Source organism: Micromonospora sp. IBHARD004 (assembly GCF_052814115.1).
Genome location: NZ_CP199934.1, coordinates 1,618,592 through 1,675,797, shown reverse-complemented (window position 1 = coordinate 1,675,797; position 57,206 = coordinate 1,618,592). Strand labels below are relative to the sequence as shown.

The 57,206-nt window shown below is 73.3% G+C and carries 51 protein-coding genes (1 of these 51 cut by a window edge); 13 read left to right on the top strand and 38 right to left on the bottom strand.

Annotation, left to right across the window (positions count from 1 at the left end; all coding sequences use genetic code 11):
* Positions 1-310, top strand: the 3' end of a protein-coding gene (locus ACTWO6_RS08325) for a nucleotidyltransferase domain-containing protein (protein ID WP_446220589.1). Its footprint begins 413 nt before the window's first position; only the last 310 of its 723 coding nucleotides appear in the window; its start codon lies beyond the left edge, outside the window; the stop codon is at positions 308-310.
* A gap of 19 nt (positions 311-329) precedes the next feature.
* Here the strand turns inward: ACTWO6_RS08325 and ACTWO6_RS08320 are convergent, their stop codons facing one another.
* Both ACTWO6_RS08320 and map read right to left on the bottom strand, forming a co-directional pair.
* Positions 330-1,046, bottom strand: coding sequence for a VIT1/CCC1 transporter family protein (locus ACTWO6_RS08320; RefSeq protein ID WP_446219074.1), 717 nt, complete (start codon positions 1,044-1,046; stop codon positions 330-332).
* Positions 1,043-1,900, bottom strand: a complete 858-nt coding sequence (gene map, locus ACTWO6_RS08315) for a type I methionyl aminopeptidase (RefSeq protein ID WP_446219073.1) — start codon at positions 1,898-1,900, stop codon at positions 1,043-1,045. The genes ACTWO6_RS08320 and map overlap by 4 nt, the downstream gene beginning before the upstream one ends.
* A gap of 95 nt (positions 1,901-1,995) precedes the next feature.
* Between map and ACTWO6_RS08310 the strand changes: the two genes are divergently transcribed.
* Positions 1,996-2,310 (top strand): STAS domain-containing protein, encoded by a 315-nt coding sequence (locus tag ACTWO6_RS08310; RefSeq protein ID WP_207232302.1) that lies wholly within the window; start codon positions 1,996-1,998, stop codon positions 2,308-2,310.
* 73 nt (positions 2,311-2,383) lie between these two features.
* Here ACTWO6_RS08310 and ACTWO6_RS08305 read toward each other — a convergent pair whose 3' ends face one another.
* The 12 genes from ACTWO6_RS08305 to pcaF form a co-directional block, all read right to left on the bottom strand.
* Positions 2,384-6,040 (bottom strand): SpoIIE family protein phosphatase, encoded by a 3,657-nt coding sequence (locus ACTWO6_RS08305; RefSeq protein WP_446219072.1) that lies wholly within the window; start codon positions 6,038-6,040, stop codon positions 2,384-2,386.
* 242 nt (positions 6,041-6,282) lie between these two features.
* Entirely contained in the window at positions 6,283-6,981 is a 699-nt protein-coding gene (locus ACTWO6_RS08300; protein WP_446219071.1) for a gamma-glutamyl-gamma-aminobutyrate hydrolase family protein, read from the bottom strand.
* On the bottom strand, positions 6,978-7,745 hold the full coding sequence (locus ACTWO6_RS08295) for a 3-oxoacyl-ACP reductase (RefSeq protein WP_446219070.1): 768 nt from the start codon (positions 7,743-7,745) through the stop codon (positions 6,978-6,980). The genes ACTWO6_RS08300 and ACTWO6_RS08295 overlap by 4 nt, the downstream gene beginning before the upstream one ends.
* Positions 7,746-7,750: 5 nt before the next feature.
* Positions 7,751-9,106, bottom strand: a complete 1,356-nt coding sequence (locus ACTWO6_RS08290; protein ID WP_446219069.1) for an aldehyde dehydrogenase family protein — start codon at positions 9,104-9,106, stop codon at positions 7,751-7,753.
* A gap of 110 nt (positions 9,107-9,216) precedes the next feature.
* Positions 9,217-10,581 carry a glutamine synthetase family protein gene (locus ACTWO6_RS08285; protein ID WP_446219068.1) on the bottom strand — a complete coding sequence of 455 codons (1,365 nt, stop codon included), beginning with the start codon at positions 10,579-10,581 and terminating at the stop codon, positions 9,217-9,219.
* A gap of 203 nt (positions 10,582-10,784) precedes the next feature.
* A complete protein-coding gene (locus tag ACTWO6_RS08280; RefSeq protein WP_446219066.1) occupies positions 10,785-12,377 on the bottom strand; it encodes an amino acid permease in 1,593 nt (530 codons plus the stop codon).
* 306 nt (positions 12,378-12,683) lie between these two features.
* On the bottom strand, positions 12,684-12,983 hold the full coding sequence (locus ACTWO6_RS08275) for a hypothetical protein (RefSeq protein WP_446219065.1): 300 nt from the start codon (positions 12,981-12,983) through the stop codon (positions 12,684-12,686).
* Positions 12,980-13,141: a hypothetical protein gene (locus ACTWO6_RS08270; RefSeq protein WP_446219064.1), complete on the bottom strand. Its 162-nt coding sequence runs from the start codon at positions 13,139-13,141 to the stop codon at positions 12,980-12,982. Before ACTWO6_RS08270 ends, ACTWO6_RS08275 begins: the two co-directional genes overlap by 4 nt.
* A gap of 38 nt (positions 13,142-13,179) precedes the next feature.
* Positions 13,180-13,680, bottom strand: coding sequence for a DUF456 domain-containing protein (locus tag ACTWO6_RS08265; protein ID WP_446219063.1), 501 nt, complete (start codon positions 13,678-13,680; stop codon positions 13,180-13,182).
* Positions 13,677-15,845: a putative bifunctional diguanylate cyclase/phosphodiesterase gene (locus tag ACTWO6_RS08260; RefSeq protein WP_446219062.1), complete on the bottom strand. Its 2,169-nt coding sequence runs from the start codon at positions 15,843-15,845 to the stop codon at positions 13,677-13,679. Before ACTWO6_RS08260 ends, ACTWO6_RS08265 begins: the two co-directional genes overlap by 4 nt.
* A gap of 6 nt (positions 15,846-15,851) precedes the next feature.
* Positions 15,852-16,670 (bottom strand): SAM-dependent methyltransferase, encoded by an 819-nt coding sequence (locus ACTWO6_RS08255; RefSeq protein ID WP_446220588.1) that lies wholly within the window; start codon positions 16,668-16,670, stop codon positions 15,852-15,854.
* Positions 16,671-16,871: 201 nt separating this feature from the next.
* Positions 16,872-18,077 (bottom strand): 3-oxoadipyl-CoA thiolase, encoded by a 1,206-nt coding sequence (gene pcaF, locus ACTWO6_RS08250; RefSeq protein ID WP_446219061.1) that lies wholly within the window; start codon positions 18,075-18,077, stop codon positions 16,872-16,874.
* Between the two features lie 107 nt (positions 18,078-18,184).
* Here pcaF and ACTWO6_RS08245 point away from each other — a divergent pair, with 107 nt between their 5' ends.
* The 4 genes from ACTWO6_RS08245 to ACTWO6_RS08230 all read left to right on the top strand — a co-directional run bounded on the left by ACTWO6_RS08245 (position 18,185) and on the right by ACTWO6_RS08230 (position 22,431).
* Positions 18,185-19,150: a glutathione S-transferase family protein gene (locus tag ACTWO6_RS08245; protein WP_446219060.1), complete on the top strand. Its 966-nt coding sequence runs from the start codon at positions 18,185-18,187 to the stop codon at positions 19,148-19,150.
* A complete protein-coding gene (locus ACTWO6_RS08240; protein WP_446219059.1) occupies positions 19,143-19,802 on the top strand; it encodes a DUF998 domain-containing protein in 660 nt (219 codons plus the stop codon). Before ACTWO6_RS08245 ends, ACTWO6_RS08240 begins: the two co-directional genes overlap by 8 nt.
* A gap of 203 nt (positions 19,803-20,005) precedes the next feature.
* On the top strand, positions 20,006-21,295 hold the full coding sequence (locus ACTWO6_RS08235) for a dicarboxylate/amino acid:cation symporter (RefSeq protein ID WP_446220587.1): 1,290 nt from the start codon (positions 20,006-20,008) through the stop codon (positions 21,293-21,295).
* A 68-nt stretch (positions 21,296-21,363) separates the two neighbouring features.
* Complete coding sequence (locus ACTWO6_RS08230; RefSeq protein ID WP_446219058.1) at positions 21,364-22,431, top strand: NADH:flavin oxidoreductase/NADH oxidase; 1,068 nt, start codon at positions 21,364-21,366, stop codon at positions 22,429-22,431.
* A 27-nt stretch (positions 22,432-22,458) separates the two neighbouring features.
* Here the strand turns inward: ACTWO6_RS08230 and ACTWO6_RS08225 are convergent, their stop codons facing one another.
* The 6 genes from ACTWO6_RS08225 to ACTWO6_RS08200 all read right to left on the bottom strand — a co-directional run bounded on the left by ACTWO6_RS08225 (position 22,459) and on the right by ACTWO6_RS08200 (position 31,873).
* A complete protein-coding gene (locus tag ACTWO6_RS08225; protein WP_446219057.1) occupies positions 22,459-25,959 on the bottom strand; it encodes an ATP-binding cassette domain-containing protein in 3,501 nt (1,166 codons plus the stop codon).
* Between the two features lie 123 nt (positions 25,960-26,082).
* Positions 26,083-26,676, bottom strand: a complete 594-nt coding sequence (locus tag ACTWO6_RS08220) for a TetR/AcrR family transcriptional regulator (RefSeq protein WP_446219056.1) — start codon at positions 26,674-26,676, stop codon at positions 26,083-26,085.
* 71 nt (positions 26,677-26,747) lie between these two features.
* Positions 26,748-28,898 carry a YhgE/Pip family protein gene (locus ACTWO6_RS08215; protein WP_446219055.1) on the bottom strand — a complete coding sequence of 717 codons (2,151 nt, stop codon included), beginning with the start codon at positions 28,896-28,898 and terminating at the stop codon, positions 26,748-26,750.
* Positions 28,895-29,638: an ATP-binding cassette domain-containing protein gene (locus tag ACTWO6_RS08210; protein ID WP_446219054.1), complete on the bottom strand. Its 744-nt coding sequence runs from the start codon at positions 29,636-29,638 to the stop codon at positions 28,895-28,897. The genes ACTWO6_RS08215 and ACTWO6_RS08210 overlap by 4 nt, the downstream gene beginning before the upstream one ends.
* Before the next feature lie 113 nt (positions 29,639-29,751).
* Positions 29,752-30,591: a GNAT family N-acetyltransferase gene (locus tag ACTWO6_RS08205; protein ID WP_130332977.1), complete on the bottom strand. Its 840-nt coding sequence runs from the start codon at positions 30,589-30,591 to the stop codon at positions 29,752-29,754.
* 55 nt (positions 30,592-30,646) lie between these two features.
* Positions 30,647-31,873, bottom strand: coding sequence for an MFS transporter (locus ACTWO6_RS08200; protein ID WP_446219052.1), 1,227 nt, complete (start codon positions 31,871-31,873; stop codon positions 30,647-30,649).
* A 122-nt stretch (positions 31,874-31,995) separates the two neighbouring features.
* Here ACTWO6_RS08200 and ACTWO6_RS08195 point away from each other — a divergent pair, with 122 nt between their 5' ends.
* The gene (locus ACTWO6_RS08195) at positions 31,996-32,580 is read left to right on the top strand and encodes a PadR family transcriptional regulator (protein ID WP_406036839.1); all 585 of its coding nucleotides are present in this window, start codon (positions 31,996-31,998) and stop codon (positions 32,578-32,580) included.
* Positions 32,581-32,656: 76 nt separating this feature from the next.
* On the opposite strand, the gene ispG is transcribed toward ACTWO6_RS08195, so the two are convergent.
* The 3 genes from ispG to dxr are packed head-to-tail and all read right to left on the bottom strand — an operon-like array spanning position 32,657 to position 36,297.
* Entirely contained in the window at positions 32,657-33,829 is a 1,173-nt protein-coding gene (ispG, locus tag ACTWO6_RS08190) for a flavodoxin-dependent (E)-4-hydroxy-3-methylbut-2-enyl-diphosphate synthase (RefSeq protein ID WP_446219051.1), read from the bottom strand.
* Between the two features lie 9 nt (positions 33,830-33,838).
* Complete coding sequence (locus ACTWO6_RS08185) at positions 33,839-35,086, bottom strand: M50 family metallopeptidase (protein ID WP_446219050.1); 1,248 nt, start codon at positions 35,084-35,086, stop codon at positions 33,839-33,841.
* Complete coding sequence (gene dxr, locus ACTWO6_RS08180; RefSeq protein ID WP_446219049.1) at positions 35,086-36,297, bottom strand: 1-deoxy-D-xylulose-5-phosphate reductoisomerase; 1,212 nt, start codon at positions 36,295-36,297, stop codon at positions 35,086-35,088. The genes ACTWO6_RS08185 and dxr overlap by 1 nt, the downstream gene beginning before the upstream one ends.
* Here dxr and ACTWO6_RS08175 point away from each other — a divergent pair.
* On the top strand, positions 36,260-36,727 hold the full coding sequence (locus ACTWO6_RS08175) for a hypothetical protein (protein ID WP_446219048.1): 468 nt from the start codon (positions 36,260-36,262) through the stop codon (positions 36,725-36,727). The genes dxr and ACTWO6_RS08175 overlap by 38 nt on opposite strands.
* Positions 36,728-36,814: 87 nt before the next feature.
* Positions 36,815-37,132 (top strand): hypothetical protein, encoded by a 318-nt coding sequence (locus tag ACTWO6_RS08170; protein WP_446219047.1) that lies wholly within the window; start codon positions 36,815-36,817, stop codon positions 37,130-37,132.
* A gap of 100 nt (positions 37,133-37,232) precedes the next feature.
* On the opposite strand, the gene ACTWO6_RS08165 is transcribed toward ACTWO6_RS08170, so the two are convergent.
* From ACTWO6_RS08165 to ACTWO6_RS08140, 6 genes are all read right to left on the bottom strand, one after another.
* Positions 37,233-39,719, bottom strand: a complete 2,487-nt coding sequence (locus ACTWO6_RS08165) for a GcvT family protein (protein ID WP_446219046.1) — start codon at positions 39,717-39,719, stop codon at positions 37,233-37,235.
* A 150-nt stretch (positions 39,720-39,869) separates the two neighbouring features.
* Positions 39,870-40,091, bottom strand: a complete 222-nt coding sequence (locus ACTWO6_RS08160; RefSeq protein ID WP_130340463.1) for a transposase — start codon at positions 40,089-40,091, stop codon at positions 39,870-39,872.
* A gap of 192 nt (positions 40,092-40,283) precedes the next feature.
* Complete coding sequence (locus ACTWO6_RS08155; RefSeq protein WP_446219045.1) at positions 40,284-40,829, bottom strand: GNAT family N-acetyltransferase; 546 nt, start codon at positions 40,827-40,829, stop codon at positions 40,284-40,286.
* A gap of 59 nt (positions 40,830-40,888) precedes the next feature.
* Positions 40,889-41,515 (bottom strand): TMEM175 family protein, encoded by a 627-nt coding sequence (locus ACTWO6_RS08150; protein WP_446219044.1) that lies wholly within the window; start codon positions 41,513-41,515, stop codon positions 40,889-40,891.
* A 120-nt stretch (positions 41,516-41,635) separates the two neighbouring features.
* On the bottom strand, positions 41,636-43,225 hold the full coding sequence (locus ACTWO6_RS08145) for a Rieske 2Fe-2S domain-containing protein (protein WP_446219043.1): 1,590 nt from the start codon (positions 43,223-43,225) through the stop codon (positions 41,636-41,638).
* Between the two features lie 95 nt (positions 43,226-43,320).
* Positions 43,321-44,187, bottom strand: a complete 867-nt coding sequence (locus ACTWO6_RS08140) for a tetratricopeptide repeat protein (protein ID WP_446219042.1) — start codon at positions 44,185-44,187, stop codon at positions 43,321-43,323.
* Between the two features lie 89 nt (positions 44,188-44,276).
* On the opposite strand from ACTWO6_RS08140, the gene ACTWO6_RS08135 reads away from it, so the two are divergent.
* Positions 44,277-44,501 (top strand): DUF2631 domain-containing protein, encoded by a 225-nt coding sequence (locus ACTWO6_RS08135; RefSeq protein WP_406036850.1) that lies wholly within the window; start codon positions 44,277-44,279, stop codon positions 44,499-44,501.
* Between the two features lie 75 nt (positions 44,502-44,576).
* Here the strand turns inward: ACTWO6_RS08135 and ACTWO6_RS08130 are convergent, their stop codons facing one another.
* The 8 genes from ACTWO6_RS08130 to ACTWO6_RS08095 all read right to left on the bottom strand — a co-directional run bounded on the left by ACTWO6_RS08130 (position 44,577) and on the right by ACTWO6_RS08095 (position 53,394).
* The gene (locus ACTWO6_RS08130; RefSeq protein WP_446219041.1) at positions 44,577-45,629 is read right to left on the bottom strand and encodes a DivIVA domain-containing protein; all 1,053 of its coding nucleotides are present in this window, start codon (positions 45,627-45,629) and stop codon (positions 44,577-44,579) included.
* A 31-nt stretch (positions 45,630-45,660) separates the two neighbouring features.
* Positions 45,661-46,809 carry a 23S rRNA (adenine(2503)-C(2))-methyltransferase RlmN gene (gene rlmN, locus ACTWO6_RS08125; protein ID WP_446219040.1) on the bottom strand — a complete coding sequence of 383 codons (1,149 nt, stop codon included), beginning with the start codon at positions 46,807-46,809 and terminating at the stop codon, positions 45,661-45,663.
* 104 nt (positions 46,810-46,913) lie between these two features.
* Positions 46,914-48,395, bottom strand: coding sequence for a phosphatidate cytidylyltransferase (locus tag ACTWO6_RS08120; RefSeq protein WP_446220586.1), 1,482 nt, complete (start codon positions 48,393-48,395; stop codon positions 46,914-46,916).
* Positions 48,396-48,654: 259 nt separating this feature from the next.
* Entirely contained in the window at positions 48,655-49,212 is a 558-nt protein-coding gene (gene frr, locus ACTWO6_RS08115; protein ID WP_130332949.1) for a ribosome recycling factor, read from the bottom strand.
* An 83-nt stretch (positions 49,213-49,295) separates the two neighbouring features.
* Positions 49,296-50,063, bottom strand: a complete 768-nt coding sequence (pyrH, locus tag ACTWO6_RS08110; protein ID WP_130332947.1) for a UMP kinase — start codon at positions 50,061-50,063, stop codon at positions 49,296-49,298.
* A gap of 164 nt (positions 50,064-50,227) precedes the next feature.
* Positions 50,228-51,055 carry a translation elongation factor Ts gene (gene tsf / locus ACTWO6_RS08105; protein WP_446219039.1) on the bottom strand — a complete coding sequence of 276 codons (828 nt, stop codon included), beginning with the start codon at positions 51,053-51,055 and terminating at the stop codon, positions 50,228-50,230.
* Between the two features lie 135 nt (positions 51,056-51,190).
* Positions 51,191-52,078 (bottom strand): 30S ribosomal protein S2, encoded by an 888-nt coding sequence (gene rpsB, locus ACTWO6_RS08100; protein ID WP_446219038.1) that lies wholly within the window; start codon positions 52,076-52,078, stop codon positions 51,191-51,193.
* A gap of 344 nt (positions 52,079-52,422) precedes the next feature.
* On the bottom strand, positions 52,423-53,394 hold the full coding sequence (locus tag ACTWO6_RS08095) for a hypothetical protein (protein WP_446219037.1): 972 nt from the start codon (positions 53,392-53,394) through the stop codon (positions 52,423-52,425).
* Between the two features lie 224 nt (positions 53,395-53,618).
* Here ACTWO6_RS08095 and ACTWO6_RS08090 point away from each other — a divergent pair, with 224 nt between their 5' ends.
* Genes ACTWO6_RS08090 through ACTWO6_RS08080 form a run of 3 tightly spaced genes read left to right on the top strand, consistent with a single transcriptional unit; the run spans position 53,619 to position 56,743 of the window.
* Positions 53,619-53,978: a YraN family protein gene (locus ACTWO6_RS08090; protein WP_446219036.1), complete on the top strand. Its 360-nt coding sequence runs from the start codon at positions 53,619-53,621 to the stop codon at positions 53,976-53,978.
* 15 nt (positions 53,979-53,993) lie between these two features.
* Entirely contained in the window at positions 53,994-55,514 is a 1,521-nt protein-coding gene (locus ACTWO6_RS08085) for a YifB family Mg chelatase-like AAA ATPase (protein ID WP_446219035.1), read from the top strand.
* The gene (locus ACTWO6_RS08080) at positions 55,511-56,743 is read left to right on the top strand and encodes a DNA-processing protein DprA (RefSeq protein ID WP_446219034.1); all 1,233 of its coding nucleotides are present in this window, start codon (positions 55,511-55,513) and stop codon (positions 56,741-56,743) included. Before ACTWO6_RS08085 ends, ACTWO6_RS08080 begins: the two co-directional genes overlap by 4 nt.
* Positions 56,744-56,820: 77 nt before the next feature.
* Here ACTWO6_RS08080 and ACTWO6_RS08075 read toward each other — a convergent pair whose 3' ends face one another.
* A complete protein-coding gene (locus tag ACTWO6_RS08075) occupies positions 56,821-57,162 on the bottom strand; it encodes a hypothetical protein (protein ID WP_446219033.1) in 342 nt (113 codons plus the stop codon).
* Positions 57,163-57,206: the final 44 nt, after the last annotated feature.

Genomic DNA, 57,206 nt, shown 5'->3' with positions numbered 1-57,206 from the left:
GTTCAGCACCGCCGCCCGGCAGGCGTGGTACCGGGGCAGCGCCGCGCACGCCCGCGCCGCCCGGCTCGCCGAGTGGTACGAGACCGACCAGGCGCTGCTGATGCTCGGCGAGGCGCGGCTGGCGGCGGCCACGGTGAACGGGCTGCTCAGCCGCACCTACTTCCGGGACCCGGGGGACGCGGTCCGGCGTACCGGGCTGGCCGGGGCGGACATGACCGAGGTCGGCGCGGTGCTGGCCCGCCAGGCCGAGGAGCTGGCGGCCCGTGGCCGCCCCGTCGACGGCACGGTCGACGACCTCCTGGGCGCCTGACCACGCGGCACCGGACGGGTCAGCCGGTGCCACCCTGGATGCCGATGAAGGCGCCGACCAGGTACGTCGCGCCGGCGGCGGCGGCACCGAGCACGAACTGGCGCAGCCCGCTGGTCCACCAGGGGCGGTTGGTGAACCGGGCGACGACCGCCCCGGCCACGAAGAGCCCCACCCCGCCGACGCCGAGCGCCAGCCAGAGGCTGGTGAAGCCGAGCAGGTAGGTCAGGAGCGGGACGAGGGCGCCGAGGGAGAAGCAGAGGAACGACGAGGTCGCCGCCGCCCACGGGCTGGGCTGCTCGTCGGGGTTGACGCCCAACTCCTCCCGGACGTGCACCCGCAGCGCCTCCTCCGGGTTGCGCCGGACCGCGTCGGCGACCTGCACGGCCAGGTCCCGGGGCAGCCCGCGGGCGACCCAGGCCTCGGCCAGCTCGCGGGCCTCCGCCTCGGGGTGCCGTTCCAGCTCGCGCCGCTCCTTGGCCACCTCGGCGGCGACCTGCTCGTTGGCCGAGCGGACGCTGGTGTACTCCCCCAGCCCCATCGAGATGGCGCCGGCGACCAGGCCGGCGGCGCCGGTGAGCACGACGCTGCGCGGGGAGACCCCACCGCCGCCGACGCCCGCGATCAGGGCGATGTTGGTGACCAGACCGTCCATCGCGCCGAAGACGGCCGGCCGCAGCCAGCCGCCGGAGACGTCCGCGTGGTGCGCCTCGCGCAGCGCCGCCGGGGTCTCGGTCACGGCAGGGTCAGGATCTCGTGGCCGTCGTCGGTCACGACGATGGTGTGCTCGAACTGGGCCGTCCACTTCCGGTCCTTGGTGACCACCGTCCAGCCGTCGTCCCACATGTCGTACTGGTAGGTGCCGAGGGTGATCATCGGTTCGATGGTGAAGGTCATCCCGGGCTCCATGATGTCGGTCGGCCGGGGGCTGTCGTAGTGCGGCACGTAGAGGCCGCTGTGGAACGCCTCGCCGATGCCGTGACCGGTGAAGTCACGGACCACGCCGTAGCCGAACCGCTTGGCGTACGACTCGATGACCCGGCCGATCACGTTGATCTGCCGGCCCGGGGCGACCGCCTTGATGCCCCGCATCATCGCCGTGTGGGTCCGCTCGACCAGCAGCCGCGCCTCCTCGCTCACCTCGCCCACGCAGAACGTGGCGTCGGTGTCCCCGTGCACCCCGTCGAGGTACGCGGTGACGTCGACGTTGATGATGTCGCCGTCCTGGAGCACGGTCGAGTCGGGGATGCCGTGGCAGATCACCTCGTTGAGGCTGGTGCAGCAGGACTTCGGGAAGCCCTTGTAGCCCAGCGTCGACGGGTAGGCGCCGTGGTCGACCAGGAACTCGTGCACCACCCGGTCGATCTCGTCGGTGGTCACGCCCGGCTTGCAGTGCTCCCCGGCCAGCTGGGTGGCCTGGGCGGCGAGGCGGCCGGCGACCCGCATCTTCTCGATGGTCTCCGACGTCTGCACGTGCGAGCCGCGCCACTCCTGGGGGCGCTTCTTGCCCACGTATTCCGGACGGGCGATGTGGGCAGGCACCGGTCGCCACGGGGAGAGCGTGCCTGGGGTCAGCGGCGCACGGACGGTCATGCCGACAGCCTATCGCCGCGCGCCGGGGTGACCCCCGCCACGGCCTGCCCGCGCGGGTTGTTGCCGCGCCCGGCCGGCTGTGCCATTGTGGCTCCGTGGATCAAGGGGGCGCACCTCCCGTCTTCTCCGCCACGGCGGAGGTCGACGGCGATCAGCTCCGCGTACTGGTGACCGGCGAGGTCGACATGGCCACCGCCGACACCATGCTGCAGACCGCCCTCCGCGAGCCGGCCGGGCACGTCACGCTCGACCTCCGCGCGGTCACCTTCTTCGACTCGGCGGCCATCCACGCCCTGGTCCGGCTCGCCCAGCGCTTCCCCGGCGCGTTGACCGTGCTGCCGTCCCGGCAGGTCCGCCGGGTGCTGGAGATCTCCGGCCTCGGCGAGCAGGAGTGGCTCCAGCCGGCCTGAGCCCGCGCCGCCGACCAGCCCGTCATCCCGCGCCACCGACCGCCCGGCAGCCCGCGCCGCCGGCCGGTCCGGCTCAGTCGCTCAGCTGCCGGCGCAGCGTCAACTCGGTGCCCTCGGCGGTACGCCGCACCGTCAGGTCGCCGAGCGCCTTGATCAGCGCGAGCCCCCGGCCGCGGAGGCCCGAGCCGGTGGACTCCCGCCACCGCCCGCTGTCCCGGACCGTGGCGACCACCGTCCGGTCCTCGATCGTCACCTCCAGCGCGATCACCGGCTCGGTGGGCGAAACCGGGTGCTCGATGGCGTTCGCTGCGGCCTCGGAGATCGCCACGGTGAGGTCGAACAGGTCGTCCTCGCCGACCTGGTGGGCGACGAGGAAGTCCTCCAGCCGCTTGCGCAGCACGCTGAGCCGGGTCGGGTCGGCCGGCAGCCGCAGCGCGAACCGGTTCAGCTCGGCCGCCTCCAGCGCCAGTACCGCCACATCGTCGTGCCGGGGCCGCCCGGCGACCCGCTCCACCACCGCGTCGACCAGGTCGGCCACGTGCTCACCGGGGCTGGCGGCGTCCAGCCGGAGCTGGCCCAGCGCCGCGTCGATGCCGACCTGCCGGTCCTCGATCAGGCCGTCGGTGTAGAGCAGCAGACGACCGCCGGGGGCCAGGTCGGCCTCGACGGTCGGGTACGACGCCTCCGGGATCGCCCCGATCGGCGGCCCGAGGGCCCGATCGTGCAGGAACGCCGCGTCGTCTCCGCGGATCAGCAGGGGGGACGGGTGGCCCGCGCTGGCGTATCGCAGTCGGCCGGTGCGCGGGGAGAACCAGAGACAGACGACGGTGGCGAAGGAGCCGCCCTCGGTGGAGCCGACCAGCCGGTTGAGCCGGGTCAGCGCCTGGCCCGGGTCGAAGCCCTCCAGGACGTACGCCCGCAGCGCGTTGCGCAGCTGGCCCATCGCGGCCGCGGCCCGGACGCCCTTGCCCACCACATCGCCGATCACCAGCACCAGCTCGTCGTCGGCGGCGCCGATGACGTCGTACCAGTCGCCGCCGACCTCGACGTCGGCGCTGCCCGGCAGGTACCGGCTGGCCACCACGGCGCCGGGCAGCTGCGGCAGCGTGCGCGGCAGCAGGCTGTGCTGGAGGGTGGTGGCGATCCGGTGCTCGGCCTCGTAGAGCTGAGCGTTCTCCAGCCGGACGCCGACCAGGCGGGCCAGCTGGGTCAGTGCGGCCTGCTCGGTGCCGTCGCCGTCGCGCCGCCAGACCCGCAGCTCCCCGAGCTGCTCGCCGGTGGTGCCGCTGAGCGGCAGCACCGCCGACGGCTCGGCGGCGGCCTCGCCGCCGCCGTCCACCTCGTGGCGGGCCCCGGTGGCGGTGACCACCACCCGGGCGGCCTCGGTCAGGCTGAGCGCGTGCCGGGCGGCGACCTGCACCACGTCGGCCGTGGAGCGGGCGGTGTTGATCGCCACGGCCGCGTCGGCCAGGGCGCGCAGCCGCCGGATGATCTGACCGCGCAGCTGGCCCAGCTCGACGTTGGCCCGGACCCGGGCGATCAGCTCCTGGCTGGAGAAGGGCTTGGTGAGGTAGTCGTCGGCGCCGACCGAGAGCCCGGCGACCGCCTCGGCCGAGCCGGCCCGGGCGGAGAGCAGCACGATCGGCACGTGCCGGGTGAGCGGGTTCGCGCGCAGCGCGGTGACCAGCCCGAAGCCGTCCAGCCGCGGCATCATCACGTCGGTCAGCACCAGGTCGAACGGGGTGTCGACGGCCAGCCGGAGCGCCTCCACGCCGTCCGGCACGGAAACCACGTCGTAGGCGTGGGCGAGCAGGCGGGTGACGTGTTCGCGCAGGTCCGCGTTGTCGTCGGCGAGCAGGATCCGACCGCCGCCGGCCGACCCGTCGACGGGTTCCGGCAGGCCGGCGGGCGACCCGACCTCGTCGGTCCAGAGCGCGGTCTCGGCGACATAGAGCCGGGCCTGCTCCGGCTCGGTCAGCGGCACCGGGGCGAAGGTGGCCACCCGGTCGGCGGGCAGGTGCCCGTACCCGAACGGGACGGTCACGGCGAAGGTGCTGCCCTCGTCGACCGAGCTGCGCACCTCGACCGTGCCGCCGTGCATCTCGACCAGCTCGCGGACCAGCGCGAGCCCGATCCCGGTGCCCTCGTGGGTGCGCGAGCGGACGCCCGGCACCCGGTGGAACCGCTCGAAGACGTGCGGCAGTTCCTCCGGCGCGATGCCGACCCCGGTGTCGATGACCTCCACCCGAGCGGCCCCGTCGCCCGCCCGGACCCGGACCCGGATCTCGCCGTCGAAGGTGAACTTGACCGCGTTCGAGACCAGGTTGAGGACGATCTTCTCCCACATGTCCCGGTCGACGTGGACCGGCGCGGGCAGCGGCGGGCAGTCCACCACCAGGCGCAGCCCGGCCCGCTCGATCGCCGAGCGGAAGGTGCTGGCCAGCCGGGAGGTGTAGTCGGCGAGGTCGGTGGGCTGGTACCGGGCGGCCAGTCGGCCGGACTCCAGCCGGGAGAAGTCGAGCACGGTGTTGACCAGCTTGAGCAGCCGCAGCGCGTTGCGGTGCATCATGGTCAGCCGCTCGGTGTACTCCGCGGGCAGGGCGGGGTCGGCCAGCAGGTCCTCCAGCGGCCCCAGGACCAGCGTCAACGGGGTGCGGAACTCGTGGCTGACGTTGGCGAAGAAGTTGGTCTTGGCGCGGTCCAGCGCGGCCAGCTCCGCGGCCCGGGCGCGTTCCTGCTCGTACGCCTGCTGCTTGCCGACCGCGCGGGAGATCTGCGCCGCGACCAGGTCGGTGAAGTGGCGGTACTCGTCGGTGAGCGGCAGCCGGCTGGCGAGGCCGAGCACCAGCACGCCGGCCGGCTCGTTGGTCGCGGTGATCGGCAGCACGAGCGCGCGCTCGGCCGCGTCCGGCGGGAGCCCGCCGAGCAGCTCGGCGACGGGAAGGGTCCGGGTGCCGTCCGGCACGGGCTGCGCCTCGGGCGGCCCGCCGGTGATCTGGCCCGGCTCGACGCCGGCGCAGCCGGCCAGCATCGGGCTGCCGTCGGAGTCGGACAGCCAGAGCAGGCTGAACGGCACGTCCGCCCGGTGCCCGGCGAGGACCCGGGCGGCGACCTCGCCGAGTTCCGGGATGCTCTGCACGTCCGCGAGCCGGGAGCCCAACTCGGCCAGGGCCCGTAACCGACGCTCGCCGACCACCCGGCCGGTGGTCTCGTTGACGAAGCAGAAGACGCCGTTGACCGTGCCGTCGGCGTCCCGGATCGGGTCGTAGGAGACGTCAAAGTAGACGTCCTCGAGGAAGCCGTGCCGGTCGATGACGAAGGGGTGGTCCTCGCCCCGGTAGGAGTCGCCGGTCCCGCGCACCCCGTCCAGCAGCGGCCCCAGCACGTCCCAGGTCTCCGCCCAGTGCCGGCTGGCCGGCTGGCCGATGACGGCGGGGTGCTTGGTGCCGATGGTCGGCCGGTAGGCGTCGTTGTAGAAGGCGCGGTGGTCCTCGCCCCAGAACATCACGATCTGGGCGCGGGAGGAGAGCATGGAGCTGACGGCGTGGCAGAGCGCGGGGGGCCAGCTCCCCGGCGTGCCGAGCGGGAGGGTGGACCAGTCGAATGAGCGCAGCCGCGCGCCCATCTCGCCGCCGGCCGTGAAGGCCGCGGCCAGCAGCGGTGGCAGCTCCGCCTCACCGGTCCCCGAGGACGAGCCTCGCCCGTCCTCGCCCCCCTGGACCGAGCTCATGCAGCCTCCCGCTCCGGCCAACGTCCGCGACGGCCGACGAGAGCTCGCCGACCGTCCCCGCCTACTACCCAGACGGAGGAGCAACGTAACGCATGGCGGCCGGCGATCGCTGGTTACCTACGGCTCATCCTGAGGTAGCCACCGGCGCTCGGCGAGCGCGCCGGGCCAGGGCCGCACCGGACCGGCGCGGATCACGGCTCGCCGTAACCGCGACAATGTGATCTGGGCTACATTTTCGACGGTCAGCGCGGGCCGACACCCGCGGCCCGGATCAGGGCGGCCACCGGGCGAGGGTCCGGGTCGTTCTCCGGATGCCACTGCACGCCCAGCAGGAAACGCCGCCGCGGATCCTCCAGCGCCTCCACCACCCCGTCGTCGGCCCACCCGGTGACCGCCAGATCGCCCGGGTCGGCCACCGCCTGGTGGTGGTAGGAGTTGACCCGGTCCACCCCGGCCAGCACCGTCCCGGCCAGGCTGCCGGGGGCGAACCGCACCGGGTGCGCGCCGTACACCCCGGGCGCCGGCCGGTGCCCGTCGTGACCCACCACGTCCGGCAGGTGCTGGTGCAGCGCGCCACCGTGGGCGACCGCTAGCAGCTGCATCCCCCGGCACACGCCGAGCACCGGCAGGTCCGCGGCGAGCGCCGCGGTGAGCAGGGCCAGCTCGCCCGCGTCCCGGTCGGGGCGGCTCTCGGTACGCGGATCGGGCGGCTGGCCGTACCGCTCCGGGCCGACGTCGGCGCCGCCGGCGAGGAGCAGCCCGTCGAGCACGCCGACCACGTCCGCGTCGAGGTCGTCCGGGGGGAGCAGCACGGCCCGGCCGCCGGAGGCGGTGACCGCCCGGACGTACGCCTGCGGCACCAGCGTCGCCGGCACGTCCCGCCACACCGTCCAGCCGGCCGGCTCGACGTACGCGGTGATCCCGATCAGCGGCCGGCTCACAGCGGGGTCACGTACGCGCCCGTGATTCCGCCGTCCACCACGAACTGCGCGGCGGTCATGAACGACGAGTCGTCGCTGGCCAGGAAGGCCACCGCGGCGGCGATCTCCTCCGGCTGGCCGAACCGGCCCATCGGCACGTGCACCAGCCGGCGGGCGGCCCGCTCGGGGTCCTTGGCGAAGAGCTCCAGCAGCAGCGGGGTGGCGACCGGGCCGGGGCAGAGGGCGTTGACCCGGATCCCCTCCCGGGCGAACTGCACCCCCAGTTCCCGGGTCATCGCCAGCACCCCGCCTTTGCTCGCGGTGTACGCGATCTGCGAGGTGGCCGCGCCCATCAGCGCGACGAACGAGGCGGTGTTGATGATCGAGCCCTTGCCCTGCCGGCGCATGTGCGGAATGACGTGCTTGCAGCAGAGGTAGACGCTGGTCGTGTTGACCCGCAGCACCCGCTCCCAGGCGTCCAGCCCGGTCTCCAGAATGGAGTCGTCGTCCGGCGGCGAGATGCCGGCGTTGTTGAACGCCACGTCGACCCGTCCGTGCCGCGCCACCACCCCGTCGAAGAGGTCCCGGACGGCCGCCTCGTCGGCGACGTCGCAGGCGACGAAGTCGCCGCCGACCTCGTCGGCGGCCCGCTTACCGGCCTCGGGGTCGATGTCGACGCAGACCACCCGGGCCCCCTCGGCGGCGAACCGCCGCACGGTGGCCAACCCGATCCCGCTGCCCGCTCCGGTCACCACGGCGACCCGGTCCTGTAGCCGTCCCTGCACTGCGGTCACTCCTCTGTCGAGATGAACACGTTCTTGACGTCGGTGAAGGCGTGCAGCGCGTCCGGGCCCAGCTCACGGCCGAGGCCGGAGCGCTTCATCCCGCCGAACGGGGTCCAGTAGCGCACCGAGGAGTGCGAGTTGACGCTGAGGTTGCCCGACTCCACCGCCCGGGCCACCCGGATCGCCCGGCCCACGTCGCGGGTCCAGATCGAGCCGGAGAGACCGTACTCGGTGTCGTTGGCCAGCCGGATCGCGTCGGCCTCGTCGTCGAACGGGAGCACCGAGACCACCGGGCCGAAGATCTCCTCCCGCCAGTGCCGGTCGGCCGGCGAGTCGGCGAGCAGCACCGTCGGGGCGTACCAGAAGCCGGGGCCGTCGGGGCGGGCGCCGGTGAAGGCGACCTTCGCGCCGTCGACGTACCCGCCGACCCGGTCCCGGTGCGCGGCGGAGATCAGCGGACCCATCTCGGCGGTCTCCGCCGCCGGGTCCTCCACCCGGAACGCGCGCACGGCCGGTTCGAGGAGCTCCAGGAAGCGGTCGTACACCGGCCGCTGGACCAGGATCCGGGAGCGGGCGCAGCAGTCCTGCCCGGCGTTGTCGAAGACGGCGTACGGCGCGCTGGCCGCCGCCCGCTCCAGGTCGGCGTCGGCGAAGACCAGGTTGGCGGACTTGCCGCCCAGCTCCAGGGTGACCCGCTTCACCTGGGCGGCGCAGCCGGCCATGATCCGCGTGCCGATCTCGGTGGAGCCGGTGAAGCAGACCTTGCGCACCGCCGGGTGGCTGACGAACCGTTCCCCCACCACGCTGCCCGGGCCCGGCAGCACGGTGAGAACACCCTCCGGCAGGCCGGCCTCCAGGGCCAGCTCGCCCAGGCGCAGCGCGGTCAGCGGGGTCAGCTCGGCGGGTTTGAGGACGACGGTGTTGCCGGCGGCGAGCGCCGGGGCGAAGCCCCAGCCGGCGATCGGCATCGGGAAGTTCCACGGCACGATCACCCCGACCACGCCGAGCGGCTCGTGGAAGGTGACGTCGAGCCCGCCCGGCACCGGGATCTGCTGCCCGGTCAGCCGCTCCGGCGCCCCCGCGTAGTAGTCGAGCACGTCCCGGACGTTCCCCGCCTCCCACCGCGCGTTGGAGATGGTGTGCCCGGAGTTGCGCACCTCCAGCAGCGCCAACTCCTCCAGATGCGCGTCCACCACCGCCGCGAACCGCCGCAACACCCGCGCCCGGTCCCCCGGCCCGACCTTCCGCCACGCCTCGAACGCGCCCCCCGCCCGCGCGATCGCCGCATCCACCTCCGCCCCGGTGGCCCCCACCACCTCGCCCAAAACCTTCCCCGTCGCCGGGTTCCTGACCTCACTCACGCCCCCACCGTCCCCTCTCCCCCGCGATCTTGCAGTTGCCGCCCCGACAAATGCCGCTCACCATCACAAACCGAGGGCCCCAAGTGCAAGATCGCGGGATGCCGGTGGGGTCAGAGGCGTTCGAAGCCACGGGTCAGTTCCCAGTCGGTGACGGCGGCGTCGAAGGCGGTCAGCTCGACCTTGGCCAGGTTGGCGTAGTGGGCGACCACCTCGTCGCCGAAGGCGTCCTTGGCGACCGTCGAGGACTGCCAGAGGGTGAGGGCGTCGCGGAGGGTGGCGGGGACCCGCTCGGCGGTCGGGTCGTCGTACGCGTTGCCGGCGCACTCGTCGCCCAGCTCCAGCTCCCGCTCGATGCCGTGCACCGCGCCGGCGACCAGCGCGGCGATCGCCAGGTACGGGTTGACGTCCGCGCCGGGCACCCGGTTCTCCACCCGCATGCCCTGCCCGTGCCCGACCAGCCGCAGCGCGCAGGTGCGGTTGTCGGTGCCCCAGCGCAGCGCGGTCGGGGCGAACGAGCCGGGCTGGTAGCGCTTGTAGGAGTTGACGTTCGGAGCGAAGAAGAGGCTCAGCTCGCGCATGGTGTCGAGCAGCCCGGCGAGCACCCGCTGCCCGGTCACGCTCAGCCTCGCCGGCCCGTCCCCCAGCATCGCCGAGCGGCCGTCGCGGTCGCGCAGCGAAAAGTGGATGTGGCAGGAGTTGCCCTCGCGGGCGTTCGGCTTGGCCATGAACGTGATCGCCATGCCCTCCTGGGCGGCGATCTCCTTCGCCCCGTTCTTGTAGATCACGTGGTGGTCGGCGCAGGCCACCGCCTCGTCGTACCGGAAGGCGATCTCGTGCTGGCCGAGGTTGCACTCCCCCTTGGCGCTCTCCGGGGTCAACCCCGCACCGGCCATCTCGGTGCGGATGCGCCGCAGCAGCGGCTCCACCCGCGCGGTCCCCAGCAGCGAGTAGTCCACGTTGTACTGATTGGCCGGGGTGAGGTCGCGGTAGCCGCGCCGCCACGCCTCCTCGTACGAGTCGCGGAACAGCACGAACTCCAGCTCGGTGCCGGCGTACGCGGTCAGCCCGTGGGCGGCCAGCCGGTCCAGTTGCCGGCGCAGGATCTGCCGGGGCGAGGCGACCACCGGGCCGGAGCCGTCCAGCCACTCCAGGTCGGCCAGGAGCATCGCGGTCCCCGGCTGCCAGGGCACCCGGCGCAGGGTGGTGAGGTCCGGCTTCATCGCGAAGTCGCCGTAGCCGCGCTCCCAGGACGACATCGCGTACCCGTCGACGGTGTTCATGTCGACGTCGACGGCGAGCAGGTAGTTGCACCCCTCGCTGCCGTGGGAGACCACCTCGTCGAGGAAGTAGGGGGCGTGGAACCGCTTGCCCTGCAACCGGCCCTGCATGTCGGTCAGGGCCAACACCACGGTGTCTATCTCGCCGCCCCGGATGGCGACCCGCAGTTCTTCCAGTGAGAGCGGAGCTTTCCTCATCGGCGAGCCTCCATCACCAAGGTCTACCGGCCTAGCGGATCATCGTCAATGCCCCCTGCGGCCGCCCCGGCAAACCGGATCACCCGCCCCGATCCGCCCTGCGTCAATACCGACGCCGGCGAACCGCTGCGGCTGTGGGCGTACCCCCGGGGTGGTGGACGCGGTCCGGGCCCGCCGGCGGCCGGCCGGCCCGGACCCGCGTCTCAGGCCGGCTCGTCGGCCCGGGCGCCGTCCGCCGCCGGGCGCGGCGCCGGCAGGTCGACGGTACGGCGGGGGCCGGTGAACCACTTTCGGGCCGAGGCGTACCACCAGACGGCGACGCCCAGCAGCACCCCGCCCACCGCGAGCGGCGCGTAGTTCACCGCCGACCAGCTGAAGTCGGGGTTGCCGGGCACCCCGGCGGGGACGATCGGCAGCACGAAGTAGACCGAGATGATCGCGATCTCGACCACCGCGATCCAGCCGAGGAGCTTGTACTTCGGGCCGAGCGTCCACGGTCCCGGGACGAACCGGTCCCCCATCCGCAGCCGCAGGAAGATCGGGATGAGGAAGGACAGGTAGAGCCCGATCACCGCGACCGAGACCACCGCGTAGAAGGCGACCGGGATGCCGGCCGAGTTCTTGTAGAGCGCGGGCAGGGTCAGCACCAGGCCGGCGACGGTCGCCCCGATGATCGCGTTGACCGGGGTGCCGTTGCGGTTCACCCGGGACCAGAGCCGCCAGCCGGGCACCGCGCGGTCGCGGCTGAACGCGTACGTCATGCGGGACATCGACGTCACGCAACTCATCCCGCAGAAGAACTGGCCGATGGTGGAGATGATGATGACCGCCTTGAAGAAGAACGGGGTCAGCGCGGTTTCGAAGATCGCCCCGGAGAACCCGCCGGCGGCGTTGATCGCGTCCACGTCGGTGGCGGCGAAGAGGAAGGCCAGCAGCAGGATCCAGCCGCCGATCGCCGAATAGAAGATCGACCGCCAGAGCCCGTTGGCGGCGGCCTGCGAGGCGCCGCGGGTCTCCTCGGAGACGTGCGCGCAGGCGTCGAAGCCGGTGATCGTGTACTGGGTGAGCAGGAAGCCCAGCGGCAGCACGTAGAACCAGAAGGTGAGCCCGCCGGTGTCGCCGTCGCCGAAGCCGGAGTTGTTGAACCGCTCGGTGAAGACGAACTGGAAGCTCTGGTGGTGGTCGGGGACGAACAGCAGGATCGCCACCACCACGGCCGCGCCGGCCACGTGCCACCAGACCGAGACGTTCTGCAGGACGTCGATGATGTGGTGGCCGAAGATGTTGATCAGCCCGTGCAGGGCCAGGATCACCACGAACAGCCCGAACGCCTGGGTCAGTGTCCCCGCCCAGCCGTCGAAGAGCGCGGACAGGGTGAGGTTGAGGAAGGTGGCGCAGCCGTAGTCCACCGACGCGGTGACCGCGACCAGGCCGATCAGGTTGAGCCAACCGGTGAACCAGCCGTGCACCGGCCGGCCCATCGTCGCCGCCCACCAGTAGATCCCGCCGGCGGTCGGGTACGCGGACACCAGCTCGGCCATGCAGAAGCCGATGATCAGGATGAACAGCGAGATCAGCGGCCAGCCCCAGGAGATGGCGACCGGCCCGCCGTTGTTCCACGCCTGGCCGAAGGTGGTGAAGCAGCCGGCCAGGATCGAGATGATCGAGAACGAGATGGCGAAGTTGGAGAAGCCGCTCCACTTGCGGTGCAGCTCCTGCCGGTAACCGAGTTCGGCGAGCCGTCGGGCGTCGTCGTCCATCGGTTGCTCGGCGGTCGGCGCGGGCGTCGTGGCCACTACACACCTCCTCGAGGTGAATCCCCGGTACGAGTGGGCAAAGTGTGGTCCCGTCGATCAAGGGGGTCAATACGACGGCCGTGGGAATCTCACCGCCGCCGCGGCTAATTCCGTTGCCGGTCCGGCCCTCCCGGCCGCATCCTTGACCCCGTGACGAGGCCCGATCGCGACGGGCCTACCGCCGGGCGCTCGGCAACGCCCGGTCCGCGACGGCGCGGGGTGCGCAACCTCTCTCTCACCCGTACGGCGATCCGTCGTACCTTCCGGGCACCCCGCGCCGCCGCACCACGCCACGCACCGTGAGCCCTACCGGGCCAGGCCCTCAATCCACTCGATCAAGCGGACGAGCGCCGCCTCGCATTCGAGGTAATCGAGTGCCGACTCATCGATTTCCTTCCACACCGCCCGATAGAGCTGATCCAGCGGACCGTGCCGCGCCAACTGACATCCCACTGAGTCCTCACCGAACTGAAGGCCGAGATCGAGAGCAGCCCCCAGGCAGTCCGCCGCCATTCCGGAGTGTGGGGCATAGAGAACCTCGCGCTCGCGGATCGCCTCGAGAGTCCCGGCGAAGTCGTAGAGCCCGCTCTCGTCTCCATCGGTCACCTCGGGCGAGTAGGCGTTGGGACCAGCCGATCCTCCACCGTCAGGAACCGGTCGGGGTCATCGCCACCCCAGAGGGTGTAGCCCGACAGGACGTCCAGATTCATGGCGACGATCCAGAGCGTCGTCTCTCCACTGAGCTCCTGCAGGCGGCTGCCCATCTGGAACCTCGAAGCCATCGACCCGATACCCTGCGGGGTCAGGTGAGCAGGAGGCCGGCGATCCAGAGGGCGGCGATCACCAGGCCGGCGAGGAACTCGACCAGCATGGACAGTCCGGCCGCCTTGAGCGCCTGCACGGTGGCCGGCCAGGCGAGCTGGTTGCTGCCCAGCCGCAGCCGCTCCGCCCCCCACACCCCGCCCACGAAGCCGATCACCAGGCCGACGACCGGGATGACGAAGAAGCCGACCAACCCCAGCAGGCCCCCGGCCAGCAGCGACGACGTCGGCACGCCGGTCCGTTTCAGGTTCCGCCCGGGCCAGAGGTACTTGACCACCGTGCCTCCGGCCGCGACCACGGTGGCGGCGGCGAGCACCGCCCAGCGGCCGGGCCCGGCCTCGCCGAAGAGCGCCCAGACCAGCACCCCGCCCCAGCACAGCGGTAGAGCCGGCAGCCCGGGCACCACCACCCCAGCCAGCCCGGCCAGGATGGCCAGCGCGGCCACCACCGAGACCACCGCCTGCGTGTCGCTCAGGCTCATGCCGCCTCCTCCCCGCCGGCGAGCCGGGCGCGGATCTGCGGGGCCGGGACCGGTGCGCCGAACCAGCGTCCCTGCCCGGTGTCGCAGCGCAGTGCCCGCAGCCGCTCGGCCTGCGCCTCGGTCTCCACCGCCTCGGCGGTGACCCAGAGCTCCAGCGCGTGCGCCAGCCGGACCAGCGCGTCGACGATCCGCTCGTCCCGGTGGTCGGCCGCGACGTCCGCCCCGTCGGCCCGGATCCCCTCGACGAACGGGCCGGCCAGCTTCAGGCAGTGGATCGGCAGCCGGCGCAGGTACGCGAGGTTGGAGTAACCGGTGCCGAAGTCGTCGATGGCGAGCCGGACGCCCAGGTCGGCCAGCTCCCGCAGGGACCGCAGCGGCTCCCCGGCGGTGCCCATCACCGCGCTCTCGGTCAGCTCCAGTTGCAGCAGCTCCGCCGGGAGCCCGGTCCGGCTCAGCGCCTCGGCCACCGTGTCCACGATCGCCGGGTCGTCGGCCTGCCGGGCGGCCAGGTTGACGCTGACCACCAGCCGCGCGTCCGGGTACGCCCGCCGCCAGCCCTCCGCGTCCCGGCACGCCTGCCGGAGCACCCAGGCGCCGAGCCGGACGATCAGCCCGGTCTCCTCGGCCAGCCCGATGAACCGGTCGGGCCCGATCAACCCCAGCTCCGGGTGCTGCCAGCGGACCAGCGCCTCCACCGCGAGCATCGTGCCGTCCAGCAGCGACACGATGGGCTGGTAGTGCAGCACGAACTCGCCCCGGTCCAGCGCGGCCGGCAGGCCGGCGGCCAGGGCCGAGCGGGCGATGTCGGCGGCGCTGCGCTCCGGGTCGTAGACCGCCCAGCGGCCGCGCCCCTCCGCCTTCGCCCAGTACAGCGTGGTGTCGGCGGCCTTCATCAGCTCCGAGACGTTGGTCTCCGCGGCCGGGCACTCCACGATGCCGATGCTCGCCGAGACGGCCAGCTGCTGGTCGCCGACGTGCACCGGGGCGGAGACCGCGGCCAGCGCCAGCTCGGCCACCTCCACCGCGTCGTCGAGGCCGCCGCCGGAGTCGACCAGGATGACGAACTCGTCGCCGCCCATCCGGGCGACCAGGTGGCCGCGCCCGGCGACGCAGTCGGCGAGCCGCCGGCTGATCACGGTCAGCAGCAGGTCACCGAGGTCGTGGCCGAGGCTGTCGTTGATCGCCTTGAAGCCGTCCAGGTCGAGGAAGCAGATGCCGACCCGCTGCTCCTCGCCGGCGGTGTCGAAGACCCCGCCCAGCGTCTCGAAGAAGAGCGTCCGGTTGGGCAGCCCGGTGAGCGGGTCGTGCAGCGCCTGGAAGCGGAGCCGCTGCTGGAGCTCGTACCGCTCGGTGATGTCCTCGATCATCTCGACGGTGAACCGGGGCCGGCCGTCGTCGTACCGGATCAGCGAGACGGCGAGGTCGGTCCAGACGACGCTGCCGTCCTTGCGGTGGTAGCGCTTCTCCACCCGGGCGCTGTCCGTCTTGCCCTCGATCAGCTCCTGGTACAGCTCCCACATGCCGGCCGCGTCGTCGGCGTGGAAGAGCGACGCCACGTTGATCTCGCGCAGCTCCTCCATGGGGTAGCCGAGCATGTCGGCGAAGGACTGGTTGACGTCGAGGATCCTGCCGTCGATGCCGGCGATGCCGATCCCGATCGCCGCCCCGGTGAATACCGCGCGGAACCGGGCCTCGCTGTCCCGCAGCGCCTGCTCGACCGCGTCCCGGGCCTGCCAGGCCGAGCGGGCGATCCGCTCCTGCTGGCTGAAGGTGCGGTCGCGCAGCGCGCGGGCGAAGCCGGCGGAGAGCCCGCCCTGCAACGCCGCCACCCGCTCCCGCTCCTCGGGCCGCTCCGCCCGGGCGGGCAGCACCCGGGCCACGAAGTGGTCGCCGAGCGCGCGTACCGACCAGTCGCGCACGCCGGGCTCGGTGAGGTGGGCCTCCACCAGCCCCCGCCCGACGTTCTCCGCCGCCTGCGCGGAGAACGTCGGGGCGAGGAGGGCATTGGCCAGCCGTACGGTGTGCACGATCAGCAGTCGCTCGGTCTCGACCGCGCTCAGCGGCACGAAACCGAGCCGGCGGACCGCCCGAGCCCACTCTGCGGCGTACGCCCGGGCGCCCGGCCGGCTGAAGTCCTCCCCGCCGGGCGCCGGCGCGGCGTACATGTCGGCTCAGCCGGCGGGCTGGTCGTGCCGGGCGACGCCGCCGAAGGCCCCGAGCCGCTCGGGGTGTTCGTCCACGTCGGACGGCGAGTCCGGCCGCCAGAGCGGCATGTGTACCACGCCCGGTTCGAGGATCGTCCAGTCGCCGAAGAAGGAGCTGATCTCGGCGCGTGAACGGAGCGTGATCTCGGTGTCGGTACGCGCCGACAGCCGCTGCGCGTCGAGCATCTCCTGCGGCTGGTCCTCGAAGGTGGAGTGCGAGATGACCAGGTGGCTGCCGGGCGCGGCGGCGGCCCGCAGGGTGGCCAGGATGTCCCCGGGGCGGCCGGCGTCCGGGATGAAGTGGACCACCCCGGCGAGCAGGATGCCGACCGGCCGGCCGAAGTCGATCAGGCCCGACTCCCGGGCCTCGGCGAGGATCCGGGCCGGCTCGCGCAGGTCGGCGTGGAGCACGGCGGTGAGGTCGTTGCCGGCGAGCAGCTCCCGGCTGTGCGCCACGGCGACCGGGTCGATGTCGACGTAGACGATCCGCGTCTTGGGGTCGGCCGCCTGGGCCACCTCGTGCACGTTGCCGACGGTCGGGATGCCGGAGCCGATGTCGAGGAACTGGTCGATGCCGGCGTCGAGGAGGGCCCGGACGGCCCGGCGCAGGAACTCCCGGCCCGAGCGCATGGTCGCCGCCAGGTTCGGGGTCATGCTCGCGATCTGCTCGGCGAGCTGCCGGTCGATCTCGAAGTTGTGCGCGCCACCGAGGAAGTAGTCGTACACCCGTGCCGCGCTCGGCCGGGTCAGATCGATCTCGGCGGGAAGTCCGTCCGGCATCTGCATCACGTCGCCCCAGTTCGTCGCCGCGGCGCGGGAGGCAGCGATGCCCGGGCGCGCGGGGGCACGCGGAAGCGACACCGGCCGACCCGCGGATCGTGTGGTGCTGACCACTCTAGGCGCGTCCGTCAATCGACGGGAGATCGACTTTTCGACACCGGCGGGCGATGGTCCGCCGCCCGGCGCGGGCGGCGGACCGGCCGCTGGTCAGGCGGCGGACTCCAGCAGCAGGGAGATGCCCTGCCCCACGCCGACGCACATGGTCGCGAGGGCCCGCCGGCCGCCCCGGCGACGCAGCTCCAGCGCGGCGGTGAGCGCCAGCCGGGCGCCGCTGGCCCCGAGCGGGTGGCCGAGGGCGATCGCGCCGCCGTTCGGGTTGACGTGCTCGGCGTCCTCGGGCAGGCCCAACTCCCGCAGCACCGCGACGGACTGGGCGGCGAACGCCTCGTTCAGCTCGATCACGTCGACGGCGTCGAGCCCCAGGCCGAGCCGGTCGAGCAGCTTGCGGGTGGCCGGCACCGGGCCCATCCCCATGACCCGCGGCGGTACGCCGGCCGCCGCCGCGCCGCTGATCCTGGCGAGGGGGGTGAGGCCGTACCGGGACACGGCGGCCTCGGAGGCGACCAGCAGGGCGACCGCGCCGTCGTTGACGCCGGAGGAGTTGCCCGCGGTGACCGTGCCGCCCTCGCGGAAGGGGGTGGGCAGCGCGGCGAGCTTCTCCAGCGAGGTCTCCCGCGGGTGCTCGTCGACCTCGACCAGCTTCGTCTCGCGACGCCCGGCCGGCACGGTCACCGGCACGATCTCCTCGGCGAACCGGCCGTCGGCCTGCGCCTTGGCGGCCCGCTGCTGGGACCGGAAGGCGAACTCGTCCTGGGCGATCCGGTCGACGCCGTGCTCGGCGGCGACGTTCTCCGCGGTCTCCGGCATCGAGTCGGTGCCCCAGCCCCGCTTCATCAGCGGGTTGACCAGCCGCCAGCCGATGGTGGTGTCGTAGACCTCGGCGGCGCGGGAGAACGGGGTGGTCGCCTTCGGCATGACGAAGGGGGCCCGGCTCATGCTCTCCACCCCGCCGGCGACCACCAGGTCGGCCTCGCCCGCAACGATGGAGCGGGCGGCGGTGGCCAGGGCGTCCAGGCCGGAGCCGCAGAGCCGGTTGACGGTGCTGCCCGGGACCTCCTCGGGCAGCCCGCCGAGCAGCGCCGCCATCCGGGCCACGTTGCGGTTGTCCTCGCCGGCCTGGTTGGCGCAGCCGAGGAGCACGTCGTCGGTCCGGGCCCAGTCCACCGCGGGGTGGCGGGCGACCAGTTCGCGGATCACGTGCGCGGCGAGGTCGTCGGGGCGTACGCCGGCTAGGGCGCCGGCGTACCGGCCGATCGGGGTGCGGACTCCGGCCACGAGGTATGCCACGGTCATCGGCGCTGTCCTTCGGGGGTGGGAAGGGGCTCGGGCAGCGGCGTCCGCCGGGTCACGGGGACGCCCGGCGCCAGGATATCCGCGTCCGGAGCGGATAGGTTGACGGCATGGCCCGGGCCCAGTTCAGCGCAGAGACAGCCGGCAGCGGGGAGTTCGTCCGCCAGCCCAACCGGTTCACCGGTCGGGTCACCCCGCACTCGACGTCCCCGCCCGGCGGCGGGCCGGACGAGCAGGACCGCTGGCCGCTGGAGGCCGGCCGCTATCGGCTGATCTGGTGCCGGGCGTGCCCGTGGGCGCACCGGGCCCGGATCGTGCGCGGCCTGCTCGGGCTGGCGGACGTCATCTCGCTGGGCACGGTCGACCCGATCCGGGACGAGCGGGGCTGGCGGTTCGCCCTCGACCCGGACGGCTTCGACCCGGTGCTCGGCATCGGCTTCCTCTCCGAGGCGTACCTGGCGACCGACGCGGACTACACCGGCCGCGTGACCGTGCCGGCGCTGGTGGACACGCTCACCGGTCGGGTGGTCACCAACGACTACCCGCAGCTCACCCTGGACTTCTCGACCGAATGGCGGCGGTTCCACAAGCCGGACGCCCCGGACCTGTATCCGGTGGAGCTCCGGCCGGAGCTGGACGCGCTGATGGCGGAGATCCACCGGGACGTCAACAACGGCGTCTACCGGTGCGGCTTCGCCACCTCGCAGGAGGCGTACGACGAGGCGTACCTCGCGCTCTTCGCCCGGCTGGACGCGCTGTCGGAGCGGCTGGCCGGCCGCCGCTACCTGATGGGCGACACCATCACCGAGGCGGACGTGCGGTTCTTCACCACGCTGGTCCGCTTCGACGTGGCGTACCACGGGCACTTCAAGTGCAATCGGCAGAAGCTGACCGAGATGCCGGTGCTCTGGGCGTACGCCCGGGACCTGTTCCAGACCCCGGGCTTCGGGGACACGGTCGACTTCGACCACATCAAGCGGCACTACTACGGCACGCACCGGGAGATCAACCCGACCGGGATCGTGCCGCTCGGGCCGGCCCTGTCCGGTTGGACCACGCCGCACGGGCGTGGCTGACCGGGGCCTGGGCCGGGTCGCCGCCGCGTCGGCCGCCGCCGGCTGCACCCTGGCGGGCGCGGTCGCGGTGACCGTCGCCGTGGTCGCCGGTCCGGGTCCGGGCCCCACCGGGTACGTCAGCGAGGCCGGCGTCACCGACAGCCGGTACGCCGCGGCGTACCGGATCGGGATCTTCGCCCTGGCCGCGGCGCTGCTGCTGCTCGCCGTGGCGCTGCCCACGGCACTGCGGGTGGCCGGGGCGCTGCTCGCCGCCGGCAGCGTCCTCACGCTGCTCTCCGGCGCGGTGACGTGCAGCGCCGGCTGCCCGCTGCCGCCGTTCGAGACGACCACCGTGGCCGACCTGGTGCACGGCGGCGCGAGCATCGCGGCGACCGCCTCGGTGGTCTTCGCGATGCTGGCCCTGCTCCGCTCCCCGGCCGCCGATCCGCCGCTGCGCTGGATCGCCGGCCTCGGCGCGGCGCTGGCGCTGCCGTGCTCCGCCGCGATCGCCGTGGCGATGCTGACCGTGGGGCGCGGCGGGCTGGTGGGTGTGCTGGAGCGGCTGCTGCTGGCGGTGGCGGCGTGCTGGGGGCTGGCCACCGCGACCGCGCTCGGCCTGGCCCGGGCGCCGACCGTGACGAACGGAGCACCGGGCCGGGAATCGGACGTGTAAGGATCGTCACGCCGATCACTCCTTCCACCTGTGGATCGGCTGGGAGTAGCGTCGGCAGGCGATGACCAACGTCTGGCACCTCACCGTGCGCCTGTATGTCGACCTCCGACTGCAGGCCAGCGGCGTCTGTCCGGCGCAGCCGCTCTCCTGACGCTGCCCCGTTCGACCCCCAGACCCTTGGACGCATCCTCATGGCTTCCGCCTTGCGCAAGATCCCCTTTTCCGTGCAGATCCTGCTCGGCCTCGTCCTCGGCGTGGCGCTGGGCTTCCTCGCCCGCGCCAACGACCTGAGCTGGCTGGCCAGCACCCTCGACACTGTCGGCGGCCTCTTCGTCCAGCTGCTCAAGCTGGCCGTCCCGCCGCTGGTCTTCACCGCCATCGTGGTCAGCGTGGTCAGCCTGCGCGGGGTGGCCAACGCCGCCCGGCTGGCGCTGAAGACGCTGCTCTGGTTCGGCATCACCGCGCTGATCGCGGTGAGCATCGGCATCGGCCTCGGCCTGCTCACCGACCCCGGCAAGGGGGTCACCCTGGACGTCGCCGGCGCCGCCGCGCCGAAGAAGACCGGCTCCTGGACCGACTTCCTCACCGGCATCGTGCCCACCAATCCGGTCGGCGCGTTCGTCGAGGGCAACGTGCTCCAGATCGTCTTCCTCGCCCTGGTGGTCGGCGCCGCCGCGCTGCTGGTCGGCCAGGCCGCCGAGCCGTTCGTCGAGTTCAACCGCTCCGTGCTGGCCATCGTGCAGAAGGCGCTCTGGTGGGTGATCCGGCTCGCCCCGATCGGCACCCTCGGCCTGATCGGCCACGCCGTCGCCGCGTACGGCTGGGACCTGGTCGCCCCGCTCGCGAAGTTCACCACCGCCGTCTACGTCGGCTGCGCGATCGTGCTCTTCGTGGTCTACCCGGTGCTGCTGATCGCCGCCGGCCGGCTCAACCCGCTGCGCTTCTTCGCCGGCGCCTGGCCGGCCATCGAGCTGGCCTTCGTCTCCCGCTCCTCGGTGGGCACCATGCCGGTGACCCAGCGCTCCGTCGAGCGGCTCGGCGTCCCCCGCGAGTACGCCTCCTTCGCGGTGCCGTTCGGCGCCACCACCAAGATGGACGGCTGCGCCGCGATCTACCCGGCCCTGGCCGCGATCTTCGTGGCGCAGGTCTTCGGGGTGGACCTGGGCGTGACCGACTACCTGCTGATCGCCTTCGTCTCGGTGGTCGGCTCGGCCGCCACCGCCGGCCTGACCGGTGCGATCGTGATGCTCACCCTGACCCTGAGCACGCTGGGCCTGCCGCTGGCCGGCGCCGGCCTGCTGCTGGCGATCGACCCGATCCTGGACATGATCCGCACCGCCACCAACGTGGCCGGTCAGGCGCTCGTGCCGACCATCGTGGCCGCCCGCGAGGGCACCCTCGACCGGGCCGCGTACGAGTCCGCCGGCAAGCGCGAGCTGGTCGACGCCGACGAGGCGCGGTCCGCCCAGGAGCTGGCTCCCGTCCCGGCCTGACATCCACCGACAGCGAGGAGGGCGCACCCCGCGCCCTCCTCGCTGTCGCGTTCGAGGAGGATCACCGCATGAGTGCCCTGTTCACCCCGCTCGCCCTGCGCGGCGTCACGCTGCCTAACCGGGTCGCGATGGCTCCGATGTGCCAGTACAGCGCCGGCCCGGACGGGCTGCCGACCGACTGGCACCGGGTCCACCTCGGCTCCCGCGCCGTCGGCGGCGCCGGTCTGATCGTCACCGAGGCCACCGCGGTCGTCCCCGAGGGCCGGATCAGCCCGCAGGACGTCGGCCTCTGGTCCGGCGCGCACGTCGACGCCTGGCGCCCGATCACCGCGTTCATCGCCGGGCAGGGCGCCGTGCCGGCCGTGCAGCTCGCGCACGCCGGGTTCAAGGCCGCCACGCACCGGCCGTGGGCCGAGCGGCGCGGCGGCGTGCCGGACGCCGAGGGCGGCTGGACCCCGGTCGGCCCGGGCAGCGAGCCGTTCCTGCCCGACTACCGCGAGCCGACCGCCCTGGACGAGGCCGGGATCGCGGGCGTGGTGGCCGCGTTCGCCACCGCCGCCGGCCGGGCGCTGGACGCCGGCTTCGCCGCGGTGGAGATCCACGCCGCGCACGGCTACCTGCTGCACGAGTTCCTCTCCCCGCTGACCAACCACCGGGACGACGGCTACGGCGGCGACCGCGCCGCTCGGATGCGGCTCACCCTGGAGGTGGCCCGGGCGGTCCGCGCCGCGGTCGGCGAGTCCGTGCCGGTGCTGACCCGGATCTCGGCCACCGACTGGGTCGAGGGTGGCTGGACCGTCGAGGACAGCGTGGTGCTCGCCGGCGAGCTGGCCGCCGCCGGGGTGGACCTGGTCGACGCCTCCTCCGGCGGCGCCTCCGCCGGGGCGAGCATCCCGGTCGGCCCCGGCTACCAGGTGCCGCTCGCCGCGCGGATCCGCCGCGACGCGAGCGTGCTCACCGGCGCGGTCGGCCTGATCGTCGAGCCGGAGCAGGCCGAGCAGATCGTCGCCGCCGGCGAGGCCGACCTGGTCCTGCTCGGCCGGGAGCTGCTCCGCGACCCCTACTGGCCCCGCCGCGCCGCCGCCAAGCTCACCGCCGAACCCCACTGGCCGCACCAGTACGCCCGCGCCTTCTGACCCCGCCCCGCCCGCCCCGCGGCGCGGTCAGCCGGCCAGGTGGGACCAGTGGGGTTCCAGGTCGCGCCAGGGGCCCTGGGCGGCGACCGTGCCGTCGCGCAGGACGACCACGTGGTCCGCGCGGACCAGCGCGGCCCGCTTGGACGTCGACCCGACCACGGTCACCCCGCGATCGCGCAGCGCCGCCCAGAGCGCCAGCTCGGTCGTGACGTCCAGCGCCGACGAGACGTCGTCGGCGATCAGCAGCTCGGTGCGCGGCGCGAGCGCCCGGGCCAGCGCCAGTCGCTGGAGCTGCCCGCCGGAGAGCCGGGTGCCCTTGTGCCCGATCAGCAGCCCCAGCCCGCCACCGGCCGCGGCCAGGTCGTGCTCCAGCTGCGCCGTCGTCACCGCGTCGGCGGCGTCCACCTGGTGGCCGAGGGCGATGTTGTCGGCGACCGTGCCGGAGAGCACCCGGGGCAGCTGACTGACGTACCCGACCTGGCCGGGGCGGAGGAACAGCTCCGGCTCGGTGACCGGATCCTCGTTCCAGCGCAGCGTGCCGGTGTGGTGCACGATGCCGGCGAGGGCCCGCAGCAGCGAGGACTTGCCGGAGCCGACCGGGCCCACCACCAGCACCAGCTGCCCCCGTTCGACGGTCAGGTCGACGTCCCGGACGGCGAGGGTGCCGTCGGTGTGCAGCGCCCCGAAGCCGGTGAGGTCGAGCCGGCGCAGCGGGTGGCGCGGCGGCGGCTCGGGCGCGGGCGCGGTGCCGGCGGCGAGGTCGACGCCCGGCACCGACGCCGAGTACTCCCCGATCCCGGCCATCGCCACGGTCCGCCGGGTCCACACCCGCGCCGACGGGTAGTGCGAGACCAGCGAGGCGGTGGTCCAGGCGAACCAGCGGGCCGCCCCCAGGGTGGAGACCGCCACCAGGGTGGCGCCGGCGGAGAGCCCGCCGGCCAGGTAGAGCGCCCACGCGCCGATCGGCAGCAGGCCGCTGACCAGCGACGGGGTGGACCGGGCCCACACCTGCATGGAGATCTCCCGGCGCTGCCGGTCGCTGCGGACGGTGTCCAGCGCCGCCAGGTGGTGCAGCACCGGGCGGGTGGCTCCGGCGAGCTTCACCGTGCGGGCGGCGGAGAGCGAGGAGACCAGGGCGGTCGCGAAGGCGGCCCGGGCCTTCACGGTGCCCCCGGCGGTGCGTTCCAGCCGCGGCCCGAACAGCGTCGCCGCCAGCCCGGAGACCAGCATCGTCCCGGCGAAGAAGAGCCCCGGCACGACGCTGCCGGTCACCACGGTCATGGTGACCACGATCGCCACCGAGATGAACTGGTCCATCAGGTTGTCGGCGAGCTGCACCACCCGGTCGGTGTCGCCGCCCTGGGCCACCACCTCGGCCGGAGTGTGCCCGCTGACCCGGCGCGGCCCGGTCTGCCCGTGCACCAGCCGCAGGCTGATCCGCAGCATCTGCCGGATCCACCACTGCGGGAACCACAGGTTGGTCAGGTAAGGCAGCGGCAGGACGACCAGCAGCGCGGCGACGATGCCCAGCGCCGGCAGCCAGGGGTCGCCCCCGCCGACCACGTCGGCCCAGAGCCACGGCAGCACCGAGCCGTCCAGGCCGAGCAGCGTCATCACCACGAAGAGGCTGACGGAGACCAGGCCGTACCGCGGGTCGTTGGTGCCCAGCCGCAGGATCTCCCGCATGGTCCGCGCGGGCGGCGCCGGGGGCAGCGGCGGCGGGTCGCTCTTCGGTACGACCACCGGGGCCGGCCGGGCGGCCCCGGCCGGCGCGGACACCGGCTCGCCGTCGTCCCACGGCTCGTCGGACCCGGGCAGCAGGTCCACCCCGCCGCGCCCGGCGCCGGCGGCGGCGTACGCGCTGGCGTGGCTGGTCGCCAGCAGCTCGGCGAAGCGCTCCGACTCGCGCAGCGGGCCGGCCTCCAGCACCGCGCCGTCGGCCATCACCACCACCTCGTCGCAGCGGCGCACCGAGGAGAGCCGGTGCGCGATGATGATGCCGATCCGGTCGGCGAGCAGGCGCTCGGTGGCCTGGCGGACCCGGGTCTCGGTGACCGGGTCGAGCCGGGCGGTGGCCTCGTCGAGGATCACCACGTGCGGGTCGCGGACCAGGATCCGGGCGAACGCCACGAGCTGCTCCTGCCCGGCGGAGAGGACGTGCCCGCCCTCGCCGAGCTTCGTGTCCACGCCGTCGGGGAGTTCGGCGATCCAGCCGGCCAGCCCCAGCTCCGCCAGCGCCCGGGTGGCGTCGTCGAGCAGGTCGGAGTCGAAGAGGGCGACGTTCTCGGCGAGGGTGCCGGCCAGGATCTCGGTGCGCTGCGGCACCACGGCGATCCACCGGCGCAGCGCCTCGACGTCCAGGTCGACCAGGTCGGTGTCGCCGAGGAAGACGGTGCCGCGCGGCACGTCCACGGCCCGGGTGAGCACCTTGGCCAGCGTGGACTTGCCCGACCCGGTCCGCCCGACCAGGGCGTACGACCGGCCGCGGGCGAAGGTGAGCCGGATGTCGCACAGCGCCGGCCCCCGCTCGTCCCCGCCGGACGGGTACCGGAAGGTGAGCCCGCGGACGGTCAGGTCGCCGTCGGCCGGGGCGGCGCCGCCGGCGGGTTCCTGCCGGGCGCCGGAGAGCAGCTGCACCCGGGCCCAGGCGCCGAGCGCGTACTGCAGGTGCGGCACCCAGCGGGCGATGTGCTCGACGGTCGCGCCGAAGGCGAGCGCGAGCAGCCAGATCGCGGTGAGCCGGGCGCCGTCGATCCGGCCGGCGGCCAGCGCCCACGCCCCGCCGAGCACCACGCCGGCGATGCCGACCCGGATGCACCCGGCGGCGAGCGCGGTGACCCGGGCGGAGAGCCGGAAGACCCGGCCGCCCCGGGCGATCACCTCGGCCGCCCGCCGGGCGTAGAGCCGCAGCACGTACGGCCGGGCCAGGCTGGTGCGGACGTCGTCCTGGCCGTGCACCGCCTCCTCCATCACCGCGGCGAGGTCGGACCAGGCCTCCTCCTCGGCCATCCGGGCCGGGGCGATCCGCGCGGTGGGGCGGCGCAGCAGCACGCCGAGCAGCGCGGTCAGCACGACCATCCCGATCCCGGCCGGCCACCAGACGATCAGCGCGCTCGCGGTGGCGAGCAGGCAGACGGCGAGCCCCTGGACGAGCCGGACGCCGGTGTTCCGCATCTCGGCGGCGACCTGGTAGACGTCGTTGTCGATCCGGTCGAGCAGCTCGCCGACGGGGGTGGTCTCCAGGGTGGGCAGGTCCTGCCCGAGCGCCACCCGGCAGAGCCGGCGGCGGACGTCGGCGGACCAGTCGGCGGTCAGCCCGGCCATCAGCAGCCCGACGGCGAGGTCGGTGAGCACGGCGGCGACCAGCGCCACGGCCAGGGCCGCGAACCAGCCCGCCGAGCGGTGCACCAGCACGGGCCCGGCCAGCGCCGAGGCGGCGGCCTGGCCACCGGCGCCGACCAGGATCAGCAGGACGACGACCGCCATCCGGCGCGGTGCGGTGGCCCAGAGATCACGGAGCAGGCGCATGTGGACGGTCCTCCGGACTCGGGTGGGCGGGGCGGTGCCCCCAGCCTTGTCGTCCGACCGCGACCGCTCAACGCATTTACCGCGCCCCGCTCCGTGACGGCGACCACCGGCCGCCGCCCGCGCTCAGGTCTGGGCGACCCGGCGGACGATGCCGAGCAGCGCCTCCTGCACGTCCTCGATCGGCCGCTCCGGCTGGAAGACCAGCCAGTCCACGGCCACCACCAGCCCGACGCCGAACAGCGCTGAGCTGGCCGTCCGGACGTCCAGGTCGGCGGGGAGGTCGCCGCTGGCCACCCCGGCCCGGACGGTCTCGGCGATCACCTCGATCGCCTCGCCGCGCAGCAGCCGCAGGGTCTGCTGCCACTCCCGGTTGGTCCGCCACATCTCCGAGAGCAGCAGCTGGGCGAAGGCCCGGTACCGGCGGATGTACTCCAGCTCGGCGCGGACCAGGGCGGCGAGCGCCTCGCGCGGCGGCAGCCCGCCCGCCGCGGCGCGGAAGTCGGCGGTGAGCAGCCCGATGCCGTGCCGCAGCAGCTCCTCGAAGAGCACCGTCTTGGACTCGAAGTTGTAGTAGACGGTCCCCTTCGCCACTCCGGCGCGGGCCGCGATGTCGTCGACGGTGGTCGCCGAGAAGCCCCGCTCGGCGATGAGCTCCACCGCCGCCACGAAGAGGCGCTGGCGGGTGTCCTCCCGCCGCCGCGACCGTCCGTCCGTCACTCGTCCTCCCCGTCGACAACCCCGGCCCGTGCCGGAGCCCCGCGTCACCGCCGTCCGGCCCATGAGCATCCTCACATGGCCAGTTCGGGGTGCAGCTTGGCCGGGGTGAGCCGGCGGGAGCGGCGCGTCGCGCCGATGGTGAGCACCAGGGCGCCCACCCCGAACGCGACGAGCACGAGCGCCCCGGTGAGCACCGGTCCGGCCGGCCCGCCGTTGATGGTGTGCCGGAGCCCGGCCACCACGTACGTCATCGGCAGCCACGGGTGGATCGCCTGGAAGAAGCCGGGCGAGGTCTGCACCGGGTAGGTGCCGCCGGAGGAGGTGAGCTGGAGCATCAGCAGGGCCAGCGCGGCGAGCCGGCCGGCCGGGCCGAGCGCCGCGCCGAGCAGCTGCATGATCGCGGTGAAGGCGAGCGAGGTCAGCGCCAGCAGGCCGAGGGTGGCCGCCCCGTGCACCGGGTCGAGGCCGAGCACCAGGGTGACCACGGCGAAGAGCACCCCGGCCTGGGCCAGCCCGATCGCCGCGGCGGGCAGCCAGCCGGCGAGCGCGACCCGCCAGCCGGGCGCGCCGGACATCACGTGCCGCCGGTTGACCGGCCGCAGCAGCATGTACGTGATCATCGCGCCGACCCAGAGCGCCAGGGCGAGGAAGTACGGGGCGAAGCCCACGCCGTACGAGTCGGCCGGGTGCTGCGAGTTGCGGATCAGCCCGACGGGGTCGCCGAGGATGTCGGCGCGGCTCTCCGCGTCGTCGTACCCGGGCAGTTTCTTCTCCCCGGCGGCGAGCCCGTCGGCGAGGTCGCCGGCGCCGCCCTCCAGCCTGGTCAGCCCGTCGGCGAGCCGGTCGCTGCCGCTGCTGAGCTGGGCCAGCCCGCCGTCGAGCTGACGGGCGCCGGTGGCGAGCCGGTACAGCCCGCCGCGGAGCTGGTCCGCGCCGTCCGCCGCGCCGCCCAGCCCGTCGCGCAGCCTGGCGCTGCCGTCGGCGAGGGTGGTGAGCCCGCTGGCGAGCTGGTCGACCTTGGCCCGGGCGCCGGCGACGTCGTCGGCGAGGTGCGGCGCGGCGGCGGCGACCTCGCGGGCGGTCGCGGCGACCTCGGTCATCTGCTCCTTCAGCCCGGCCAGGTCGGTCTTGTCGAGGGTGGCGACGACCGCCCCGGCGGCGGTGACGGCCTTGTCGGCGGCCTGCCGGGCGGCGACCAGGTTCGGGTCGTCGGCCAGCTCGGGGTGGGCCTCCACCAGCGCGTCCAGGCGGTCGCGGACCTGCTCCGCCTGGGTCACCACGTCGTCCGCCTTCGCCGGCAGCGCGTCGATGCCGTCGGCGAGCGCCTGCGCGCCCTCGTGGACGAGGGTGGCGGCCCGCCCGATCTCCTCGGCGTTGTCCCGCAGCAGCGGCTCGTACCTGTCGGCGGCCGCGTCCACCTGGGCGGCGGCGGCCCGGGTCTCGGTCGCCGCGCGGTTGGTGCCGTCGGCGAGCTGCGCCGCGCCGGTGTAGAGCTGGTCGAGCCCGGAGGCCAGCTTCGCCGCGCCCTGCACGGACGTGTCGAGGCCGGCCGCGAGCTGCCCGGCGCCGTTCTCCGAGGCGTCCAGCCCGTCGGCGATCTTCCCGGCGCCGTCCCCGGAGGCGCCGAGCCCGTCGTGGATCTTCCCGGCGCCGTCGGCGGCCCGGCCGGTCTCGGCCTTGGCGTCGGTGAACCCGATCAGCATCTTGTCGAAGTACGACGCGGCGGTGCTCTCCGCGGCGGCGGCCCGGATCTCGCTGAACGCGGAGCGGGCGAGCAGCCCGGAGAGGTAGTTGGTGGCGTCGTCGTTGACCACCTTCAGCTCGCCCCGGCGGGCCGGCTGGTCCGGCTCGGGGCTGGCCGCCAGGGTGGCGGAGAAGTCCGCCGGGATGGAGAAGACCAGGTGGTAGCGGCCGCTGCGCAGGCCGGCGGCGGCGTCGTCGGAGTCGGTGACGGTCCAGCCGAAGACCCGGCGGTCGATCAGCTCGTCGGTGAGGTCCCGGCCGGCGTGCACCTCGGTGCCGTCGCTCGCCTTCGCCGGCCGGTCGGCGTTGACCAGGGCGACGGGGATCCGGTCCAGGTTCCCGTACGGGTCCCAGAAGGCGTAGAGGTAGAGGGCGCCGTAGAGCAGCGGGATGACGGTGAGGACGGCGAGCGCGGCGCGCGGCAGCCGGCCCCGGGTCATCCGGCGCAGCTCGAAGAGCGCAAGACGAACGACACTCATGCGGTCACCTCGGGGGTCTGGTCCTGGGCCGCCCGGGGGGCGACGAGGGCGGCCGGGGGCAGGGTCAGCTCGGTACGGGCGGGCAGGGTCGGGTCGCCGATCCGGTGGGTGATCGCGGTGCTGCCGGGCTCGACGGCGCGGGCGCTGACGATCACGGCGTACCCCTGGTCGGCGAGGCGGGCCAGGGCGGCCCACATCCACTGCCGCTCGGGGGCGTCGGAGCCGGCGTCCACGTCGTCGGCGACGATCAGGTTGGGGCCGCTCAGGCTGGCCAGCACCAGGCCGAGCACCTGCCGCTCGACGGGGGTGAGGTCGCGGCCGTACCGGTCGGGGTCGAGCGGGGTGTCGGTGGAGCCGGCGCCGGCGATGGCGGCGGCGAAGGCGTCCCGCCGGTACGCCCGGCGGGCGCGGACGGCGGCGACCGGCACGAGCTGCCGGCGGCGGCGCGGCACCGGCCCGAGCAGCAGCAGCCGCTCCTGGATGTGCTCGGCCACGGTCAGCGTCGGGTCGGGCTCGTGCACCCCGGCGACCTGGCCGAGCGCGGCCGGGCCGCGCCGGCGCAGCTCCCCGTCGGTGTGCGGGAAGCGGCCGGCCAGGGCGAGCAGCAGGGAGGTACGTCCGCTGCCGGGCGGCCCGGTCACCGCGTGCAGCTCGCCGGCCTCGGCGGTGAGGTCGACGTCCCGGTACACCCAGCCCCGGCGGGTCCGCAGACCCAGCCCGCTGGCTTCGACGATCTTCATCGCCCATCCCGACTTTCATTGAACTGACCAGTCAGTACAAAAACATGGTCAGCATAACGCCGTACGTCCGGTTCGGCGCACTTCAGCGGAGCGTGATCCCGGCCATGCCCGGCTCAGAAGAGCACGGTGGCGAGCGTGCCGACCGGCCGGAAGCCGCAGCGTTCGTAGACCCGACGGGCCGGCAGGTTGAAGTCGTTGACGTAGAGGCTGACCGTCGGCGCGACCCGGACCAGCGCGTCCCGGACCACCGCCGCCATCGCCGCCGTCGCGATCCCCCGACCCCGCCACTCCGGCGCCACCCAGACCCCCTGGACCTGGGCGGTGCGCCGGGTCACCACGGCCAGCTCGGCCTTGAAGACCACCTTGCCGTCGACGAACCGGGCGTACGCGCGGCCCGCGCGGACCAGGTCGGCCACCCGCCGCCGGTAGCCACGCCCGCCGTCCTCGGCCAGCGGCGAGACCCCGACCTCCTCGGTGTACATCGCCACCGCCGCCGGGAAGAGCCGGTCGATCTCACCGCCGCGCACCTGCCGCACCTCCGGGTCGGCCGCCACCGTCGGCAGCGCGTCCGTGGCCAGCAGCGGCTGGTTGGGGCGTACGTCCCGGGCCGGCCCCCACTGCCCGGAGAGGCGGTCCCAGAGGCCGAGCACGGCGTCGGCCCGCCCGACGATCGACGAGCAGATCCGCTCCTCGGTGCCGAGCTGGTCGGCGAAGGCGGCGACCGCCGACTCGGTGGCGAGCACCGGGGTCAGGTTGCCGCCCAGCCAGCAGATCGACTCGAGGCTGCGCCGGGCGCCGTAGCCCAGGATCCGGCCGTCGGCCCGCCACCAGGCCAGCCCGCGCGCGGCCACCCGCTCGGCCACCTGCGCGCCCGCGAACGGGTCGAGGTCGAGCAGCCGCTCGACCGCGCGGCGCTCCGACTCCCCCAGTTGGCGTACCGGCACCGTCAGCACGGCTACCAGCCTGCCAGATCGGCCCCCGGGCGCGCCGGCCGACCTGATGACCGGGTCAGCCAACCGGGACCGGCGCGGGCGCCGGCTCGGCCGGGCGGGACCGCCGCGCCCACGCCACGACGGGCGGCACCAGCAGCCCGAGCAGAAGGAAGAGCGCGCCCAGCAGCAGCCAGCCGGGCACCCCCCACCCGACCGCCAGGGTGGTCACCACCACCGGCGCGATCATCCCGCCGAGCTGCATGCCCATCCCGTACGCCCCCTGGTACTGCCCCTGGGCGTGGGCCGGGGCCAGGCCGAAGGAGATCCCCCAGCCCGCCGCCGCGTGCCACAGCTCGCCGATGACGTGCACGAACGCCCCGGCCAGCAGCAGCGCCACCGCAGCCGGGGTCGACACGCCCCCGCTCACGGCGAAGAGCCCGCAGGCGACCGCGATGACCGCGCCGGCCCGGCGGGCGGCGCGGGCCGCCCCGGCCAGGTCCTCGGTGCCGCGCGAGGCGCGCACCTGGAAGAGCACCACGATGACGGTGTTGACCAGCATGCAGCCCGAGACGAGCCAGTCCGGGGCGGTGGTGTGGTCGGCGATCCAGAGCGGCAGGGCGATGTTGATCAGTCCGAAGTGCATCGAGAGCAGCCCGTCGAGGACCGTGAAGGCCAGGAACGGGCGGTCCCGCAGGGCGATCAGCCGCGGGCCGTGCGTGGGCGCGGGGACCGGCGGGACGGCCGGCAGCCGGAGCAGGATCGCCGCCGCGACCAGGTACGTCACGCAGTCGAGCAGGATCAGGGCCACGTACCCGGCCCGAGTGTCCGCGGCGAGGCCGAAGCCGGCGACGACGGCGCCGACCGAGATGCCGACGTTGGTGACGGCGCGCAGCCAGGCCCGGGTACGCACCCGCTGGTCGGCGGGGACGGCCCCGGCGATCAGGGCGCCCCGGGCGCCCCGGCTCGCCGCGTCGGCGATCGCCATCAGCATCCCGACGACGAGGAAGGTCGGGAAGGACCGGACGGCGATCAGGGCGGCGGTGCAGCCGGCGGAGGCGAGCAGCGCGGTGAGCTGGATGCCGCGCGGGCCGTACCGGTCGGCGAGGTAGCCCATCGGGGTGCTGGCCACCAGGCTGACCAGCGCGGTGATGGTGAGGCCGAGGCCGACCTGGGCCACGGTCAGGCCGACCGAGCGGGTCAGGAAGAGCGCGCTGACGGTCAGCCAGGTGCCCCGGCCGACGGTGTTGACCAGGGTGGAGAGGGCGAGGGTCCGGGCCGGGCCCGGTTCGGGAAGCAGGCGCACGCCGGGATCCTAGCAAGACGTACGTACGGTTTTCAGTTCCGCCCCCGGATTCGTCTTGTCGCCGATGCGTTGCCGATATATCGTCGATGCATCAGCGACACTACGAAGACAAGGAGAGTCCGATGGGATTCCACGGACGGATGCACGCGATGCACGAGGCTCGGATGCGCGGCTTCGGCTTCCCCCCGTTCCCGCCCGGCCCGCCGTTCCCCCCCGGGCCGCACGGTCACGGCGGGCGAGGCGGCCGGGGCGGTCGCGGGCGGGGACGCCGGCCCAACGTCCGGGGCGCCGTGCTGGCCCTGCTCACCGAGCGGCCGATGCACGGCTACGAGATGATCCAGGAGATCGACTCCCGCACCGGCGGGGCCTGGCGGCCCAGCCCCGGCTCGATCTACCCCACCCTCCAACTGCTGGAGGACGAGGGCGTCATCGTCGCCACCGACGGATCGGGCGGCGGGCGGAAGCGGTTCACCCTCACCGACCAGGGGCGCGCGGAGGCCACCGAGGCGGCGCAGACCCCGCCCTGGGCGGAGTTCGCCGAGAACACGGTCAACAGTTGGCACGACATCCGGGACGCCGGCGCGCAGGCGATGAACGCGCTGCGCCAGGTGATGATGACCGGCACCGACGACCAGCGCGAACGGGCCGCCCAGGTACTCGACGAGACCCGGCGCAAGCTCTACGCCATCCTCGCCGAATCCGAGTGAGCAGCTCACCCGCGTACGCGGAAGGGCGGCCCTCCCCCACGGGGACGGCCGCCCTTTCCGACGGTGCGTCGGGACGTCAGTGCACGGTGACCCGGGGACCGGGGACCATGTCGCGAAGCTCCTCGGGGATCTCGGCGCCCATCTCGTCGGCGATCCGCAGCGCCTCCTCGATCAGCGTCTCGACGATCTGCGCCTCCGGGACGGTCTTGACGACCTGGCCCTTGACGAAGATCTGCCCCTTGCCGTTGCCGGAGGCGACGCCGAGGTCGGCCTCGCGGGCCTCGCCCGGGCCGTTCACCACGCAGCCCATCACGGCGACCCGCAGCGGCACCGGCAGCCCCTCCAGGCCGGCGGTGACCTCCTCGGCCAGCTTGTAGACGTCGACCTGGGCCCGGCCGCAGGACGGGCAGGAGACGATCTCCAGCCCCCGCTCGCGCAGGCCCAGCGACTCCAGGATCGCGTTGCCGACCTTGATCTCCTCCACCGGCGGGGCCGACAGCGAGACCCGGATGGTGTCGCCGATCCCCTCGGCCAGCAGCGCGCCGAAGGCGACCGACGACTTGATGGTGCCCTGGAACGCGGGGCCGGCCTCGGTCACCCCCAGGTGCAGCGGGTAGTCGCACTTCTCGGCGAGCTGCCGGTACGCCCGGATCATCACCACCGGGTCGTTGTGCTTGACCGAGATCTTGATGTCCCGGAAGCCGTGCTCCTCGAAGAGCGAGCACTCCCAGAGCGCGGACTCGACCAGCGCCTCGGCAGTGGCCTTGCCGTACTTGGCGAGCAGCCGCTTGTCCAGCGAGCCGGCGTTGACGCCGATCCGGATCGGCACCCCGGCGTCGCCGGCCGCCTTGGCGATCTCCTTCACCTTGTCGTCGAACTGGCGGATGTTGCCCGGGTTGACCCGGACGGCCGCGCAGCCGGCGTCGATCGCCGCGAAGACGTACTTCGGCTGGAAGTGGATGTCGGCGATCACCGGGATCTGCGACTTGCGCGCGATCGCCGGCAGCGCCTCGACGTCGTCCTGCGACGGCACGGCCACCCGGACGATCTGGCAGCCGGAGGCGGTCAGCTCGGCGATCTGCTGGAGCGTGGCGTTCACGTCGGCGGTCAGGGTGGTGGTCATGGACTGCACCGAGACCGGCGCACCCCCACCGACCGGTACCGAGCCGACCATGATCTGGCGGCTGGCCCGACGCGGGGCGAGCGGCGGCGGCGGTACGGGGGGCATACCGAGACTGACAGCGGTCACTTCAGGCACTCACCTTGGGAAGAGCGTGATCGGGTTGACGACGTCCGCGGTGACGGTCAGCAGCGTGAACACGCCACCGATCAGGATCACCGCGTACGTGATGGGCATGAGCTTGAGGTAGTCGACGCGGCCCGGGTCCGCCCGGCCGATCCGGGCGTAGAGCCAGGACCGGACCCGCTCGAACCAGGCGATGGCGATGTGGCCGCCGTCGAGCGGGAGCAGCGGCAGCAGGTTGAACACGCCGATGAAGAAGTTCAGCGACACGAAGAGCATGAAGAACCCGTACCAGGCGTCGTTCGCCACGAACTCGCCGCCGAGCCGGCTGGCGCCGACCACGCTGATCGGGGTGTCCATGTCCCGCTCGCCGCCGGTGATGGCGTTCCACAGGGCGGGGACCTTCTGCGGGATGCGCTGCATGGCGTGCGCGGTCTGCACCGCCATCGTGCCGGTGAAGTCGGCGGTGGCACCGAACGCCGCGACCGGGCCGTACTCGATCAGCTGCGGGGTGGTGGGTCGGAGCGCGACGCCGAGCGCGGCGACCGACGAGGTGGCGCCCTTCGGGTCGCCCAGCGGCGGGCGCTGCACGGCGGCGAGGTCGACGGTGGCCGTCGCCGGGCTGCCGCCGCGGACGTACTCGACGGTGGCCTTGCCGGGCGGCGTGGCGCGGACCACGTCCAGCATGTCGCCCCAGCTCCGCACCGGCTTGCCGTTGACGGCGGTGATCCGGTCGCCGTCGAGAAGCTGGGCCTGGGCGGCCGGGCTGGCCGGGTCGCCGGCCTGGCAGGCGCGGTTCGTGTTCTCCACCACCACGCAGGGGGCGAGGGCGACCACCGCGGGCTCGGCCAGGAACTCCTTCTCCGTGGTGGGGGCGTCCGGGTTGGGCAGGCCGACGGCGATCGCCATGATCCAGAGCGCGCCCAGGGCCAGGGCGAAGTGGGTGATCGAGCCCGCGGACATCACGATCGTCCGCTTCCAGACCGGGTAGCGCCACATCGCCCGCGGCTCGTCGGCCGGGTCGACGTCGTCGTCCTGCGGCGTCATGCCGACGATCTTGCAGAAGCCGCCGAGCGGGATGCCCTTGACGCCGTACTCGGTCTCACCGCGCTTGAACGACCACAGCGTCGGGCCGAAGCCGACGAAGTACCGCGTGACCTTCATCCCGAAGGCCTTGGCGGTGATCATGTGCCCCGCCTCGTGCAGGCTCACCGAGACGAGAATGAAGACGGCGAACAGCACCACCCCGAGCAGGTTTGCCATCAGGCTCCTTCCACCGACGCCGCGATGATCTCCTGGGCGTGCGCCCGTGCCCACGACTCGGCGGCGAGCACGTCCTCGACGGTACCTGGTTCGTCGAAGTCGGGAGCGTCCTCCAACACCCGCTCGAGGGTGTCGACGATGCCGAGGAACGGCAGCCGCCCGGCGACGAAGGCCGCGACGCACTCCTCGTTGGCCGCGTTGTAGATCGCCGGCCGGCAGCGCCCGGCCTCGCCGGCGGCCTTGGCCAGCGCGACCGCCGGGAACGCGGCGTCGTCCAGCGGGAAGAACTCCCAGGTGTGGGCCTTCGTCCAGTCCACCGCGGCGGCGGCCCCCGGCACCCGGTCCGGCCAGCCGAGGCCGAGCGCGATGGGCAGCCGCATGTCCGGCGGGCTGGCCTGCCCGAGGGTCGAGCCGTCGGTGAACTCGACCATCGAGTGGATCACCGACTGCGGGTGGACCATCACCTCGATGTCGGCGTACGGCACGTCGAACAGCTCGTGCGCCTCGATCACCTCCAGCGCCTTGTTGACCATGGTCGCGGAGTTGATCGTGACGACGGGACCCATGTTCCAGGTCGGGTGGGCGAGGGCCTGCGCGGGCGTGACCTCGGTCAACTCGTCGCGGCGCCGGCCCCGGAACGGGCCGCCGCTGGCGGTCACCACCAGCCGCCGCACCTCGGCGCGGGTGCCGCCGCGCAGGCACTGCGCCAGCGCCGAGTGCTCCGAGTCGACGGGGACGATCTGCCCCGGCCGCGTCACCGCGGCCTTGACCAGCGGGCCGCCGGCGACAAGCGACTCCTTGTTGGCCAGGGCGAGGGTACGACCGGCGCGCAGCGCCGCCAGGGTCGGCGCCAGCCCCAGCGAGCCGACCACCCCGTTGAGCACGACGTCGCACGGCCACTGCGCCAGCTCGGTCATCGCGTCCGGCCCGGCCACGATCTTGGGCAGCTTGAAGTCCCCGGTGGCCCAGCCGCGCCGGCTCGCCTCGGCGTAGAAGGCGAGCTGGAGGTCCTGCGCGGCGGACGCCTTCGCCACGCCGACCGCCTCCACGCCGAGTTCGAGGGCCTGCGCGGCGAGCAGTTCGACGTTGCCGCCGCCCGCGCCGAGCGCGACCACCCGGAACCGGTCGGGGTTGCGCCGGACGATGTCGATGGCCTGGGTGCCGATCGAGCCGGTGGAACCGAGCAGGACGAGGTCGCGGGGAGAGGTCACCCGGCCATTCTTCCCCAACGGTGCTGAACGCCCGCTGGGAGCCTCACTCCCCGCTGTCCGGTTCCTCCACCAGCGCCTCCTCGTCGAGCAGATCGGCCGGGTCGACCGTGAACTCGAACGGCTGCCGCATGACGAAGGTGGTGCCGGCGGCTGCGGCGGAGAGCGCCTGGTACTCCCCCTCGACCAGCTCGTGGAGGGCCAGCGCAGGAACCCGGTTACGCAGGTCGACCCGGAGGAAGAAGGGAACCTCGGCCGCGGCGTACTCGCGACGCCGATCACACCGCTGCGGTGGTCGGCCGGCGACACGATCTCGCCGAGCAGGACCGCCGATGAGATGTCAATCGCCGTTCGACCGCCTCCCGGAGTGCGCAACATGGCGAGATCCGGGATAAAGAGATCATCCCCAGAGATGACATTGACCGAGTGGTAAGCCCACACGCGAGCCGATCGTCCCGCCTGCCGGAGGCGATAGGCAACCTCCCATTGCACCACCCGCCGGTCGGGCCCGCATCCGGGCGTGACCACGACGCAGCCACGCAGCACCTCCACGCGCGGGCCGTGTTCTCCGGCAACAGGTCGAGCGCTGCTCGTGCGGTCCACGCGTCGTCACGCCGACCCAACGATGCGGCCCGGTGGGCGCCTCATCGTCGGCAACTTCCATCCGCGCAACGTCACCAAGGCGCTGATGGACCACGTGCTGGACTGGCGGCTCGTCCACCGGACTGAGGAGGACCTGGACCGGCTCTTCCAGGCATCGGCCTTCGGACGCCCGACCACCCGCGTGATGTACGAGCCCGAATCGATCAACCTGTTCGCCGAGCGTGTCAAAGACTGATGCGCCGGCCTGTCCCGCGTCAAGAACCTGGCTCAAGATTACGGTCATGCCCAGGGTGGATGAGATAGAGCTCGATGAGATCGGTGGATACTCCTACCCCTCACATCTTTATCCGTTTGTTGGCGGGATCGTAGAGCGGTCGCAGCGAGACCACGGCCGGGTAGGTCGAGGCGCCGATCTCGACGGTCCACTTGCCGGAATCGATCCACGCCTGATCGAGCGGCTGGCGTGCGTCAACCATCGCGAGGCCGACCGCCCCACCGAGCGAGAAGCCGTACGAGGCCGCCCGGATGTAGCCGACCGGCGTGCCGTTGCGGCGCACGACCTCGGCGTGGAACATCAACGGTTCGGGGTCGGTGACCAGCACCTGCACGAGCCGGCGGGTGAGCGGCCCCTCGGCCTTCTTGGCCAGCACGGCCTCGCGGCCGATGAAGCCGCCCTGCTTGTCGAGCGCGACTGCGAAGCCAAGACCGGCTTCGAGGACCGAGTCGGTGTTGTCGATGTCGTGCCCGTAGTCGCGGTAGCCCTTCTCCATCCGCAGACTCGACAGCGCCTTGAGCCCGGCATGCCGCAGACCCACCGCCCGGCCCGCCTCGACGAGCCGGTCGTAGGCGTGCACGGCCTGCTCGGCGGGGATGTAGAGCTCATACCCCAGTTCGCCGAGGTAGGTGATGCGGATGCAGAGCACGCGGGCGAACCCGAGGTCGATCTCGCGCGCCGTGCGGAACGGGAACGCCTCGTTGGACATGTCCTGCGTCGTCACCGACGCCAGCAGTTCCCGCGAGCGCGGTCCCTGGATGTTGATCTGCGCGTAGCCACCCGAGACGTCGGTGACGAACGCGTGCGCGTCCCCGAAGTGGCGGCGCATCCACGCTTCGACGTGCCGGTGCGCGGTGTCCGAGGCAACGACCCAGAACCGGTCGTCCCCGAGCTTGGTAACCGTGAGGTCGGCCTCGAGCGTCCCGCCCTCGTTGAGCCACTGCGTGTAGGTGATGACGCCCGCCTCGCCGTCGACGCGGTTGGCGGAGATGCGCTCGAGTTCGCGTCCAGCGTCGCGTCCCTGCACGAGGAATTTCGACATGAACGACATGTCCATGAGGATCACGCCTTCGCGGGCGGCGCGGTGCTCGGCCTCCCAGTACGGGAACCAGTTCTGCCGCCCCCACGACAGCGCATCGACCTTCGGCTCGACAACCTCGGGCGCGTACCAGTCGGCACCCTCCCAACCGCTCACGTCCTTGAAGTACGCGCGCTGCTCGACGAGCCGGTGGTGCAGCGGGGAGAGCTTCGCATTGCGAGCGGTCTGCATCGAGCGGCCCGGGTAGTGGCACTGGTAGACCATGCCGAGCGACTCGACCGTGCGCGTCGCCCGGTACTCCGGGTTGCTCTGGTAGGCGTGCAGCCGGTCGATGTTGATGCCGGTGACGTCGATGTCCGGTCGGCCGTCGACGATCCAGTGGGCGAGTGCGCGACCGATCCCGCCCCCCGTCAGGATGCCGATGGAGTTCAGCCCGGCCGCCACGAAATAGTTCTTCAGCTCGGGCGCCTCGCCGACGATCGGCTGCAGGTCGGGGGTGAAGCTCTCGGGCCCGCAGAAGAACTTGCGGACGCCCACCTCCATCGAGACCGGGATCCGCTCCATCGCCTTTTCCAGGTATGGCGCCATCCGGTCCCAGTCGGGCGGTAGCTCCCCGAACGAGAAGTTGTCGGGGATGCCCTCGATCTTCCAGGGCGCGCAGACGGTCTCGAAGAGCCCGAGCATCAGCCCGCCGCCCTCCTCGCGGAAGTAGCCGTACGACGCCGGGTCTTCGAGTACGGGCAGGGATCCGTCGACGCCCTCGACGGGCTCGGTGATCAGGTAGTAGTGCTCGGCCGCCTGCAGCGGGATGTTCACGCCCGCAGCCGCGCCGAGCTGGCGGGCCCACATGCCCGCGCAGTTGACGACGTACTCGGCCTCGATGTCGCCGTACGGCGTCCGTACGCCTGTCACCGCGCCGCCCCGCCGCAGCACGCCCGTGGCCGGGACGCCCTCCAAGATCTTCACCCCCTTCATCCGGGCGCCCTTGGCGAGCGACATCGTGACGTCCACAGGGTTCGCCCGGCCGTCCTGCGGCACGTAGAAGCCGGCGAGCAGGTCGTCCGTGCGGGCGAGGGGGAACAGCTTCTTGACCTCGCCCGGCGAGATCTCGTGAACGTCGACTCCGCAGTACCGGTTGAACGCCGAGACGCGGCGGTATTCCTCCAGGCGGCCCGGTTCGGTCGCGAGTTCGATGAAGCCGACTTGCTTCAACCCGGTGGCGAGCCCGGTCTCGGCCTCGAGTCGGGCGTACAGGTCGCGGGTGTACCTGCGCATCTCGGTGGAGGTCTCGGACGTCGAGCCGAACGTGACCATCAGCCCGGCCGCGTGCCATGTGGTGCCGGACGTCAGTTGGTCGCGTTCGAGCAGCACCACGTCGGTCCACCCGAGGTGGGCGAGGTGGTACGCGACGGAGGTCCCGATGATCCCGCCGCCCACCACGACGACGCGCGCACGATCTGGGACGCCGCTCGGCGCGGGGCCGCTCTTGGGCGGTGTCGGCAGGGTCATGGTCGCTCCGATCCTGATTGACGAGTTCGCCAGGCGCGTCGATTATGGCCGTCCCGACCGCGCGCACCGCCGTCGGTCGGTCACCTCGACAGGTCTGTCCGATCCTGGACCGCTACCCCTAGACCCGCAGCGCCGCGAACTAGTGCCTCGTCATGCAGCCTTGAACGGGTAATCCGGGTGGCGGATTTTGGATCCGGTGGCGAATCCGGATTTCGGTTTGGCGCGGTGGTTGCGCCAGCGGATGTAGTCGCCGATGGCGGCGTCCTGCTCGGCGTGGCTGCGGTGGTCGGTGCCGTTGAGCGCGAAGTAGCGCACCGCGGCGAACTCGGCTTCGATCCAGTTCAGCCGGGACGCGTAGGTCGGCAGGAACACCAGTTCCACCAGGTTGGCTTCGAGGCCGGTGCCCCGGTACGGCAGGAACAACTGGCGCAGGTGCCGCCGGTACGGGCGGTGAAGCGGACCCGATCGGGGGCGGCGTCGAAGCGGATCAGCACGGCGCCGACGATAGGGCCGCAGCTCGCCTGCACACCCCCTGTTCCAGGCATGGGCGCGCGGCGGAACCGGTCAGTCGGGACGGTTGAGAACGAAGGTCTCCAGTTCGGCGCCGCCGTACCAGTCGGTGCGGACGCCGAGATGGGTCATGCCGAGCCGGCGGGCCACCGCCGTCGACGCCTCGTTGCCCGCCATCACCACCGCGTAGACCTGCCGGGCGCCGCCGGCGAACTCCCGGTCGAGCACCGCCCGGGCCGCCTCGGTAGCGTAGCCGTGCCCCCAGGAGTCGGGGTGCAGGTGCCAGCCGATCTCGATGTCGTCGGTGGGGGTGACGCCGTCACGGCCCGGCAGCGGCTTGAGCAGCACGCTGCCCGCCGCCCGGCCGGTGGCGCGCGGCTCGATCGCCCAGAGGCCGTACCGGTCGCGGTACGGGGCGTACCGGTCCCGCCAGGACCGGACCCGCTCGGCCGCCTGCGCCGGGTCGGTCATCCGCCCCGATCCGCCGCCCAGCCAGCGCATCACCTCGTCCCGGGAGTAGATGTCGTAGATCCGGTCCAGGTCCGCTTCGTCCTCGGTCCAGTCGCGGACCACCAGGCGGTCGGTCGAGACGATCGTCATGCTGGCGGATCGTAATGCGTGCGGCGGCGTCGCCGGGACCCTCCTTGACCACGCCGGCGTCACGCTGAGCCGGCCGAGGAAGGCAGGTCGCCGGGCCCGCGGATCAGGTAGAGGCCGACCAGGAGGAGGTAGGCGAACAGGCTGAGGATGGGGTCGATGAAGACCACCGCGAACGCGATCAGGTAGAGCAGCGGGCCGAGGCGGTACCGGCGCGCCACCGCCTTCGCCAGCCGGGGGTCCAGGTCCGGGTGGAGCAGTTTGCGCCGGCGGGCCCACCACCAGCTCAGATTGAAGAAGAGTGCCTCACCGAGCACCGTGCCGACGTAGAGCGCGGCCGATATCTGCTGGTCCGCGTCGGTCCCCCGCAGGTGGTCCGCGAGCTGCCTGGCGGTGAACGGGATCGCCGCCACGAAGAGCATCAGCGCCAGGTTGAGCACCAGCAGCATCTGGTCGACTCGGACCACGTACCGCCACATGTTGTGGTGGGTCAGCCAGATCTGGCCGACGATGGCGAAGGTGATCACGTACGCCAGGTACGAGCGCCACTCGTGCCCGAGCGCGGCCCCCAGCCCCTTGTCCTTCGGGGTGCCCGGGCTGAACTGGAGCAGCTCCACCGCCATCACCGTCAGCGCGACGGCGATCACCGCGTCGCTGAACGCCTCCACCCGGGCGGAGTCCCTGGCCATCTCGCTGCTTCGCCGGAATCGGTACCCCGGCTCCCTGTCCGCCCCCGTCACGCCGCCCCCGCCCTGCCGGATGTCCGCTGACCTGATGGTCACCCGGCGGGGGCGGCGTGCGGGGCGAAACTAGCTGGCCGCCTCGCCGGCCGGGGCCGGGGTGTCGGCGTCGGCGCGGTGGGCGCGGATCTTGTGGCCGACGCTGGTGAGGCAGCGACCGCTGGCCATGTCGAACTTCCAGCCGTGCAGCTGGCAGGTGAGCTGGTCGCCCTCCACGATGCCGAACCGGCTCAGGTCGGCCTTCAGGTGCGGGCAGCGGCGCTGCACCACCCAGCCGTCCAGCGTGATGTCCTCGGCGTCGACGGCCCGCTCGTGCTCGTCGTACCAGCCCTCGGCGTACTGGAGGCGCTCCTCGGAGAGGCACTTGAAGAAGGCGTAGACGAACTCGTTGTACTGGCCGATCCGGGCGGCGGAGAAGCGGCAGGAGAGGAAGAGCGAGTTGACCCAGTCCACCTCGCCGATGTGCAGCAGGTGCTCGATCAGCGCCCGCTCGGTGCGGAACCGGTAGCGCACCTTCTCGTCCGCGTACGGCCGGACCTCCTTGCCCGGAAAGTCCACCACGATGGATTCAATCGTCTCGCCGCCTGAGTCGTCAGTGCCCACGAGGTCGAAGCGGACCGGACCGCCGACCCCCTTGGCCAGGTAGATCGACTCGTCCAGCAGCGGCTCGATCCGGCGCTTCATCTCGCCGAGCACGTCCACTTCGGGGTGCCGCCAGGACGCCTTCTCGGCCTCGATGACCGGGCGCTTGCGCTCTCGCATCTCCTCCAGGTGGGCGACCTTGTCGGCGAAGAACTCCTCCACCGGCGCCGGGTGGGTGGTGGTCGCGCCCTCGGTGGTGATCTCGCTGACGCTCCCCGGCAGCAGCACGATGCCGTTGGTGCCACCGACCTTGGCGTACTCCGCCATGAAGACGGACTGGTCGGGGAAGATGTTGCCCTCGTCGCCGTGGATGTCGTTGAACTGCCACAGCGCGTCGTCGAGGAAGCAGGGCGGCCCGGCGATCGGGAAGACGTGGTCGGCCTTCAGGTCGTCGATGTAGCGCCAGGTGCGGTCGAACTGCCGGTCCCGCTTCTGCTTGCCGAACGCGGTCTTCGCCGCCTGCGGCAGCTCGTAGACCATCGGGTACCAGATCGCGCCGGAGAACTGCAGCAGGTGCGCGTGCACGTGGCCCAGCTCGGCGAAGACGCTCAGGTCGGTCGGGCGGGCGTCGTTCTGGTTGAGCAGCCGCACCCCGTCGTACTCCACCCAGAGCGAGGAGTCACCGATCGGGCCGTCGGTCGGGCTGGTCAGCGCCTGGATCATGATCTTCAGGCCGCCGGGCAGCTCCACGACCTGCTCGTTCGGCGCCTTCAGGAACTTCGTGAAGCCCAGCTCCCGCAGCTCGTCTTCCATCTCCGAGGTGGGGAACTCGGGGAGCAGGACGGTGGCGTCCTTCGAGACGAAGTCGCGCAGGTGCTTGGCGTCGAAGTGGTCCCGGTGCAGGTGCGAGACGTAGAGGTAGTCGACCTGGCCCAGGGTGTCCCAGTCCAGCAGTGAATTGTCCGGGAAAGGGAACCAGGAAGCGAAGTAGGCCGGATTGACCCACGGGTCGCACAGGATGCTGCCCGCGGCCGTGTCGATCCGCATGCTGGCATGTCCCGTACCGGTCACTCGCACCGCAGTCCCCCTCAAAAAGACAATCAAGGTGTACGTCAAGACGCTACCGGAGGCAGTCTGGCCACCGCCCCGCGACGCCGGTAGTGCCGATCCGGTCAGCCCTCGACCGGGCCGGCCCAGCTCCGCCGCTCCGGGGCGGCGGCACGCCAGCTCGCCAGCAGCGCCGGGATCTCGCCGACCGGCGCGGCCAGGTGCACCCGCTGCCCGCCGGCGACCTGGTGGTCCCGGTCCTGGCTGACGCTCCCCTCGCTGCAGCACGCGCAGATCCTCCGGACCCCGCTGGCGGGCTCGGCCGCATACCCGTGCTCGTCGAAGAGGTCCGCGAGGGCCCGGACGTCCGCCGGGGTGCCGGCGGTGACCTCGACGGTGGTGGTGGGCATCTCGGAGGCCCGGAACAGCAGCAGCTCGTCGAAGACCGGGTACGTCCGCCCGTCGACCTCCCGCTCGCCGTTGGGCGCCCCGTCGTGCACCACCACCTCGCCGAACCGTCGGCCCGACCCCGGGGTGGGGACGTTCAGCACCCGGGCCCGGGTTGGGCACAGCCGCCGCGCCCAGACCACCTCCCCGCCGGCCTCCGGGTTCAGCCGGACCGGGGTGGTCCCGAAGTCCGCCGCGATCTCCCCCTCGCCGTCGGGCACGGTCAGCCCGTAGCCCCGCCAGGCGTCCCGGGCGGTGGCCCAGTCCTCCATGATCGTGGCCGCGATGCCGAGGTTCCAGAACGCCGGATCCTCGGTACCCCGCTTCGCCCGCGCGGCCGCCTCCCGGCCCAGCTCGTACGCCTTCGCCCAGTTGCGCAGGAACTTGTGGGCCAGCGCCGCGTGGTACCACCACGCCTCGGCCGCCGGGATGTCCGGATACCGGCGCACGAGGCGCTCCCACAGCTCCCCGGCGGCCGGCCAGTCCTCCGCCTGCCACGCCTGCTGCGCCCGCTCGTACAGCTCGCGGTCGTCCGCGCGGGTCATGCGTCCCCCATCAGGTCGGACCCTGCGCCGGTCCCGGCACGGGGCGTGCCAGACTAACCGGAGATCCGATCGCGAGGGAAGGACCGACAGTGGCAGGAAGCGAGCCGGTAACTGCGCCAGATCAGCACAAGCCCGGGCACCGCAAGTCGGGGCGGATCGGCGCGGTGCTCTCGGCGGTGGTCTTGGTAGTGATGGCGCTCTGCGGCAATCACGAGGGCAAGGTCGAGGACATCTGGCTGATCGGGATCGCCGTGCTGCTCCTGGCCATCGTCATCGGCGACTCGGTGCTGCGCCGCAACGGCCTGCGGTCCTGACCCGGCCGACGTTCCGGACCAGAAACAGCCGAAGGCCCGCCCCCGTCGGGGGCGGGCCTTCGTCGTCGTACGGCGTCAGCGGCCGAAGAGGATGTCCTGCACGTCCTTGAGGGCGGCGTCGACCTCGGCCTCGAAGTAGCCGCCGGGCACCAGACCGAAGCGCAGGGTGTCCAGGTCCTTCGGGTTCACCGGCATCGGGTTGCGGCCCTGCATGCCGCCCAGCAGGCTTTCGAAGAAGCGGTCCACCTGGTCCGGGTCGTACCCGCTGCCGAAGCGGCGCACCTGGAAGCTGCGGCGGATCTGGTCCACCCGGTAGAGGTCGCTCCCGGGCGGGCCGGCCATCGGAGGGCCGACCATCGGCGGGCCACCGACGGGCGGGCCGGCCATCGGCGGACCGGACATCGGACCCCCGCCCATGCCCTGCTGCGGCAGGGCCGGCGGCCCGCCCGGGCCGCGACCGCGCATGTCACGTGGGTCCCGCTCGGGCATCCGGATCTCGGCGGTCATGTCGGTACGCCCGTGCCGGCCGGCCTCGAAGCCGTCGAAGTGCGGCTCGTCCTGGCCGTACCCGCCGGGGCCCGGGGGCAGGCCGCGCGGCGGCGGGCCACCGTGCCCCATCGGGGCGCCCGGACCCATCGGGCCGGGGCCGCCCGGGCCGCGCGGGGCGTCGTACCCGCCGCGGGGGGCGTCGTACCCGCCGGCGAAGGCGCCGGTCGGCTCGTCGTACCGGCCGTAGCGGTCGGCGGGCGGGCCGGCCTGCGCGGGCATCGCCCGGGGCGGCATCGGCGGCTGCGGCACCGGCGACAGGCCACGGTCGTCACGCATCGGCGGGCCGAGCCGATCGGCCATCCGGGGATCGCCGCCCCGCCCCCCGGGGACGCCCCCGCGCTCCTCCAGCTCGGCCAGCTGCCGCTCGACCCGGTCCAGGTGCAGGTCCACCTGCCACTCGTCGTAGCCGTTGAAGCGGACCCGGAAGACGACGTCGTGGACCTCCTGGGAGGCCACGGGCGCGCCCACCGGCTGGCCGGCGAGGGTCGCCTCGACCCGGTCCAGGAAGGCGTCCACCTCGTCGACCTTGTATCCCCGGCGGAGCGCCTTACGCCGGAAACGCTGACCCTGACTCGCCACTATGTCTCCTGGTCTCGTTCGCTACGCCCGGTCACGCCGTTGCTTCGCGCGGCGCATCGGGGTCCCTGTCCTCGGCGGCGGCGAGCTGCCCACACGCGCCGTCGATTTCGCGTCCCCGGGTGTCCCGCACCGTGGTCGACACCCCGGCGTCGCGCAACCGCCGGACGAACTCCCGCTCGACCGGCTTCGGGCTGGCGTCCCAGCGGCTGCCCGGAGTCGGGTTGAGCGGGATGAGGTTCACGTGGGCCAGCTTGCCGGCCAGCAGCCGTCCGAGCAGATCGGCTCTCCACGGCTGGTCGTTCACGTCCTTGATCATCGCGTACTCGATCGACACGCGACGCCCCGTCGTGGCCGCGTAGTCCCACACCGCGTCCAGCACCTCGGACACCTTCCAGCGCTGGTTGACCGGGACGAGTTCGTCGCGCAGCTCATCATCGGGGGCGTGCAGCGACAGCGCAAGGGTCACTGAGAGGTCTTCGCTGGCCAGTCGGCGGATGGCCGGAACCAGCCCCACCGTGGAAACGGTGATGTGCCGCTGGGACAGGCCGAGCCCCTCGGGCGCGGGGGCGACCAGCCGGCGGATCGCCGCGACGACCCGCGAGTAGTTGGCCAGCGGCTCGCCCATGCCCATGAAGACGACGTGCGACAGCCGCGGCGGCGACCCGGCGACCGCGCCGGAGGCGGCCACCCCGGCCAGGTAGACCGCCTGGTCGACGATCTCCGCGGTGGAGAGGTTGCGGGTCAGCCCGGCCTGGCCGGTGGCGCAGAACGGGCAGGCCATGCCGCAGCCGGCCTGGCTGGAGATGCAGACGGTGACCCGGTCCGGGTAACCCATCAGCACGCTCTCCACCAGCGAGCCGTCGTGCAGCTTCCAGAGCGCCTTGCGGGTGGCCCCGTCGTCGCAGGCCAGCTCGCGTACCGGGTTGAGCAGGGTGGGCAGGAGCGACCCGGCCAGCCGCTCCCGGGTGGCCGCCGGCAGGTCGGTCATCTGCGCGGGGTCGCGGACCAACCGGCCGAAGTAGTGGTTGGAGACCTGCTTGGCGCGGAACGCGGGCTCGCCCAGCTCGGTGACGAGCGCCTGCCGGCCCGGCAGGTCCAGGTCGGCGAGGTGACGGGGAGGCATCGCGGGTTTGCGGCCGCGGGCGTCGGGGTCTACGGAGATCAGTGGCAGGCTCGTCATGGCGCGTCCAGTCTGACACGCCGGGAGCGGGACGCCGCCGTCCGTCCGTGCCGAATCGGCCCCGACCGCGCGGAGGAGCGGCGCCCGCCGACGTGATTCATGCCTCAGCCCACCACCGGCACGAAGACCGCCAGCAGCAGGTACGCCGTCGGCACCGCGAAGAGGATCGAGTCGAGCCGGTCCATCAGGCCGCCGTGCCCGGGCAGCAGATTGCTCATGTCCTTCACGCCGAGATCCCGCTTGATCATCGACTCGGCGAGGTCACCGAGGACCGCCGCGCAGGAGATCGCCACCCCGAACAGCGCGCCCCACCAGGGGGTCACGTCGAAGAGCAGCCAGATCAGCACGGCGCTGCCGGCCGCCGCCGCGGTGACCGACCCGGCGAACCCCTCCCAGGACTTCTTCGGGCTGATCGAGGGCGCCATCGGGTGCTTGCCGAACGCCACGCCGGCCGCGTACCCGCCGGTGTCGGAGAGGACCACGGCGACCAGGGTCACCAGCACCCGCAGTCGCCCGTCCCCGGGGGCGGCGGCCAGCATCGCCGCGAAGCCGCCGAGGAAGGGCACGTAGACCGCGATCAGGGTGGCCGCGGTCAGGTCGCGCTGGTAGTTGCCCGGGCCGTCGCCCAACCGCCAGATCATCGTGCCCAGCACGGTGACCAGCAGGCCGAGGCTCAGCGCGTCCGGGCCGGCGAACCAGCCCAGCCCGACGGTGATCGCCCCACCGGCGACCAGCGGCACCAGCGGCGGGTGGGCGCCGCTGCGGCGCACCGCGCGGGCCATCTCCCACGTGCCCACCGCCACGGCGACGATGACGACGCCGAGGAACGCCGGCGGGTAGAGGAAGAGCGGCACCAGGATCGCGGCGCCGAGGCCCACTCCGACCGCGATCGCGGCCGGCAGGTTGCGACCGGCCCGGCCGGGCGCGGACTGCTGGGTGGGTGGCCGGTCCGCGCTGGCCCGCCGGCGCCCGCGCTGGCGCCGGCCCGACGGCGGCTCGGGCTCCGGGTCGGGTTCGTCCCGCACCGGGGCGATCTGGGCGGTCGGGTACTCGTCGTCCGGACCGCCGCGTCGGCCACCCCACGGCCCGCCCTCCGGGTGACCCCGGTCGAGGCCCGCCGGATGGCGGGGGCCACCGTCGCGCCGACCACGGTCGTCGTAGTCGTCGCGGTGACCGGGGCGGCCGTGCGCGGTGTCCCGGTAGCCGCGGTTGTCGCGGTAGCCGCGGTCGTCACGGTCGGGGGCCCGGCCACCGGGGGTGGCGTCGCGAGGGTCGCGGTACGGGTGGCCGGGGCCGTCGTGGTTCCGGTCCGGATGGCCGTTCGCGCGGCCGGGGCGCTCGCCGTACGGGCCGGACCGACGACCGTCGACGTCCGGCCGGGCGTACGGGTCGCCGGCCGGACCGGGATACGGGCCGGCCGTCGGCCGGGGCCGGCCGGACGGCTCGGCGTACAGCTCGGGGTTGGCGCCGGGGCGGTGCCACGGCCCCGGCTCGAGGTCAGGGTCGGGCCAGGGCGGGGCGGGCGGGCGGGCCGGCCGGTCCCAGCCGCGGGGCTCGGGGGCGCCGTAGGGGTCGGGGTGGGACATCACGCACCGAGCGAACGCGGTACGAGTTCCACCACTTGACGCAAGACCAAGACCATCCCCTACAGGCGCGACTGTTCCGGTTGACCGGCCCGACGGCCGGCTGATCCCCGCCGTTCACCCGCTGGTGGGTGGGAATCGTGCCGAGCCTACTGCACCGGGGAATTTGGCACGGCGGACGATGGCCCACCACGACGACGGCACCGGGTCCACCGCCCGGGCGGGCGGGGGCACACCGGTGCCGTGGCGGTCGTCGGGCGGCTCAGACCTCGAGCAGCTCCGCTTCCTTGTGCTTGACCAGCTCGTCGACGGTGGCGACGTACCGCTGGGTCAGGTCGTCCAGGTCCTTCTCGGCGCGGCGGCCCTCGTCCTCGCCGACCTCGCCGTCCTTGACCAGGCGGTCCAGCTCTTCCTTGCCCTTACGGCGGATGTTGCGGACGGCCACCTTGGCCTCCTCGCCCTTGTGCCGGGCGACCTTGATCATTTCGCGGCGCCGCTCCTCGGTCATCTGCGGGAGCAGGATGCGGAGCTGGTTGCCCTCGTTGTTCGGGTTGACGCCGAGGTCGGAGTCGCGGATCGCCTTTTCCATGGCGTTGATCTGCGAGTTGTCGTACGGCTTGATGATCACCATGCGTGGCTCGGGGACGCCGATGGACGCCATCTGGGGCAGCGGGGTGGGGGTGCCGTAGTAGTCGATGATGACCTTGGAGAACATGGCGGCGTTGGCGCGACCGGTGCGGATGGCGCCGAACTCCTCCTTGGCGTGCTCGACCGCACGCTCCATCTTCTCCTCGGCCTCGAGGAGGGTGTCGTCGATCACCGGTCTCCTCGCCTCCTTCTGTTGCTCGTCGTGGGCTCTGCTGGTGTCGTGTCGGAGGACCGCTGGCCGCCCCGGCGGGGCGCTCACGCGGTGATCAGGGTGCCGATCTTCTCACCGCCGACCGCGCGGACGATGGTGTCGTCGCCCTGCGCGCCGAAGACCAGCATCGGCAGGCCGTTCTCCATGCAGAGGCTGAACGCCGCCGCGTCGGCCACCCGCAGGTTGCGGCGCAGCACCTCGGAGAAGGTGATCGAGTCCAGCTTGCTGGCGGTCGGGTCGACCCGGGGGTCCGCGGTGTAGACCGCGTCCACACCGTTCTTGCTCATCAGCACCACGTCGGCGCGGATCTCCAGCGCCCGCTGCGCCGCGACCGTGTCGGTGGAGAAGTACGGCATGCCGGCGCCCGCGCCGAAGATCACCACGCGGCCCTTCTCGAGGTGCCGGATGGCCCGCAGCGGGATGTACGGCTCGGCCACCTGGGCCATGGTGATCGCGCTCTGCACCCGGGTCTCGATGCCCTCCTTCTCCAGGAAGTCCTGGAGGGCCAGGCAGTTCATCACCGTGCCGAGCATGCCCATGTAGTCGGCCCGGGCCCGGTCCATGCCGCGCTTCTGCAACTCGGCGCCGCGGAAGAAGTTGCCGCCGCCGACCACCACGGAGACCTGCACGCCGCGGCGGACCACGGTGGCGATCTGCCGGGCGATGGCCTGCACGACGTCCGGGTCGACGCCGATCGCGCCGCCGCCGAAGACCTCGCCGGAGAGCTTCAGCACCACCCGACGGGCCCGGCCGGGCGGTGGGGCGGTCGGATCATCCGCCGCCAGGCTCCGGTCACTCACAACCTGCGTCATCCGACCCGCCCTTCCCGTCGCGCACCTTCGCGTGCGCCGCGTACCGCATACCTGCCGCTGCCGACCCTATGTGACGAGGAGGCCGCGGTGCCTGTCACGTACACCGGCGGCCTCCTCGTCGACGTTGCTTGCCCACGGGCGCCTCACGCGCCCGAGCTGGCGGCTCAGGCCTGGCCGACCTCGAACCGCAGGAAGCGGGTGACCTCGATGCCGGCCTCGGCCAGCATCTGCTTCACCGTCTTCTTGTTGTCGGCCACCGACGCCTGCTCGACCAGGACGTAGTCCTTGAAGAAGGCGTTCACCCGGCCCTCGACGATCTTCGGCAGCGCCGCCTCGGGCTTGTTCTCCTCGCGGGCGGTCTGCTCGGCGATGCGCCGCTCGGACTCGACGACGTCGCCCGGCACCTCGTCCCGGGTGAGGTACTTCGGCCGCATCGCGGCGACCTGCATGGCGACACCGCGGGCGTCGGCGTCGCCGGCCTCGTCGGTCTTGCCGGTGTACTCGACCAGCACGCCGACGGCCGGCGGCAGGTCCTGGCTCTTGCGGTGCAGGTAGACCGCGACGTTGCCGTCCAGCTTGGCGAAGCGGTTCAGCACCAGCTTCTCGCCGATCTTGGCGGACTGCTCCTGGATCAGCTCGGCGACCGGCTTGCCGTCGATCGAGCTGGCCAGCAGCTCCTCGGCGGTGCTGACGCCGCTGCGCTCGCCGTGCTCGACCAGCTGCTGGGCCAGAGCGACGAAGGCGTCGTTCTTGGCGACGAAGTCGGTCTCGCAGTTGAGCTCGAGCAACGCCTTGCCGGAGTGCGCGACCAGGCCGTTCGCGGCGGTGCGGCCGGCCCGCTTGCCGACGTCCTTGGCGCCCTTGACGCGCAGAATCTCGATGGCCTTGTCGAAGTCGCCCTCGGCCTCGGTCAGCGCCTTCTTGGAGTCCATCATGCCGGCGCCGGTGAGGTCGCGGAGCTTCTTGACGTCCGCGGCGGTGAAGTTGGACATGACTCTCTCTTCGGTGTTGAGACTGCGGTGGGATGGTCTGGCTGCCGGGTTACCCGAATCCGGGCCGGATGTGCCCGGCGGATCCGCCGCGCCCCACCGACCGGGAAATCGGACGGTGGGGACGCGGCGGTGCGATCACTCCGCGGCGGCGGCCGTCGGCTGCTCGGTCTGCGGCTGCCCGGCCGTCGGCTGCTCGGTCTGCGGCTGCCCGGCCGGCTGCTGCTCGCCGGCCTTCTTCGGCTCCTCCAGCAGCTCGCGCTCCCACTCGGCCAGCGGCTCGTCGGTGCCGACCTGACCCGGCTCCGGCTTCTCCTCGCCGCCCCGGCGACGGCCGGAACGGGCGATCAGACCGTCGGCGACGGCGGCGGCCACGACCTTGGTCAGCAGCTCCGCCGACCGGATGGCATCGTCGTTGCCCGGGATCGGGAAGTCGACCTCGTCCGGGTCGCAGTTGGTGTCGAGCACCGCGATCACCGGGATGCCCAGCTTGCGGGCCTCGTCGACGGCGATGTGCTCCTTCTTGGTGTCGACCACCCAGATCGCGGCCGGAAGCTTCTGCATGTCCCGCAGACCACCCAGGGTGCGGGTCAGCTTGATCTTCTCGCGGGAGAGCTGCAGCGTCTCCTTCTTGGTGTAACCGGCGGCGGTGCCGCTCAGGTCACCCAGGGCCTCCAGCTCCTTCATCCGCTGCAGGCGCTTGTACACCGTCTGGAAGTTGGTCAGCATGCCGCCGAGCCAACGGTGGTTGACGTACGGCTGGCCGACCCGGGTCGCCTGCTCGGAGATGGCCTCCTGGGCCTGCTTCTTGGTGCCGACGAAGAGGATGCTGCCGCCCTCGGCCACCGTGTTGCGCACGAAGTCGTACGCCTTCTCGATGTAGTCGAGGGTCTGGCGCAGGTCGATGATGTAGATGCCGTTGCGCTCCGTCATGATGAAGCGCTTCATCTTCGGGTTCCAGCGCCGGGTCTGGTGCCCGAAGTGGACACCGCTCTCCAGCAGCTGACGCATGGTCACGACGGCCATGGTGGGGTACTCCTCAAGATCCCTGGTTGTCACGCCCGGCCGGTGGCCGGGCGTCCTGGCGCCTGGTCGCCGGCCATGGTGGGCCCGACCAAGATCGGGACCAGGGAGGCCGTAGCCCCACGAGGAAACGTGGAGAGGGCGCGCGAGGTCGACCGCGCGAGGCGGTCGCCAGTCGACCAGTGTACGCCCCTTCTCCGCCCGCCAGTCCCGGGGTGCGGGAACGCCCCGCACCGTCACTTTCCGGGCGTACGGGCCGGTCCGGTCCCCGCGTCCGGGCCCGGCCCCCCGGCGGGCCGGCCAGCCCGCGCCCGGCGCGTCGGCCGGGCGCGGTGCCGCGGGACCGCTCAGCGGGCCCCGAGTGCGGCGGCGACGAAGAGCACCAGCCCGACGGTCAGGTACGCCGTCGGCGGGCGGAGCCAGCCGCGGCTGCCGTCGGCGAGCGCCAGCCCACCGGTGCGCAGGCCGTACAGGCCGGCGGCGAAGATCGGCAGCCCGGCCACCAGGAACGTCCCCACCACCACGTCGGAGGCCGAGACGGGTTCGCCCACCAGCCCGTGCAGCAGGACCCGCAGGGCCGGGACCTCGAAGACGAGCGTCAGCACCGCGAGGACCACCGCCAGCGCCGGCCGGCGGGTCCGGTAGACGCCGTCGCCGGGCGGCGGGGCGTCGAGCCGGGGCGCGACCGCCGGCATCGGCCCGGTCGGCATCTCCAGCGGATGCGGGGTCGGGACGCCGGCCGGCTCGGGCGAGGCGACCGGACCGCCGGGCCGTTCCCCGACGATGAGCGGGGTCGGACCGGACGGGCGGTCCCCCACCCCGAACGGCGGCACGGCGTAGGTCGGCTCGGCCGGGCCGGTCGGCTCGACGATCGGGTAGCCGCCGGGCGGAGCCGGCCGCAGCGCGTCCGGCGTGCGGTCCGCACCGAGCGGGTCCGGCCCGGCGAGACCCTCCCGGACGCCGGTGGCGAGCTGCTCCGCGCCCTCCCGGGCCGCCCGGCGGCCGCCGCGCTCACCAGGCAGCTCGCCGGAGACCTCCGGGTCCTCCCCGCGTCGCGACCGGTAACTGCCGGTCTCCGGCTGTCCGTCACCGACCGGCTCGTTCGCGCCGAACCGTCCTGATTCGCCGTATCGGGCGGTCAGCGGGTCGGCGTACCGGCCCTCGTCCGCCCCGGCGCGCTGCTCCGGGGTCCGGAAGTCGTCGTCGCGGTAGCGCGGGTCGCCCGCTCCGCGCCAGTCCGGTTCGGCGTACCCGTGGTCGCTCCAACGCGACCCCTGCTGATCCTCGGGAAAGCTCCGTCGTCCGTCCACGACGGGCACGGTATGCGACCCGCTCCATGCGCGCCATCCGGCCGGCTGGCCGTGACACCCCAGGTCAATACCGGCACGGGTCCGGTCATCGCGGGTGCACGTTCGGTGACCGGCGAGCCGTCTCTTAGCACGGTGCCGGCATGATCGTCCGGCCGTCCACAGCCCCTCCGGTTGTCCACAGGCGGGCCGGGCGGGACGGCCGGACCGAACGGTCAGGGCCCACCGTGGGCGCCATGACGAAGCGGAACCAGGCCGTCGGCGCGTACGGGGAGCGGTGCGCGGTCCGACACCTGATCGAGGCGGGACTACGGCCCGTCGCCCGGAACTGGCGCTGCCCCGACGGCGAGATCGACATCATCGCCTGGGAGGGCGGGGTGCTCGCCTTCTGCGAGGTGAAGACCCGCCGGACGGACGACTTCGGCAGCCCGGCCGAGGCCGTCGTACCGGCCAAGGCGCGCCGGCTGCGCGGCCTGGCCGCCCGGTGGCTGGCCGAGACGGGCACCACCGCCGACGAGGTGCGCTTCGACATCCTCTCGGTCCGGCTGTCCGCGGCGGGCGCCGCCCGGGTCGACCACCTCAAGGGCGCGTTCTGAGATGGGCGGCCGGGCATGAGCTACGCCAAGGTGCTCGGCGTGGGCCTGGTCGGGGTGACCGGGCACGTGGTGGAGGTGGAGGCCGACCTGGCACCGGGGCTGCCGGCGGTGGTCATCTCCGGCCTGCCCGACACCGCCCTGCATGAGGCCCGGGACCGGGTCCGCGCCGCCATCGTGAACTCCGGCGAGAAGTGGCCGAACCGGCGGATCACCCTCAACCTGCTCCCCGCCGACCTGCCGAAGTACGGCTCCGCGTTCGACCTGGCCATCGCCACCGCCCTGCTCGGCGGCGCCGGGGAATTGCCGCTGCTGCCGCTCGAGCGGGTGGTGGTCCTCGGTGAGCTGGGGCTGGACGGCACCGTCCGACCGGTCCGCGGCGTGCTGCCGATGGTCGCCGCCGCGGTCAGGGCGGGGCTGGGGCGGGTCATCGTGCCGATCGCCAACGCGGCCGAGGCGGCGGTGATCCCCGGCGTCCGCGTCCGGGCGGTCGACACCCTGCACCGGCTGGTCGGTTTCGTCCGGGACGGCACGCCGCTGCTGGAACCCCCGGGCACCGGCCCGACGGCGCCTCCGGGCGGGCCGGATCTGGCCGACGTGGCCGGCCAGGGGCTGGGCCGGCGGGCGTTGGAGGTGACCGCCGCCGGTGGCCACCACCTCGCGCTGCTCGGGCCGCCCGGCGCCGGCAAGACCATGCTGGCCGAACGCCTGCCGTCGATCCTGCCCGAGCTGGACGACGACGCCGCGCTGGAGATCACCGCGCTGCACTCGATCGCCGGCGTGCTCCCGTCGGACGGGCGGCTGCTGCGCCGCCCGCCGTTCCAGGCGCCGCACCACACCGCCACCGTGCCCGCGCTGGTAGGCGGGGGCGCCGGACTGGCCCGCCCGGGCGCGGTGTCGCTGGCCCACCGTGGGGTGCTCTTCCTCGACGAGGCGCCGGAGTTCAGCAAGGGCGCGCTGGAGGCGTTGCGCCAGCCGTTGGAGCACGGCTGGATCCGGCTGGCCCGGACCCGGGGCGGCACGGAGTACCCGGCGCGGGTGCAGCTGGTGCTGGCCGCCAATCCCTGTCCGTGCGCGAAACCGGCCGGCGACACGCAGTGCGAGTGCAGCCCGCTGACCCGGCGACGCTACCTGGGGCGGCTCTCCGGGCCCCTGCTGGACCGGATCGACGTGCAGGTCACCGTGCTGCCCGTGCGGGCGGCCGAGCTGATGGAGACGGGCGGGGCGAACGAGTCCTCGGCCATCGTCGGGGCGCGGGTCGCCGCGGCCCGCGCCGCCGCGGCCGAGCGCTGGGCCCCGGTCGGCCGTCGGCTCAACGCCGAGATCCCCGGCCCGCTGCTGCGCCGCTCGCCCTGGCGGTTGCCGGGTCGGGAGACCGACGAGCTGCGCGCCCGGCTGGACAGCGGTTCGCTCTCGGCCCGGGGCTTCGACCGGATCATTCGGCTGGCGTGGACGATCGCCGACCTGGACGGGCGGGACCGACCGGACCGGGAGGACGTCCGGGAGGCGATCGGACTACGGACGGGAGCGGGAGCATGAGTCGTGACGAGGAGATCCGCGCGGAGGACCGGCTGGCCCGCGCCGCGCTGACCTGGCTCACCGAACCGGGCACCTGGTCGGTGCACCGGCTGGTCGAGCGGCTCGGCGCGCCGGCCGCCCTGGCGCTACTCTGCGACGGCGGCGCGCCGGAGGAGAAGCTGCACGCCACGGTGGCGGCCCGGCTCGCCGCCGGTGACCCCCGGGCGGCGGCGGCCCGGGCGCTGGAACGGATCGATCGACTCGGCGCCCGGATCGTCACGCCCGACGACGACGAGTGGCCGGTCGGCGTCGACGACCTGCGCCGGCTCGCCCTCTCCGGGGCCAGCCGCCGGGTGGACGCCGAGACCGCCCCACCGCTCTGCTTCTGGGTACGCGGCGCCTGGCCGCTGGCCGAGGCGATGGCGCGGTCCGTGGCCGTGGTCGGCGCCCGGGCCGCCACGCCCTACGGCGTGCACGTGGCCACCGAGCTCGGCTACGGCTTGGCGGACCGGGAGTGGTCGGTGGTCTCCGGCGGGGCGTTCGGCATCGACGCCGCCGCGCACCGGGGCGCGTTGAACGCCGGTGGGGTGACGGTGGCGGTGCTGGCCTGCGGGTTGGACCGGCCCTACCCGATGGGCAACACCGCCCTCTTCGACCGGATCGCCGAGACGGGGCTGCTGGTCAGCGAGTGGATGCCGGGCGCCGAGCCGCTCCGGCCCCGGTTCCTGATCCGCAACCGGGTGATCGCCGCCGCCACCCGGGGAAGCGTCCTGGTGGAGGCGTCCGCGCGCAGCGGCGCGACGCAGACCATGCGCCGGGCGCTGGCGATCGACCGACCGGGAATGGTGGTGCCCGGCCCGGTCACCTCGGCCATGTCGGTCGGCGCCCACGAACTGCTCCGGGAGCAGCCCACGGCCCGACTCGTCACCGGGGTCGCGCACGTACTGGAGGAGGTGGGACGGATCGGGGCCGACCTGGCACCCCCGGCCCGGGGGCCGCGACGGCCCACCGACGAGCTCGACGACGAGGCCGCCATGGTGCTGGAGTCCCTGCCGCGCCGGGGGCTGCACAACCCGGACGCGGTGGCCGCCCGCGCCGGCGTCGCCGTCCGGGTCGCGTTGCGCAAGCTGTCCCTGTTGGAGGAGTTGGGGCTGGTGGTCCGCCGGGACGGCGGGTACGCGCTGGCCCCGCCACCGGGCCGGCGTGCGGCCGGCACCCGCCCGGCAGGCGCACCGCCACCGCCCGGATGAGGTCAGCCCACCGCCCGGACGAGTCCGCCCACAGCCGGGCGCCCGGAGCCGGACGAACCGACCGGGGCCACGTCGGCTCAGTCGCCCTCGAAGCGGATCTCCACCTCCCGGCCGGTCAGGCAGCGCCGGGTGAGCTGCGTGAGCCGGCGCACCTGGTCCACCTCCGCGGGCGCGCGGGCCACCTCGGCCAGGCAGCGCAGCTCCGCGAGGAGTTGCGGTGCCGCCTCGGCGCTGACCACCAGCTCCCCGAGCGGATCGATGCGGTCCAGCAACGGCGTACGACCCCCGCCCCGCACCCGCTTCAACAGGTCGAGCAGCACGTCGTCGGGGTCGGCGACCACCCCGGCCGCGACGCACGTCGGGCGACCCCGACCGGGTCCGGCCCGGACCAGCCGGTAGAGGACGGCATCCACACCCACGCTCGGTCCCCCTCCTCCCGTCGGCGTGACCTTCCCGGGTCGAC

Excerpts from the sequence above, each read along its gene's own strand:
- map (WP_446219073.1), bottom strand. The coding sequence starts at position 1,900 with ATGACCGTCCGTGCGCCGCTGACCCCAGGCACGCTCTCCCCGTGGCGA.
- ACTWO6_RS08305 (WP_446219072.1), bottom strand. The coding sequence starts at position 6,040 with ATGAGCTCGGTCCAGGGGGGCGAGGACGGGCGAGGCTCGTCCTCGGGG.
- ACTWO6_RS08285 (WP_446219068.1), bottom strand. The coding sequence starts at position 10,581 with ATGAGGAAAGCTCCGCTCTCACTGGAAGAACTGCGGGTCGCCATCCGG.
- ACTWO6_RS08270 (WP_446219064.1), bottom strand. The coding sequence starts at position 13,141 with ATGGGCAGCCGCCTGCAGGAGCTCAGTGGAGAGACGACGCTCTGGATC.
- ACTWO6_RS08265 (WP_446219063.1), bottom strand. The coding sequence starts at position 13,680 with ATGAGCCTGAGCGACACGCAGGCGGTGGTCTCGGTGGTGGCCGCGCTG.
- ACTWO6_RS08260 (WP_446219062.1), bottom strand. The coding sequence starts at position 15,845 with ATGTACGCCGCGCCGGCGCCCGGCGGGGAGGACTTCAGCCGGCCGGGC.
- ACTWO6_RS08255 (WP_446220588.1), bottom strand. The coding sequence starts at position 16,670 with ATGCAGATGCCGGACGGACTTCCCGCCGAGATCGATCTGACCCGGCCG.
- pcaF (WP_446219061.1), bottom strand. The coding sequence starts at position 18,077 with ATGACCGTGGCATACCTCGTGGCCGGAGTCCGCACCCCGATCGGCCGG.
- ACTWO6_RS08245 (WP_446219060.1), top strand. The coding sequence starts at position 18,185 with ATGGCCCGGGCCCAGTTCAGCGCAGAGACAGCCGGCAGCGGGGAGTTC.
- ACTWO6_RS08230 (WP_446219058.1), top strand. The coding sequence starts at position 21,364 with ATGAGTGCCCTGTTCACCCCGCTCGCCCTGCGCGGCGTCACGCTGCCT.
- ACTWO6_RS08225 (WP_446219057.1), bottom strand. The coding sequence starts at position 25,959 with ATGCGCCTGCTCCGTGATCTCTGGGCCACCGCACCGCGCCGGATGGCG.
- ACTWO6_RS08215 (WP_446219055.1), bottom strand. The coding sequence starts at position 28,898 with ATGAGTGTCGTTCGTCTTGCGCTCTTCGAGCTGCGCCGGATGACCCGG.
- ACTWO6_RS08210 (WP_446219054.1), bottom strand. The coding sequence starts at position 29,638 with ATGAAGATCGTCGAAGCCAGCGGGCTGGGTCTGCGGACCCGCCGGGGC.
- ACTWO6_RS08195 (WP_406036839.1), top strand. The coding sequence starts at position 31,996 with ATGGGATTCCACGGACGGATGCACGCGATGCACGAGGCTCGGATGCGC.
- ACTWO6_RS08185 (WP_446219050.1), bottom strand. The coding sequence starts at position 35,086 with ATGGCAAACCTGCTCGGGGTGGTGCTGTTCGCCGTCTTCATTCTCGTC.
- ACTWO6_RS08165 (WP_446219046.1), bottom strand. The coding sequence starts at position 39,719 with ATGACCCTGCCGACACCGCCCAAGAGCGGCCCCGCGCCGAGCGGCGTC.
- ACTWO6_RS08155 (WP_446219045.1), bottom strand. The coding sequence starts at position 40,829 with ATGACGATCGTCTCGACCGACCGCCTGGTGGTCCGCGACTGGACCGAG.
- ACTWO6_RS08150 (WP_446219044.1), bottom strand. The coding sequence starts at position 41,515 with ATGGCCAGGGACTCCGCCCGGGTGGAGGCGTTCAGCGACGCGGTGATC.
- ACTWO6_RS08140 (WP_446219042.1), bottom strand. The coding sequence starts at position 44,187 with ATGACCCGCGCGGACGACCGCGAGCTGTACGAGCGGGCGCAGCAGGCG.
- rlmN (WP_446219040.1), bottom strand. The coding sequence starts at position 46,809 with ATGACGAGCCTGCCACTGATCTCCGTAGACCCCGACGCCCGCGGCCGC.
- ACTWO6_RS08120 (WP_446220586.1), bottom strand. The coding sequence starts at position 48,395 with ATGTCCCACCCCGACCCCTACGGCGCCCCCGAGCCCCGCGGCTGGGAC.
- pyrH (WP_130332947.1), bottom strand. The coding sequence starts at position 50,063 with ATGACGCAGGTTGTGAGTGACCGGAGCCTGGCGGCGGATGATCCGACC.
- tsf (WP_446219039.1), bottom strand. The coding sequence starts at position 51,055 with ATGTCCAACTTCACCGCCGCGGACGTCAAGAAGCTCCGCGACCTCACC.
- rpsB (WP_446219038.1), bottom strand. The coding sequence starts at position 52,078 with ATGGCCGTCGTGACCATGCGTCAGCTGCTGGAGAGCGGTGTCCACTTC.
- ACTWO6_RS08090 (WP_446219036.1), top strand. The coding sequence starts at position 53,619 with ATGACGAAGCGGAACCAGGCCGTCGGCGCGTACGGGGAGCGGTGCGCG.
- ACTWO6_RS08085 (WP_446219035.1), top strand. The coding sequence starts at position 53,994 with ATGAGCTACGCCAAGGTGCTCGGCGTGGGCCTGGTCGGGGTGACCGGG.
- ACTWO6_RS08080 (WP_446219034.1), top strand. The coding sequence starts at position 55,511 with ATGAGTCGTGACGAGGAGATCCGCGCGGAGGACCGGCTGGCCCGCGCC.